This window comes from Bradyrhizobium sp. USDA 4486, from assembly GCF_054057995.1.
This window is the reverse complement of the sequence record NZ_JBSRZV010000001.1, coordinates 6555943-6611258: the sequence shown is the minus strand read 5'-3', so window position 1 is coordinate 6611258 and position 55316 is coordinate 6555943. Positions and strand designations below refer to the sequence as shown.

Here is a 55316-nt window from a genome sequence, read left to right as displayed (position 1 = left end):
CGACTTGTGGTCGCAGTCGCGCACCACGGGCACGACGAGACCCTTGTCGGTGCCGACGGCGACGCCGATGTGATAGTAGTTCTTGTAGATCAGGTCGCTGCCGTCGATCTCGGCGTTGACCGCCGGGATATCCTTCAGCGCCTGCACGACGGCCTTGGTGAAGAAGCCCATGAAGCCGAGCTTGGCGCCGTGCTTCTTCTCGAACGCATCCTTGTAGTGGGCGCGCAGCGCCATGACATTGGTCATGTCGACCTCGTTGAAGGTCGTGAGCATGGCCGCGGTGTTCTGCACGTCCTTGAGGCGGCGCGCGATGGTCTGGCGCAGACGGGTCATCTTGACGCGCTCTTCGCGGGCAGCGTCATCGGCCGGCGACGGCGCGCGCACCTGCACGGCGGCGGCGGGCTGGTTGACCGGGGTCGGCGCGGAGGCGGCGCGCTCGATCGCAGCAAGCATGTCGCCCTTGGTGACGCGGCCGTCCTTGCCCGAGCCCGGAACGGTGGAGGCGTCGATGCCGCTCTCGGCCGAAATCTTGCGCACGGACGGGGCGAGCGGCGCATCGGCCGGCGGCGCCTTGGCGGCCGGAGCAGGCGCGGGAGCAGCAGCCGCAGGAGCGGGAGCTGCAGCCGGCTTGGCAGGCGCGGCGGCGGACTTGGCAGCGCCGGCACCGTCGGTGATCTGGCCGAGCAGCGCGCCGACCGCAACGGTCGCGCCGTCGGCGGCGATGATCTCGCTCAGCGTGCCGGCGGAGGGCGCCGGGACCTCGATGGTAACCTTGTCGGTTTCGAGCTCCACCAAGGGCTCGTCGACGGCGACCGGGTCGCCGGCCTTCTTGAACCAGCGGCCGATGGTGGCCTCGGTGACGGATTCGCCGAGCGTCGGCACACGAATTTCAGTCATGGTCTTTTCCTTAAGGAGATCGCAGTCGCGGTCATGAATTTTACAGGTGTCATGCCCCGCGAAGGCGGGGCATCCAGTACTCCGCGGCGTTCGTGGTCATCACGGCCGTCACGGCGTACTGGATCGCCCGCCTTCGCGGGCGATGACAGCATCCTAAAAATCTTCTCAGCTCAGTGCTTCGTCCAGGAATGCCTTCAACTGCGCCTGATGCTTGGACATCAGACCAGTCGCGGTCGCGGCGGAAGCCGCTCGGCCGACATAACGCGGACGCCGGCTCGCGCCGTTCACCTGGTTCAGCACCCATTCCAGATAGGGCTCGATGAAGTGCCAGGCACCCATGTTGCGGGGCTCTTCCTGGCACCACACCATCTCGGCCTTCTTGAAGCGGGACAGCTCGGCCACCAGCGCCTTCAGCGGCACCGGATAGAGCTGCTCGACGCGCATCAGGTAGATGTCGTCGATGCCGCGCTTCTCGCGCTCCTCGTAGAGGTCGTAATAAACCTTTCCGGAGCACAGCACGATGCGGCGGATCTTCTCGTCGGGAACGAGCTTGATCGCTTCGTTCGGCAGCATCTGGGCGTCATCATAGAGGATGCGGTGGAAGGTCGTTCCCTTCGCGAGCTCTTCGAGACGCGACACCGCCCGCTTGTGACGGAGCAGCGACTTCGGCGTCATCATGATCAGCGGCTTGCGGATCTCGCGATGCAGCTGGCGGCGCAGCACGTGGAAGTAGTTCGCCGGCGTGGTCGGATAGACCACCTGCATGTTGTCTTCCGCGCACATCTGCAAGTAGCGCTCGAGACGCGCCGAGGAGTGCTCCGGTCCCTGCCCCTCGTAGCCGTGCGGCAGGAGGCAGACGAGACCGGACATGCGCAGCCATTTGCGCTCGCCCGAGGAGATGAACTGGTCGAACACGACCTGCGCGCCGTTGGCGAAGTCGCCGAACTGGGCTTCCCACAGGGTCAGCGTGTTCGGCTCGGCGAGCGAATAGCCGTATTCGAAGCCGAGCACGGCTTCTTCCGACAGCAGCGAGTTGATGACCTCGTAATGGCCCTGCTCGTGGCCGAGATGGTTGAATGGCGTGTAGCGGCTCTCGTCCTCCTGGTCGATCAGGACCGAGTGGCGCTGCGAGAAGGTGCCGCGCTCCGAGTCCTGTCCGGACAGGCGGACGTGGTGACCTTCCCCGAGCAGCGTGCAGAACGCCAGCGCTTCGCCGGTCGCCCAGTCGATGCCGTTGCCGCTGTCGATCGCCTTGGAGCGGTTATCGAGAAAACGCTGGATGGTGCGGTGAACGCGGAAACCATCAGGCACCTTGGTGATCTTGCGGCCGATATCCTTCAGCGTGGCGATGTCGACGCCGGTGACGCCGCGCCGCGCATCCTCTTCCTGGTCGGCGATCTTGAAGCCGGCCCACTTGCCGTCGAGCCAGTCGGCCTTGTTCGGCTTGTAGGAGGTGCCGGCCTCGAACTCGGCATCGAGCCGCGAGCGCCAGTCAGCCTTCAGCTTGTCGACCTCGCCCTCGGTGACCACCCCCTCGGCGATCAGGCGCTTGGCATAGAGCGACAGCGTCGACGGATGGGCCGCAATCCGCTTGTACATGACCGGCTGGGTAAACCCCGGCTCATCGCCCTCGTTGTGGCCGTAGCGCCGATAGCACCACATGTCGATCACGACGGGCTTGTGGAACTTCTGCCGGAATTCGGTCGCGACCTTAGCCGCGAACACCACCGCTTCCGGATCGTCGCCGTTCACGTGGAAGATCGGCGCGTCGATCATCTTCGCCACGTCGGACGGGTAAGGCGAAGAACGCGAATAGCGCGGATAGGTGGTGAAGCCGATCTGGTTGTTGACGATGAAGTGCACGGAGCCGCCGGTGCGGTAGCCCTTCAGGTCGGACAGGCCGAAGCACTCCGCGACCACGCCCTGGCCGGCGAACGCGGCGTCGCCATGCATCAGGAGCGGCATGACGGAGATGCGCATATCCGGCGGATCACCGTGCTGGTCCTGCTTGGCGCGAACCTTGCCGAGCACCACGGGATCGACGATCTCGAGGTGCGAGGGGTTGGCGGTCAGCGACAGATGGATGCGGTTGCCGTCGAACTCGCGGTCCGACGAGGCGCCGAGGTGGTACTTGACGTCGCCCGAGCCTTCGACCGCGTCGGGGTTGGCCGAGCCGCCCTTGAACTCGTGGAACAGCGCGCGGTGCGCCTTGCCCATCACTTGGGTCAGCACGTTGAGGCGGCCGCGGTGCGGCATGCCGAGCACGATTTCCTTCACGCCGAGATTGCCGCCACGCTTGATGATCTGCTCGAGCGCGGGGATCAGCGATTCACCGCCGTCGAGGCCGAAGCGCTTGGTGCCGGTGAATTTGGTGTCGCAGAACTTTTCGAAGCCCTCGGCTTCGATCAGCTTCTGCAGGATGGCGCGGCGGCCTTCGCGGGTGAACGAGATTTCCTTGTCTGGACCCTCGATGCGCTCCTGGATCCAGGCCTTCTGTGCGGCATTGCTGATATGCATGAACTCGACACCGAGCGTCTGGCAGTAGGTGCGCTCGCAGATCGCGGTGATCTCGCGCAGCGTGCCGTATTCGAGGCCGAGAACGTGATCGAGAAAGATCTTTCGGTCGAAATCGGCTTCGCTGAAGCCGTAGGTGCGGGGGTCGAGCTCTTCGCGATTGCGTGGGGCTTCGATGCCGAGCGGATCGAGCTTGGCATGGAAGTGGCCGCGCATGCGGTAGGAGCGGATCAGCATCAGCGCGCGGACCGAGTCGCGCGTCGCCTGAAGCACGTCGGCGGAGGAGATATCCGCTCCCTTGGCCTGTGCCTTGGCGGCGATCTTGGCACCGACCGCCTTCTCGACCTCAGCCCAGTTGCCGTCGAGGGCGGAGGTGAGGTCGTCCTTCGGGGTCAGCGGCCAGTTGTCGCGCTCCCAGGACGGGCCTTCCGCGTTCTTGCGGACGTCAGCCGGCTGATCGTTGAGGCTCTTGAAGAACTCCTGCCACTCGGCGTCGACCGAGGACGGGTCCTTCTCGTAGCGGGCGTAGATTTCGTCGATGTAGGTGGCGTTGGTGCCCTGCAAAAAGGATGACAGGGCAAAGGCTGCGTTCGCGTCCTGGCGAGACATACTTGAGTTCCTGGCGATTTCGGTTCGCGCATAACAAAGGGCGCTGGCGCCGAGCTCCCCCGACAGGGCTCGACGCGACAGGCACCCTTTACCCTATTTGCTGCGAAACTTCGCCGGGAAAAGCACGAAGAACTGAATTAAGCCTTCAATTTTTCGGCAAGCGTATGGCCGAGGCGCGCGGGCGACGGAGAGACGGTAATTCCGGCCGATTTCATCGCCTCGGTCTTGGAACCAGCATCGCCCTTGCCGCCCGAGATAATCGCGCCGGCATGGCCCATGCGGCGGCCGGGAGGTGCGGTGACGCCGGCGATGAAGCCGACCATCGGCTTCTTGCGGCCGCGCTTGGCCTCGTCCTTGAGGAACTGGGCGGCGTCCTCCTCGGCGGAACCGCCGATCTCGCCGATCATGATGATCGATTCGGTCTTGGGGTCGGCGAGGAGCATTTCGAGCACGTCGATGAACTCGGTGCCCTTGACCGGGTCGCCGCCGATGCCGACCGCGGTGGTCTGGCCGAGGCCTTCCTGGGAGGTCTGGAACACGGCTTCGTAAGTCAGCGTGCCCGAGCGGGAGACAATGCCGACCGAGCCGGTCTTGAAGATGTTGGCGGGCATGATGCCGATCTTGCACTCGCCGGCCGTCATGACGCCCGGGCAGTTCGGCCCGATCAGGCGCGACTTGGAGCCGGCCAGCGAGCGCTTCACGCGCACCATGTCGATAACCGGAATGCCCTCGGTGATGCAGACGATCAGCGGGATCTCGGCATCGATGGCTTCGCAGATCGCATCCGCGGCCCCCGGCGGCGGCACGTAGATCACCGACGCATCGGCGCCGGTCTTCTCGCGCGCCTCGCGCACGGTGTCGAACACCGGCAGGCCCAGATGCGTCGAGCCACCTTTGCCCGGCGAGGTGCCGCCGACCATCTTGGTGCCATAGGCCATCGCAGCCTCGGAATGGAAGGTGCCGTTCTTGCCGGTGAAGCCCTGGCAGATGACCTTGGTGTTCTTGTCGATCAGGATGGACATGAGGTCTGCTTTCGCGAAACTAACGAGTGAGAGGGTCAGTGGATGCGGCGATAGACGCCGGTGAGCACGTCGGCCCAGCCTTCCGCATCCGGCGAGAACTGGATCTTCAACGAGTAGGAATTGTCGTCGATGATCTCGTAGACGTGGCGTGCATTGCCGCGGAGCGAGCCGCGCACCAGCGTCAGGGTCTTGCCGACCCACCCGCCGGAAGCGGGCGACGGCGGCGTGTAGCCGAGCGAGTCGTACCAGAACAATTTGTAGGTCCGGTCGTCACGATCGTAGGTGAAGATGCCGTGGGTCGCGAAGACCTGCTTGCCGTCACGCATCTGCACCGAGTCCTGGATCAGGTAGAACCCGTTGAGATCCATGCGCGCGACGGTGCGCGAGGTGGCCCGGCCGCCTTCGGTCCAGCGCGACGGGAAGACCGTCTCTTCGCCATCCCATTCGCCGGCGAACGCGGCGAGACGCGCGTGCTCTGCAAGCGGAGATGATGCGGCGAGATGGTCCTGGGCCATGGCCTTAGCCTCCCTTGACGGCCTTCACGATCTTCTGCGCGGCGTCGTCGAGATTGTCGGCCGGCACCACGTTGAGACCGGATTCACGGATGATCTTCTTGCCGAGTTCGACATTGGTGCCTTCGAGGCGAACCACCAGCGGGACGCCGAGGCCGACTTCACGAACCGCAGCCGTGACGCCTTCGGCGATCACGTCGCATTTCATGATGCCGCCGAAGATGTTGACCAGGATGCCCTTCACGTTGGGATCGGCGGTGATGATCTTGAACGCGGCCGCGACCTTCTCCTTGCTGGCGCTGCCGCCGACGTCGAGGAAGTTCGCCGGCGACATGCCGTAGAGCTTGATGATGTCCATCGTCGCCATAGCGAGACCGGCGCCGTTGACCATGCAGCCGATATTGCCATCGAGCGCTACGTAATTGAGGTCGTACTTCGAGGCCTCGATCTCCTTGGCGTCTTCCTCGGTCTCGTCGCGCAGTGCGAGCACGTCAGGGTGACGGAACAGCGCGTTGTCGTCGAACGACACCTTGGCGTCGAGCACGCGGAGCTGGCCCTGCTTGGTCACGACCAGCGGGTTGATCTCCAGCATCGACATGTCCTTGGCGACGAAGGCCGCGTAGAGCTGCGCGGTGAGCTTTTCCGCCTGCTTGGCGAGGTCACCGGAGAGCTTCAACGCGTTCGCAACCGTGCGGCCGTGATGACCCATGATGCCGGTCGCGGGATCGACCGAGAAGGTCACGATCTTCTCAGGGGTGTTGTGCGCGACGTCCTCGATGTTGACGCCGCCTTCGGTCGAGACGACGAAGGAGACGCGCGAGGTCTCGCGGTCGACCAGGATCGAGAGGTAGAACTCCTTGTCGATGTCGGAGCCGTCCTCGATGTAGAGGCGGTTGACCTGCTTGCCGGCGGGGCCGGTCTGCACGGTCACGAGCGTTGCGCCCAGCATCTGCTTGGCGAACTCCGAAACTTCGGCGGCCGATTTGGCGATGCGAACGCCGCCTTTGTCGCCGGCCGAGGCTTCCTTGAACTTGCCCTTGCCGCGGCCGCCGGCATGGATCTGGCTCTTCACCACCCAGACCGGACCGGGCAGCGCCTTGGCCGCAGCTTCGGCGTCGGCGGCCTTGAGGACCGGCACGCCCTTGGAGATCGGCACGCCGAACTCGTTCAGCAGCGCTTTGGCCTGATATTCATGGATATTCATATGGTCGCTCCCTGAACCCGCGGGCGGTGACCTCTTGGGCCCACCTCAGTCTTGTGGCTGGCATACCATATACCACAGGAACTGCAACCCGGATTCTTTGACGTCGAGATCTTTGGACTGCTGAGCCGGTACCCGCCAGGCCTTCAACAAGACTTGCAGCCGGGCCCCGGAAGTGAAACCGCCGAAGACCGGGTTTCGGTCTTCGGCGGGATTGTTTGCGCCTTAGCGGCCGAGAAGATCGGGTGCGATCTTCTTGCAGGCGTCGACGAGGCCCTGCACGGCGCCCACAGACTTGTCGAACGCCTCGCGGTCCTTGCCGGCGAGGTCGATCTCGACCACGCGCTCGACGCCCTTGGCGCCGATCACGACGGGCACGCCGACATACATGTCCTTCACGCTGTACTCGCCGTTGAGATAGGCGGCGCAGGGCAGCACGCGCTTCTTGTCGCGCAGATAGCTCTCGGCCATCGCGATCGCGGACGCTGCCGGGGCGTAGAAGGCCGAACCGGTCTTGAGCAGGTTGACGATCTCGGCACCGCCATTGCGGGTGCGGTCGACGATCTCGTCGAGACGTGCCTGCGAGGTCCAGCCCATCTTGACGAGGTCGGGCAGCGGGATGCCGGCGACGGTGGAGTACTTCACCAGCGGCACCATGGTGTCGCCGTGGCCGCCGAGCACGAAGGCGGTGACGTCCTCGACCGACACGTTGAACTCGTCGGCGAGGAAGTAGCGGAAGCGCGCAGAATCGAGCACGCCGGCCATGCCGACAACCTTCTTGTGCGGCAGGCCCGAGGCCTTCTGCAGCGCCCAGACCATCGCGTCGAGCGGGTTGGTGATGCAGATGACGAAGGCGTCGGGGGCGTACTTCTTGATGCCGGCACCGACCTGCTCCATGACCTTGAGGTTGATGGAGAGGAGGTCGTCGCGGCTCATGCCGGGCTTGCGCGGCACACCGGCGGTGACGATGCAGACCTTGGCGTTGTCCAGTGCTTCGTAGGAATTGGCGCCGGTGTAGTGGGCGTCGAAGCCGTCAACCGGCGAGGACTGCGCGATGTCGAGCGCCTTGCCCTGCGGCACGCCTTCGGCGATGTCGAACATCACCACGTCGCCCAGTTCTTTCAGGCCGATGAGATGAGCCAGCGTTCCGCCGATCTGACCGGAGCCAATCAAAGCAATCTTGTCGCGCGCCATGTGAACCTGTCCTTTAGACACGTAAGGAGGGGAAAACTGAGACGGGTGGTTATCCCTTTCGTCTCCCCCGTTCAAGTCGCTGGATGCCCATTTGTCGGGCTTGGCGCGATTCCGACCAGCAAACCCTAGCCCGTCATTCCGGGGCGTCCGCGCCATTGCGCGGGCGAACCCGGAATCTCGAGATAGTCGCGCGAGAGTCCGGGTTCGCGCTGACGCGCGCCCCGGAATCACGGAAGGGGCGAAGATAGGACTTAAGTCTCCACCAATCCCTTGGTGGAGCCGCTGGCGGTGGAATCCTTGCGGCCGTGGGCCAGCGCCAGATAGGATTCCGAACTCATCTCGATCAGGCGCGAGGCGGTCCGCTTGAACTCCATGGCCTCGTTGCCCTCGGTGCCGAGATAGAGCGAGATCGGGTTGGCGTCGGCCGAGGCCATCAGCTTCACGGCATTGTCATAGAGCGTGTCGATCAGCGTGATGAAGCGCTTGGCGGCGTTGCGCTGGGAGAAGTCCATCACTGGAATATGGTCGACCAGGATGGTGTGATAGTCGTGCGCGAGCCTGAGATAATCGGATGCCCCGAGCGGCTTCTCGCAGAGATCGGCGAACGAGAAGCGCGCGACGCCATGGGCCGAGCACGGCACGTGCAGGGTGCGGCCCTTGATCGAGATGTCGCGCGACTTGCATTTGGCGTTGCCGGTCATTTTCGACCAGGCGCGGTCGAGCGCGGCATCCGCATCGCCATCCGCCGGCGTCAGCCACATCGGCACGCCCTGGAGCTTCTCCAGGCGGAAGTCGGTGCGCGCGTCGAGCCGCGCCACGTCCATGTGGTCGGTGATCTGCTTGATGAAGGGCAGGAACAGCGACCGGTTGAGGCCGCTCTTGTAGAGATCGTCAGGCGCGACGTTGGAGGTCGCGACCACCACGGTGCCGAGCTCGAACAGCTTTGCGAACAAGCGTCCGAGGATCATCGCATCGGCAATGTCGGTGACGTGGAATTCGTCGAAGCAGAGCAGCCAGCTCTCCTCGAAGATCGCCGTCGCGGTCAGCGCGATGACGTCGCCATCCGCGATCTCGCCGCGCGCGATGCTCTGGCGATAGTCGTAGATGCGCTCATGCGCTTCGGCCATGAACTCGTGGAAATGCGCGCGGCGCTTGTGCTCGACGGTCGAGTGCTGAAAGAACAGATCCATCAGCATGGTCTTGCCGCGGCCGACCTCGCCATGGATGTAGAGCCCACGCGGCGCCTCGTCCTTGTCGCTGCTGAACAGGCGGCTGAGCAGGCCCTGCTTGCGCTGCGGCTTGTAGCTCGCAAGCCGCAGGTCGAGCGCGGCATAGGCCTCGGCGACCTCGGCCTGCGCGGCATCGGGCTCGATCGCGCCTGACGCAATCTCGGCCTGGTATGCCTCGCGGAATGAGGAGTTTGGGGTGGAGAGCATGGCTCTTTCCGCCAGAGATGGGCGGAAATTGCAAGCCGTGAATTGAGGTCAGAGGTATGCGCTTTCGTGTCCCGGACGCGCTGCAGCGCTCCTGCGCTGCTGCGCAGAGCCGGGACCCACCATTTCGTTCATCGCGGAGCGCTGGGCCCCGGCTCTACGGCCGGGCACGAGAGCGGCACTACGCGCACAGCTCGTAGGCGTCCTCGACCACATACGGCCCGCCGCCGGTCGATGCGCGCGAGGAGAACAGCACGAAGCGTTCGGCCATGAAGGCCTTGCTCGGGAAGTAGCCACGGATCGAGAGATAGTCGGCGACGTCGCGGTCGGTGGCGTCGTGCAGCCGTGCGAGCGTGACGTGCGGGATGAACTTGCGGCCCTCGGGATCGAGACCGATCCGCTGCATCATGCGTTCGAGCTCGGCCTGCAATTCCATCAGCGGCTTGCTCGGCGCAATCGTCGCAACGACTGCCCTTGGCTTGCGACCGCCAAAGCTCGTCAGGCCCTGCACCTTCACCTCGAACGGTTTCCGGTCGACGCGAAACAGCATCGAGGCGATCTCGTTGGCGGAGGCGCCGTCGATATCGCCGATGAAGCGCAAGGTGACGTGATAATTTTCGGGATCGATCCACCGGGCGCCGGGAAGGCCACCCCGTAAGTTGGAAAGCGACTGGCCGATCTCGGCCGGAATTTCCAGACCAGTGAACAAACGCGGCATCGTTCAGCACTCCCGATGCTTGGGTACGGCCCTCAAGGCAAGGACCATATCCAAATTAGAGCCGGCGACGAATCACCGGTACCCTGATTCCTATCGCAGTTGTGTGACTCTGCGAAGCTCACCGCGCCTCACCCCGGCAAAACCCTGGGAATTAGGGTTAGCGCTGCCTGCTTTTCAACGCCGCTGCTCGTGGATCGTGCCAATGAATGCCTCCACGGTGGGCATGATCTTGCCGACGATGATGTCGACGCCGGCCGCGGTCGGATGAATGCCGTCGGCCTGGTTGAGCTTGGCGTCGGCCGCGACGCCGTCGAGGAAGAACGGATAGAGCGGCACGTCGAACGTCTTCGCCAGATCCGGATAAATCGAATTGAAGCGCGCAGCATATTCGGCACCGTAATTCGGCGGCGCCAGCATGCCGCACAGCATCACCGCGATCTTGCGCGCCTTCAGCCGCGCGACGATGTCTGTCAGCGCTTTGCGCGTCAAGTCAGGATCGATGCCGCGCAGCGCGTCGTTGGCGCCGAGCTCGACGATCACGCCATCGGTTCCATCGGGCACCGACCAGTCGAGCCGGTCGCGGCCGCCGGAGGAGGTGTCGCCGGACACTCCCGCATTGGTCATGTCGACGGCTATGCCCTTGGCCTGCAAGGCTTTTTGCAGCTTGATGGGGAACGCCTCCTGGCCCGGGAGGCCGAGGCCGGCGCTCAAGGAATCGCCGAGGACAACAAGCTTGACCGGCTTGGTCACCTCGGCCCAGGCTGGCTTTGCCATCGTCATCAAAGCGAGCATCAACACGGCTATGTGCATGAAGAATCCGTAACGCCTCTCGACCGTGCGTGCGGACTTGCCATATGACCGGGCCATGGACACTCGCATCGATCCCTCTTCGCTCGCCGACACCTCGTCGGACACCATCGCCATCTCCAACGTCAATCTCTCATTGGGCACGGGCGCTGCACGCGTTCACATTCTCAAGGATATCAGCCTGCGGGTCGGCCGTAGCGAGACGATCGGCCTGATCGGCCCGTCAGGCTCGGGCAAATCCACGCTGCTGATGGTGATGGCGGGGCTGGAGCGTCCTGATAGTGGAGAGGTGGTCGTGAACGGCACGGCTTTCAATGCCCTCGATGAGGACGCGCTGGCCCGCTTCCGCGGCCGACAGGTCGGCATCGTGTTCCAATCTTTCCATCTGATCCCGACCATGACGGCGCTGGAGAACGTTGCCGTGCCGCTCGAGCTTGCCGGCGATCCGGATGCGGCCAAGCGCGCGGCGCAGGAGCTGCAATCGGTCGGGCTCGGTGATCGCCTGCATCACTATCCGACGCAGCTGTCCGGCGGCGAGCAGCAGCGCGTCGCCCTCGCCCGCGCGCTGGCGCCCGATCCCGCCATCCTCGTCGCCGACGAGCCGACCGGCAATCTCGATGAGGCCACCGGAAAGCAGATCGTCGATCTCCTGTTCAGCAAGCATGCCGAGCGCGGCATGACGCTGGTGCTGGTCACGCACGATTCTTCGCTGGCGCATCGCTGCGACCGCGTGATCCGCCTGCGCTCCGGGCGCATCGACACGCAGACCGCGCCGGCATGAGCGCTGTGGCCGAACCGTTCGCGAAGCCCAGCGCCATCGCGCTGTCGCTGCGCTACGCATTGCGCGAATTGCGCGGGGGTCTGCGCGGCTTCTACGTCTTCATTGCCTGCATCGCACTCGGCGTGATGGCCATCGCCGGCGTCGGCTCGGTGTCGGCGAGCCTCTCCGATGGCCTCGCCCGCGAGGGCCGCACGCTGCTCGGCGGCGACGTCTCCTTCGTGCTGTTCCAGCGCGAGGCCAAGCCCGAAGAGGTCGCCTTCCTGCGCTCGCGCGGCACCGTCTCGACCGCCGCGACATTGCGCGGCATGGCGCGCTCGGCCGAGGGCAAGCTCGCGCTGGTCGAGATGAAGGCGGTCGACGGCACCTATCCGATGCTCGGACAGCTGACGCTGTCCCCGCCGATGCCGCTGTCCGATCTGCTCGCCAAGCGCGACGGTGCGTTCGGCGCGGCGGCCGATCCGACGCTGCTGGCGCGACTGTCTCTCAAGACCGGCGACCGCGTCAGCATTGGCTCGGCGACTTTCCAGATCCGCTCGACCGTCGAAGCGGAGCCCGACAAGCTCGCCGGCGGCATCGGCTTTGGCCCGCGCTTCCTGATCAGCGAGGCGGGGCTGCGCGCCACCGGCCTGATCCAGCCCGGCAGCCTGGTGCGCTGGGTTTACCGGGTGAAACTCCCCGATGGCGCCAATACCGAGCAGGCCACCGAGGCCTTCATCAACGACGCGCGCAACACGGCGCCGCAGGCCGGCTGGGAGATCCGCAGCCGCTCCAACGCCTCACCGCAGCTCGAGCGCAACATCAACCGCTTCACGCAGTTCCTGACGCTGGTCGGCCTTGCCGCGCTGCTGGTCGGCGGCGTCGGCGTCGCCAATGCCGTGAAGAGCCATATCGACCGCAAGCTGGAAGTGATCGCGGCCTTCAAGGCGGTCGGCGCCACCGGCCGCGATGTCTTCGGCATTTACCTGGCGCAGGTGCTCCTGCTCGCCGCGATCGGCTCGGTGATGGGCCTTGCGCTCGGCGCCGCAATCCCGTTTGCGATCGTCGGCCTGTTCGGAAAATTGCTGCCGTTGCCCGTGGTGCCGGCGGTGCATGCCGACGAGCTCGCGCTGTCCTTCGTCTACGGCCTGCTCACCGCGCTCGCCTTCGGCCTGTGGCCGCTCGGACGCGTCCACGACGTGCCGGTGGCCGCGCTGTTCCGCGACACCATCAGTTCCGAATGGCACCGGCCACGCGCGAGCTATCTCGTGTTCATGGGCGTCGTGATCGCGCTGCTCGTTGCGGTCGTGATCGGGCTTTCGTTCGACAAGCGCATCGCCGCGGTGTTCGTCGCCTCCTCAGTGGTCGTGTTCGCCCTGCTGCGCGGCATCGCTGCGCTGCTGATGGCGATCGCACGGCACCTGCCGCGGACGCGGCTGCCGATGCTGCGGCTGGCGATCGCCAACATCCACCGGCCCGGCGCGCTGACGCCCTCGGTCGTGCTGTCGCTCGGCCTTGGGCTCGCCGTGCTCGTCACCATCACCCAGATCGACGGCAATCTGCGCCGCCAGTTCCTGGCAGCGCTCCCGGATCGCGCGCCCTCGTTCTTCTTCATCGACATCCCGAGCACGCAGGCAGATCAGTTCGACGATTATCTGCGGCAGATCGCGCCCGGCGCGAAGGTCGAGGACGTACCGATGCTCCGCGGCCGCATCGTCGCCGCGCGCGGCGTGCGCGCCGAGGACCTCAAGCCCACCACGGATTCGGAGTGGGTCCTGCAAAGCGACCGCGGCCTGACCTATACCGCCGAGCTGCCGAAGGGCTCCAAGGTGGTCGAGGGTGAATGGTGGAGCCCCGACTATTCCGGCCCGCTGCTGGTCTCGATGGAGAAGAAGATCGCCGACGGGCTCGACCTCAAGCTCGGCGACGAGATCGTGGTCAACGTGCTCGGCCGCGACATTCCGGCCAGGATCGGCAATCTGCGCACCATCGACTGGCAGGGCATGGGCATCAATTTCGTGCTGGTGTTCTCGCCGAACGCGTTCAAGGGCGCGCCGCACACCCATATCGCAACGCTGACCGAGACCGGCGGCGATGCGACCGGCGACGGCAAGATCATCAGGCAGGTTGCGGATGCCTATCCGATGGTGACCAGCGTGCGCGTGCGCGAGGTGATGGAGACGGTCGGCTCGGTCGTGACCAACCTGGCGCTGGCGATCCGCGGCGCCAGCGCCGTGACGCTGATCTCGGCGATCCTGGTGCTGGGCGGGGCGCTCGCCGCCGGCCACCGCCACCGGGTCTACGATGCGGTGATCCTGAAGACGCTGGGCGCCACCCGGCTGCGGCTGCTCGGCGCCTATGCGCTCGAATACCTCCTGATCGGGCTCGCCACTGCGGTGTTCGGCGTGATCGCCGGCAGCATCGCCGCCTGGATGATCGTGACGCGGCTGATGACCCTGAGCTTCGTCTGGCAGGCCGGCAGCGCGGCCGGCGTGGTCGCGGCCGCGCTGGTCGTTACCGTCGGGCTCGGCCTTGCCGGCACGCTGCTGGCGTTGAACAAAAAGCCCGCTACGGTGTTGCGGAATTTGTGACAAAATGTAGCGGGATTGCCGCGCGGGAGCGGATTCGCACGATTCCTGCGATTAACCACGTCCGCTCGCCAGGATTGTGCCCGAGGGCGACATTCAGCCGCGCGTGGACGGTTGCAGCGGATGTGTTAGTTTCCCACATATCGAATGGGTTCGGAGCCCCCGATTGTTAGCCAAATTTAATGTCGGCAGACAACGGTATCCGGATAGAACTTGACGAACCGGCGGCATGGCGACCCTCATGCCGGACCGGCCAACCAACGGGAATTCGACCATGTCGGACCTAGACCGTAACTACGCTTCTCCTTTCGGCAGGGCCGCCGGGCGTGTTGACGCCGCGACGGTCGACGCCGGCCTGCGCGCCTACATGCTGCGCATCTACAATTACATGAGCATTGGCCTTGCCATCACCGGCCTGGCCGCGCTCGGTGTCTATATGGCTGCCGTGACGGACGTCCCGACCGCGGACGCCGTCCGCGTCGGCAAGCTGTTCCTGACGCCGTTCGGCTACGCGATGTTCGTCAGCCCCCTGAAGTGGCTGTTCATGCTCGCGCCGCTCGCGATGGTGTTCGTGATCTCGGCAGGCATCAACCGTCTCGCTCCCTCGACCGCCCAGATCCTGTTCTGGGTGTTCTCGGCGCTGATGGGCATCTCGCTGTCGTCGATCTTCCTGGTGTTCACCCACACCTCGATCGTGCGGGTGTTCTTCATCACCGCGGCGACCTTCGGTGCACTGAGCCTCTATGGCTACACCACGCGTCGTGACCTGACCGGCATGGGCTCGTTCCTGTTCATGGGCCTGATCGGCATCATCATCGCGAGCCTGGTGAACCTGTTCCTGGCGAGCTCGATGCTGCAGTTCATCGTGTCGGTGGTCGGCGTGCTGGTGTTCGCGGGCCTCACTGCCTGGGATACCCAGCGGCTGAAGAACGACTACATCTACGGCTACGCTTCGGCCGGCGGTGACATCGCGGAGCGCGCGGCCATCACCGGCGCACTGTCCCTGTACCTGAACTTCATCAACCTGTTCACGCTGCTGCTGCAGCTCCTCGGCCAGCGCGACTAAGCGCCAGACCCGAGAGAACGGGCACGAGCCCCGGCCGAAAGGCCGGGGCTTTTGTTTTTGGGCCGGTAGCAGCCACATACGCGGCGTCATCGCCCGCCTTGTGCGCAATTGCGCACTGGGGCGGGCGATCCAGTCTTCCGGATGCAGTCGTGATTGACCGAGAGGCCGCGGCGCACTGGATTCCCCCGCCTTCGCGGGGAATGGCGGCGGAGCAAGTGGAGCAATGACCGGGTGAAGAAGCGGCGGAACCTCTTCCAGCAACCGGGCGAAGCCTCTAGAGTCTGCGGCCATGTCCGCACCCGATATCAGGCCCACCACTGAGGCCGACCTTCCCGCCATCACCGCCATCTACCAGCAGGCTGTCCGCGAGGGCACCGCGACGTTCGAGCTGGATCCGCCCGACCTTGCCGAGATGACGCGCCGTTACCGCGCGCTGATCGACGGCGGCTATCCCTATCTCGTCGCCGTGCTCGACGGCCGCATTGCCGGCTATGCCTATGCCGGCGCCTATCGGCCACGCCCGGCCTATCGCTTCACGGTCGAGAACTCGATCTATCTCGATCCGAGCTTCCATCGCCGCGGCATCGGCTCGCTGCTGCTGGACCGGCTGATCACCGAATGCGAGGCGCGCGGCTTCCGCCAGATGATCGCGGTGATCGGCGATTCCGCCAATGCGGGCTCGATCGGCGTGCACACCAGGGGCGGCTTCAAGATGATCGGCACCCATCCCAATGTCGGGCTGAAATTCGGCCGCTGGCTGGATACGGTGATGATGCAACGCGACCTCGGCGAGGGCGCGAAGACGGTGCCGGGGAAGTAGGTCTCGTAGGGTGGGCAAAGCGATAGCGTGCCCACCAGGCGCGGCGATAGAGAAAGAACGTGGGCACGGCGCTTTGCACCCTACGGCACCGGTCGCGCGGTTAGACCACCGCCAGCTTGCGATCGATCACCAGCAGCACGCGCTCGAGCTCGTGGCCGCGGCGCAGGATCAGGCCGGTGGCCGAGATCACGCTGTACATGCCCTGCTTGCGCGCGAGGCGCGGGTCCTTCTCGATGCGGTAGATCGGCACTTCCGAGGCGCGGCGATAGACCGAGAACACGGCGCGGTCCTTCAGGAAGTCGATGGCATAGTCGCGCCACTCGCCGTCAGCGACCATGCGGCCGTAGAGATTGAGAATACGATGCAGTTCGAGCCGGTTGAACGTCACCCGGCTCGGCTGCGCGTTCGCCGCGGCGGGCCGCGCCGCCGCGCGCTGCTCGCTCGGATCGGCATCCTCCGACGTCAGGTTCATGGGAGCGCCTCCTCATCGCACAGCACCATCGTGCCCGCGAAACCGTCCCCGGAACCGCGGATCATGACAATCGCATGATTGCGCCAACCGGTCCTCGCCGCAAGGGCCGTTGCAGGAACTCGGAAAGGACGTCGGGGCTCAACCGATCCGATCGGGTGCGAACAATCCCACACGCAAAAGTGGAACTCTGTCGCGGCAAACCGTCACGGGATCGTTAGCAGGAATCATACTGTCGCCGCTTTTCCGCCCAGCGCCCGCCGCCCTGCACTGCGAAAAGATTCGTGTGCGTTGGCCCGGTCCTTTCGGTTCCGGATTCCTCAGCCCCCAGCCCCCCGGGGTCGAACAGGATCGGGTCTGTACGCGCGACAAGGAGGGCCAACGCAAGTTGGTCCTTTTTTGTTTGTGTCGGATTGTTTCTGGCGCGACGAATTCTCTCGAAACATCCGCGCGAAGATACTCTCTCCTCACCTGAGGAGCCGCGAAGCGGCGTCTCCAAGGATGAAAGGCCGAGCTGCATCAGCGGGGCCAGCATGGTTCGAGACGGCCCTGACGCGCCCCCTCACCATGAGGGTTGAGAGCAGAGCACGACGCGAGAGCGAATCAATGCAGCGACGTGTACGCCGCGCCCAGCATCGGACCGGGCTTGTCGCGGCTGCCGTCCTGGACATAGACCACCGCGCCGTCGACGCCGTCCCGCGCGAGGTTCTCGAGCGGCACGGTCCAGCTTTCCGAACTGCCGGTCCAGTCGCCGACCTTGAGCAAATTGCGCACCACGTTGTGGTAGGTGATCTGCTGTCCGCGATTTTCGCCGCGGCTGATCGAGATCGGCACCGATTTGGCGACCGAGCAGATCCAGACCTCGCCACGCGAGACCGCCGGCTCCTTGCTCGCGGCCACCGACACGTTGATCTGCTTGCCCGAGAGCGACATCGTCACCGGCACGCTCATCACGCCGCTGCTCTTGTCGGTCTTGCCGATCGCATTCTCGATGCCGGCACGATCGCTGCCGATGACATGCGCCGAGCCATTCACGACGACCTGCGGCGTGTAGACCTCGCGGTCGCCGCGCATGCGTGAATAGGCGCGCTGCCGCGCCGAGAAACGCGAATCCGCCAACGTGTCCTTCCAGCCGAGATAGTCCCAATAATCGATCGGCATGCTCAGGGCGATGATCGAGGGATCGCTGGAGAGATCGCCGATGATCTTGTCGGCGGGCGGGCAGGACGAGCAGCCCTGCGAGGTAAACAATTCGACAACGGCGCGCGGATCGGCGTGGGCGGGACGGATGATGGCGACGATGGCGCAGATGCTGAGCGCTCCCGACCAGAGTGCACCGGACCAGCGCGAAACCAGATTAGAAGCCGTCATTGTCGTCATGTCGAACGTCACACATCGTCAGTCGTTGGGGGAAGCTTATCGCCTGATGGTCACCGTAATCTTACGGGGTGCGGCATGTTCAATCGTCCAGGGCGGAATTTCCGCCGGGCGAGCCCATCCGAAGCATGCCGCAAACGCGCGAAGGCGGCCTTGTGATAGGCCGCCTTCGCTTAACCTTCTACTCACTTCGCAGTGAGCCATCGTTCACAAATCCGCGCTTACGCCGCGAGCTTGCGCAGCACGTAGTGCAGGATGCCGCCGTTCCGGTAGTAGTCGAGCTCGTCCAGCGTATCGATGCGGCAGAGCAGCGAAACGCGCTGCAACGAACCGTCACCGGAGACGATCTCCGCGGTCAGCTTCTGGCGCGGCTTGAGGTCGCCGACGAGGCCACGCAGCGTGACCTTCTCGTCGCCCTTCAGGCCGAGCGACTGCCATGAGGTGCCTTCCTCGAAGGTCAGCGGCAGAACGCCCATGCCGACCAGATTGGAGCGATGGATGCGCTCGAAGCTCTGGCAGATCACGGCGCGTACCCCAAGCAGACGCGTGCCCTTCGCAGCCCAGTCGCGCGAGGAGCCGTTGCCGTATTCGGCGCCGGCGAACACGACGAGCGGCACCTGCTCCTGCTGGTACTTCATCGCGGCGTCGTAGATCGACATCTGCTCGCCGTCGGGCCAGTGTTTTGTCAGGCCGCCTTCCGGAATATTCCCGTCCGCACCCTTCAGCATGAAGTTCTTGATACGGATGTTGGCGAAGGTGCCGCGCATCATCACTTCATGGTTGCCGCGGCGCGTGCCGTACTGGTTGAAGTCGGCCGGGCGCACCTGGTGCTCGCTGAGATATTTGCCCGCGGGCGAGGTGAGCTTGATCGAACCGGCCGGCGAGATGTGGTCGGTGGTGATCTTGTCGCCGAACATGGCGAGGATGCGTGCCTCGACGATGTCGGTGATCGGCTCCGGCTCCTTCTTCATGCCTTCGAAATAGGGCGGGTTCTGCACATAGGTCGACGACATGTTCCAGCGATAGGTCTCGCTCTCGACCGTCTTGATCTTGCGCCAGTTGGCGTCGCCCTTGAACACGTCGGCATACTTCTTCTTGAAGATCGACGAGGTCACGAACTTCTTCATGAAGGCGTTGATCTCCTTCGTCGTCGGCCAGATGTCCTTGAGGTACACCGGCTTGCCGTCCTTGCCTTCGCCGAGCGGCTCGACGGCGAGGTTCTTGGTGACGCTGCCGGCGAGCGCATGCGCGACCACCAGCGGCGGCGAGGCGAGATAGTTCGCCTGCACGTCCGGCGAGACGCGGCCTTCAAAGTTGCGGTTACCGGAGAGCACGGCCGCGGCGACGATGCCGTTCTCGTTGATCGACTTCGAGATCTCCTCCGGCAGCGGACCGGAATTGCCGATGCAGGTGGTGCAGCCGAAGCCGACCAGATTGAAGCCGACCTTGTCGAGATCCTTCTGCAGACCCGAATCGGCGAGATAGCCGGCGACCACCTGGCTGCCCGGGGCGAGCGAGGTCTTCACCCACGGCTTGGCCTTGAGGCCCTTCGCAGCGGCGTTGCGCGCCAGCAGGCCCGCGCCGATCAAGACGCTCGGATTCGAGGTGTTGGTGCAGGAGGTGATGGCGGCGATGACGACGTCGCCATGGCCGATCTCGTAGTTCTTGCCTTCGACGGCGAAGCGCTTCTTGGGCTCCTCGGCCTTCTTGTACTCGGTGCCGAGCGCGAGCGAGAAACCTTCGGCGACCGAGGGCAGCGCGATGCGGCCTTCGGGACGCTTCGGACCGGCCATCGACGGCACGACGTCGGCGAGGTCGAGCGTCAGCGTTTCCGTGAACACCGGATCGGCCGACTTGGCAGTGCGGAACAGGCCCTGCGCCTTGGCATAGGCCTGCACCAGCGCCACGCGCGCGGGTGCGCGGCCGGAGGTCTTGAGATAGTCGATCGCGGCGGCGTCGACCGGGAAGAAGCCGCAGGTCGCGCCGTATTCGGGCGCCATGTTGGCGATGGTCGCCTTGTCGGCGACGGAGAGATTGTCGAGGCCCGGGCCGAAGAATTCGACGAATTTGCCGACCACGCCGAGCTTGCGCAGCATCTGCGTCACGGTCAGCACGAGGTCGGTCGCGGTGACGCCTTCCTTCATCGCGCCCTTCAGCTTGAAGCCGACGACGTTGGGCAGCAGCATCGACAGCGGCTGGCCGAGCATGCAGGCTTCCGCCTCGATGCCGCCGACGCCCCAGCCGAGCACGGCGAGACCGTTGACCATGGTGGTGTGGGAGTCGGTGCCGACCAGCGAGTCAGGATATGCGACCTCGAAGGTGCCGGTCTTCTTGCCGACCGTCATCTTCTCCTTCTTGGTCCAGACCGTCTGGGAGAGATATTCGAGATTGACCTGGTGGCAGATGCCGGTGCCGGGCGGCACGACGGAGAAGTTCGAGAATGCCTTCTGGCCCCACTTCAGGAACTCGTAGCGCTCCTGGTTCTGCTTGTACTCTTCCGTGACGTTCTTGGCGAAAGCCTTGTTGTCGCCGAAGAAGTTCACGATCACGGAGTGGTCGATGACGAGATCGACGGGGACCAAGGGGTTGATCTTCTCGGCATCGCCGCCGAGCTTCTGCATCGCGTTGCGCATGGCAGCCAGGTCGACCACGGCCGGAACGCCGGTGAAATCCTGCATCAGCACGCGGGCCGGGCGGAAGGCGATCTCATGCTCCAGCGACTTCTTGCGCAGCCACTTCGACACCGCGACGATGTCTTCCTTCTTGACCGAGCGGCCGTCCTCGTTGCGCAGGAGGTTCTCGAGCAGGACCTTCATCGAATAGGGAAGTTTCGAAATTCCCTTCAGACCATTCTTCTCGGCCGTGGGCAGGCTGTAATAGACATAGGTCTTGGCGCCGACCTTGAGGGTCTTTTTGCATTTGAAGCTGTCGAGCGAGGTCATGTAGGAAATCCCAATTGTTAGTTATACCCGGCAGGGTATTTTAACACCGTCAGCGTAGCAGGCTGGGTCGCTTGCAGGGGCAGGTTGAGTTGCTGCATCAAGTAGTTCCGGGCTTATAGAAGCTTTCTAACCGCGCCGCCACAGCCACAATCGAACCCAGCAAGTCGCGAGCCAAAAATTCTGATGCGCTACCCCAAGTTTTCCTGAGGCCCGGCATTGGACGGGTTGATACCAGGCAAGATGCAGTTGTCGGGGCGAGGGGTCACCTGCGTGCGCGGCGGCCGGGAGGTGTTTGCCGGGCTCGATTTCGAGGCCGTTTCCGGCGAGGCCGTGGCGGTGGTCGGCCGCAACGGCTCGGGCAAGACCTCGCTGCTGCGGCTGATCGCCGGCCTGCTCGTTCCGGCCGGGGGCACGATCGTACTGGACGGGGCCGACGCCGACATGACGCTGCCCGAGCAGTGCCACTATCTCGGCCATCGCGACGCGCTGAAGCCGGCGCTGAGCGTGGCTGAGAATGTGTCATTCTGGGCCGATTTCCTGGGCGGCGAGCGCGGCGACGCGGCTGAGAGCCTCGCCATCGTCGGCCTCGACCATGCCAGCCATCTGCCCGCCGCGTTCCTCTCCGCCGGTCAGCGCCGCCGGCTGTCGCTGGCCCGGCTGCTGACGGTGCGACGGCCGATCTGGCTGCTGGACGAGCCGACCAATGCGCTGGATGTCGCCGGCCAGGAGATGTTCGGCGCGCTGATGCGGGGGCATCTGGGGCGTGGCGGGATCATCATCGCGGCGACCCATGCGCCGCTGGGGATCGAATCGCGGGAGCTGCGGATCGGGGGGCGCGCATGACGTCCGAGCACCCTCAGCTTTTCGAGCGGCCGGGCTGGGCTCTCGCAATCAGGGCGCAGCCGTCGCCGCGGGCTCCCTCGCCTCTCCCGCTTGCGGGAGAGGCCGCGCCGAAGGCGCGGGTGAGGGTTCTCTCCGCTAGGGGGTTCTCGCGAGCGGAGACACCCTCTCCCCGGCCCTCCCCCGCAAGCGGGGGAGGGAGCGCACCGTCCTCAGGGCACGATGGGGCCCCCCGATGACCGCCTTGTCCGCCCTGATCCGCCGGGACATCCGAATCGCGCTCCGCGTCGGCGGCGGGGCGCTGATTGGCGTGCTGTTCTTCCTGACCGTCGTCGTCCTGATGCCGTTCGCGGTCGGACCGGATCTGGCGCTGCTGTCGCGGCTCGGGCCTGCGATCCTGTGGCTCGGTGCGCTGCTGGCGAGCCTTTTGACGCTCGACCGGCTGTTCATGGCCGACCACGAGGACGGCTCGCTCGACCTGATCACGATGAGCCGGACCCCGCTGGAACTCGCCTGCGCGGCCAAGGCGCTGGCGCATTGGCTGGCGGCCGGCCTGCCGCTGATTGTCGCAACCCCCGTGCTGGGCCTGTTGCTCAATCTCGACATGGTCGCCACCGCTGCGGTGGCGCTGACGCTGCTGGCGGGCACCCCGGCGCTGACCTTCACCGGCATGATCGGCGCGGCACTGGCGGTGACGCTGCACCGGGGCGGGCTCCTGATGGCGGTGCTGGTGCTGCCGCTGTCTATCCCAGTGCTGATTTTCGGCGTGGCGGCCTCGCAGGCGGCGATCGTCGGCCCCATGACGTTCGGCGCGCCGTTCTCGATCCTGTGCGCGCTGTCGCTGGTGAGCTTCGTGATCGGACCGTTCGCGGCAGCGGCGAGCCTGCGACATGGACTCGACTGACCATGGCGCGGCCGGCCTTGACCCCGATCAACTTTCGCCGCGCGCTTTTATGCTGATTGCGTGAGCGCTGACCTGTGACTAATCAGAAGACCATGACGCTGATCGATCTCGCCAATCCGACACGGTTCCTCGCGCTGACGGCGCGGGTGTTGCCGTGGCTTGCGGGTGCAACCGTGATCCTGCTCGCGATCGGCCTCTACCAGTCCGCGCTCGCACCCGACGACTATCAGCAGGGCGCGACTGTCAAGATCATGTTCATCCACGTGCCCAATGCCTGGCTGTCGATGTTCGTGTGGGGCGTGATGAGCATTGCATCGCTGGGCACGCTGGTGTGGCGGCATCCGCTCGCCGACGTCGCCGCGAAGGCGGCAGCGCCCATCGGCGCCAGCTTCACCTTCCTTGCGCTGCTGACGGGCTCGCTGTGGGGCCGACCGATGTGGGGCACCTATTGGGAATGGGACGCGCGGCTGACCTCGGTGCTGATCCTGTTCCTGATGTATCTCGGCCTGATGGCGCTGTGGCGCGCGGTCGACGATCCCTCGCGCGCGGCGCGTGCCGCAGCGGTGCTGACCCTGGTCGGCGCAATCAATCTGCCGATCATCAAGTTCTCCGTCGACTGGTGGAACACGCTGCACCAGCCGGCCTCGGTGATGCGCATGGGCGGCTCCACACTGGACAAATCGTTCCTGATTCCGCTGCTGGTGATGGCGATCGCGTTCACGCTGCTGTTCGTCACGCTGCATCTGGCCGCCATGCGCAACGAGATTTTGCGTCGCCGTGTCCGCTCGCTGCAGATGATGCAGGCAAGTCAGAAAGCTGCATAAGCGATGTCGCTTGGTCCCTACGCGTCTTTCATCGTGACGTCCTATGCGGCAGCCGCTCTCGTGGTCGCGATCCTGATCGGCTGGGTCATCATCGACTATCGCAATCAGACTCAGCGCTTGCGCGAGCTTGACCGCAGCGGCGTCTCGCGTCGTTCGGGCCGAAGTGCTGTAGACACACCATGAGCGATCAATCGACCTCCGCACCGCAGCGCCGCACCTTCCTGATGGTGCTGCCGCTGCTCGCCTTCATCGCTCTGGCGCTGTTGTTCTGGTTCCGGCTCGGCAGTGGCGATCCCTCGCGGATTCCTTCGGCACTGATCGGGCGGCCCGCGCCGCAGACCACGCTGCCGCCGCTCGAGGGATTGCAGGCCGGCAATGCGCAGGTGCCGGGGCTCGACCCCACCGCCTTCAAAGGCAAGGTCAGCCTCGTCAATGTCTGGGCGTCCTGGTGCGTGCCCTGCCACGACGAGGCGCCGCTGCTGACTGAGCTCGCCAAGGACAAGCGCTTCGAGCTCGTCGGCATCAACTACAAGGACAGCGCCGACAACGCCCGCCGCTTCCTCGGCCGCTACGGCAACCCGTTCGGCCGCGTCGGCGTCGACGCCACCGGTCGTGCCTCGATCGAATGGGGCGTCTACGGTGTGCCGGAGACCTTCGTCATCGGCCGCGAGGGCACGATCGTCTACAAGCTGGTGGGGCCGATCACGCCGGACAATCTGCGGACGGTGCTGCTGCCGCAGATGGAGAAGGCGTTGAAATAGTCACCGTCATTCCGGGGCGGCTCGCAGAGCCGAACCCGGAATCTCGAGATTCCGGGTTCACGCTTCGCGTGCCCCGGAAATGACTTAAAAGAGTCACCCCTTCCTCACATCCCCCGCTTCCGCCTCGCTCGCTTCCAGCGAGGCCGGCTCGATCCCGTAGCGCTTGGTCAACGGCATCTGGGCGATGGCGAAGATCATCGTGATCGTGGTAACGCCGAACACCTTGAAGTTCACCCAGAAGTCCGTGCTCTGGGTGCGCCAGACGATCTCGTTCAGCACCGCCATGCCGGCGAAAAACAGCGCCCAGCGCAGCGTGAGGATGCGCCAGCCCTGCGGCGTCAGATTGAACATCTGGTCGAACATCACGGCGATGAAGGAGCGGCCAAACAAAAGGCCCGCCGCCGAGGATCGCGGCGAACAGGCCGTAGATGATGGTGGGCTTGACCTTGATGAAGGTCTCGTCATGCAGCACCAGGGTCAGCGTGCCGAACACCAGCACGATGAGGCCGGTTACGATCGCCATGATCGGGATGTGACGCGTCACCATATAGGACGCGATCATCGCCGCCACGATCGCCACCATGAAGGCGCCGGTCGCGGCGAACAAATTGAACTTGGCATTGACGAAGAAGAACACGAGCAGCGGACCGAGCTCGGTCGCCAGCTTGAACAGCGGATGCGGCTGGGTCTTGTCCATTACCTGACCTTTGTTGCTGTCATGCCCCGCGCAGGCGGGGCATCCAGTACGCCGCGCCGCTCGTTGCAGACCACAGGCGCCTCGGAATACTGGATCCCCCGCCTTCGCGGGGGATGACGAAAGAAAACCTATGACTCGATTCCGGCAATGGCGCGGGCGAAATCGCGCGCGGTGAAGGCGGCGAGATCGTCGACGCCCTCGCCGACGCCGATGAAATGCACCGGCAGTTTGAATTTCTCCGCAAGCGCCACCAAAATGCCGCCACGCGCGGTGCCGTCGAGCTTGGTCATCACGAGGCCGGTGACCCCGGCGGTGCGATGGAAGGCCTCGACCTGCGACAACGCGTTCTGGCCCACGGTGGCATCTAACACAAGCAGCACCGCATGCGGCGCAGTCGCATCCACCTTGCGGATCACGCGCACGACCTTTTCGAGCTCGTTCATCAGCTCGGCCTTGTTCTGGAGGCGGCCGGCGGTGTCGATCAGCAGCACGTCCATGCCCTGCTCTTTCGCCGCCGTCAGCGCATTGAAGGCGAGGCTCGCCGAATCCGAGCCTTGCGCGCCCGCGATCACGGGTGTCTTGGTCCGCTCGCCCCAGACCTTGAGCTGCTCGATGGCGGCGGCGCGGAACGTGTCGCCGGCAGCCAGCATCACCTTGCGGCCTTCGGAGGCGAATTTCTGCGAGAGCTTTCCGATGGTGGTGGTCTTGCCGGAGCCGTTGACGCCGACCACGAGGATGACGAACGGCTTCTTGGCCGCATCGATCACCAGGGGCTTTGCCACCGGGGCCAGCACCTTCTCGACCTCGGTCGCGACGACGTCCTTGACCTCGTCCGCCGAGATCGCCTTGTCGTAGCGGCCTGTGCCGACGGCCTCCGCGATCCGCACCGCGACGGAGGTGCCGAGATCGGCGCGCAGCAGCACGTCCTCGATGTCGTCGAGCATGGCGCGGTCGAGCTTGCGCTTGGTGACGAGATCGGCGACCGCGGTCCCGAGCGAGGACGAGGTGCGCTTCAGCCCGTTGGACAGGCGGCGCCACCAGCTCAGCTTGGGGGGATCAGACGTGGTATCGTTCATGGTTCGTGCCGCCGATTTGAAGTTCCTACTCTCTTGCCGCAAGTCCGGTTAGGAACTTCAAATCGAAGAGCGGCACGAGAAAATATTGTTGCCAGTGCGGCCCTGGATTTGGCATTCGCTTCGCGTTTTGCCGCTGCCGCTGAGCGAATGCCAAATCCACCGCACTGGTGGTGTGTTAGCCGTTCCGGCTGCTAAACGAAAGTCTTGACCGAAAGTCTTGCGATTGCTCGATGTTCCCCAATTGACCGCTGATGAGATCCTGGCCCGCGTGCTCCATCGCGACGGGCTGATGCTGGTCATCGACAAGCCGGCCGGCCTTCCCGTGCACCGCGGCCCCAAGGGCGGCCCCAATCTGGAGGATTCGTTCGACGCGCTCCGGTTCGGCCTGCCGCGGCCCCCGGTGCTGGCCCACCGGCTGGACAAGGACACCTCCGGTTGCCTCGTGCTCGGCCGCCATCGCAAGGCGACGGCGTCGCTCGGCCTTCTTTTCAAGCACGGCAAGATCGGCAAGACCTACTGGACCGTGGTCGAGGGCGGCCCTGCCGAGAATGAAGGCACCATCGACATGCCGCTCGGCCGGCTCGATGCCGAGCGCGGCTGGTGGCAGAAGCCGGATCCGGACGGGCAGAAGGCGGTCACCAACTGGAAGGTGATGGGCCGCGGCGAGGGCTTTACCTGGCTCGCCATGGAACCGGTCACGGGCCGGACCCATCAATTGCGGGTGCATTCGGCCGAAAGCGGATGGCCGATCTTCGGCGATAACATTTACGGCAACGGCCCGCGGTTCGGCGAGCCGAAGCTTCATCTGCATTCGCGCGAGATCGTGGTGCCGATCTCGCGGAACAAGGGGCCGGTTCGCGTCGTCGCGCCGGCACCGCCGCATATGCACGAGAAGCTTCGTGCCTGCGGGTGGAATGGGGAGTAGGTGCCGCCGCTCTTCACCTTTCCCAGCCGCTCCCGCTCCATGGTTTACGAAACCTTCAGCGCTCGCCTCTAATGATAGCGGTTGCTTAGAACAAGCTTCCGTCAATCCGCTCAGGACGAGCCCCGCGTCATGTCCAAGGCCGAGCTATCGATCATCGACGAGGTCGAATCCGCAATCCGGATGGGCTCGGCGGAAAAGGGGCCTGGAAACCGCCCGTCGCGTCACCGACCTGTTCCTGTCCTCCGCCGGCAGCTTTGACGACGAGCAGATCGCGCTGTTCGACGACGTGCTCGAGCGCCTGATCGGCACCATCGAGCTGCGCGCCATCGCCGACATGGGCGCGCGCGTTGCCTTGGCCGAAATCAGCGCGCAGCTCGCGCCGATTGCGCAGGCGCCGCCCTCCGTCATCCGCCGTCTCGCCAACAATGATGAGATCCGCATCGCCGGTCCCGTGCTGCAGGAATCCGCGCGCCTCGACGATGGCGAGCTGGTGAAGATCGCCTCCAGCAAGGGCGAGCCGCATCTGCTCGCGGTCGCCGGGCGCTGGTGGCTGAAGGAGGTCGTCACCGACGCGCTGCTGGCGCGCCGCTATCCCAGCGTGAGCCGGCGCCTCGCGGCCAATCCGGGTGCGCGCGTGTCGGGCAACGGATTTGCCATCATCGTCGGACAGGCCGAGGCCGATCCGGAGCTCGCCGTGAGCGTCGGCGTCCGCGTCGATTTGCCGTCGGAGCTGCGCCGGCAGTTGCTGCGCTCGGCGACCGATGCCGTGCGCACCCGCCTGTTGTCGCGCGCGCCGCCGCATCTGTTCGAGGAAATCCAGGGCGCGATCACGGCCGTCACCGTCGGCGTCGAGCGCGAGATGTCTGCAGTCCGCGACTTCGAAGGCGCCAAGCGGGCGATCGCCAACCTCAAGGCGGCCGGCCAGCTCAACGAAGCGACGCTGCTCGGCTTCGCCACGCAGCGGCGTTACGAGGAGACCGTCGCCGCCCTGGCCGCGCTGTCCGGCTCGACCGTCGAGGTGATTCGCCCGCTGATGCAGAGCCTGCGCGACGACGGCCTGCTGGTGCCGTGCAAGGCGGCGCAGCTCCGCTGGGAGACGACGGCCGCGGTGCTCGAAAGCCGTTATGCCACGGGCGCGATGAAGCCGGCCGACGTTGCCAGAGCGCAGGGGCATTTTGCGAGGATGACGCCGGAGAACGCGCGGCGGACGCTGCGGTTCTGGCAGGTCAGGGCGTCGTAGACGCACTTGCACACGGCACGCTCCGCTGTCATCACCGCCTCGTGCGCAATTGCGCACTGGAGCGGGTGATCCAGTATTCCAGAGACATTGGTGGGACGGAAAAGCCGCGGCGTACTGGGTCGCCGCGGTCAAGCCGGGCGACGACACCGTCTATGTGGTCAGCCGCTCGCCATCACTGCCGGCAATCTTCAGCGGCACCACGCTGCCCACTCGCTCGCCCGCAACCGCCACCGGCAGATAATGCTCGGTCCGCCCCTGCCCCGGGCTTTCGACCAGCACCTCGCGCGTCGCGCCGATCTCGGCTTGCAGCCGCCCCCGCAGGGCCGCCTCACCGGCCGCACGCAGCCGCCTCGCACGTTCCTTGATAACACCACCCGCGACCTGCGGCATTCGCGCGGCCGGCGTGCCGGGGCGTGGCGAGTACGGGAAAACGTGCAGGAAGGTCAGGCCGCATTCCTCGACCAGATCGAGTGAGCGCGAAAACATCTCCTCGGTCTCGGTGGGAAAGCCCGCGATGATGTCGGCCCCCAGCGCGATGTCCGGGCGAAGGCGGCGGACCTTGTTGCAGAACGCGATCGCATCCTGCCGCGTATGGCGCCGCTTCATGCGCTTCAGGATCATGTCGTCGCCTGACTGTAGCGACAGATGCAGATGCGGCATCAGCCGCGCATCGTCAGCGATGGCATCGAGCAGATCGCTGTCCGCCTCGATCGAGTCGATCGAGGAGATCCGCAGGCGCTTCAGCTCCGGCACATGCCGCAGGATCTGCCTGGTCAGCCTGCCGAGCTTGGGGGCGCCCGGCAGGTCCGTGCCGTAGCTGGTGAGATCGACGCCGGTGAGCACGATCTCGGCATGGCCGCGCTCTACCAGCGTCCGCACCTGATCGACCACCGCGCCCATCGGCACCGAACGCGAATTGCCGCGGCCATAGGGGATGATGCAGAAGGTGCAGCGATGGTCGCAGCCGTTTTGCACCTGCACGAACACGCGCGGCTGGCCGCTCGCATAGCCATCCAAGAGATGCGGCGCCATCTCCTTGACCGCGATGATGTCGCTGACGGCGATCTTCTCGCTGGCGCCAAGATCGAAAGCGCCCCGGGTCTCGCGCCACGCTTCGCCGCGCAGCTTGTCGTCATTGCCGACGACGCGGTCGACCTCGGCCATCTCGGCGAACATCGCGCTTTGCGTCTGTGCCGCGCAGCCGGTGACGACGATGCGCGCCTCAGGGCGCTCGCGCTTCAACTTTCGGATCGACTGCCGCGCCTGCGCCACCGCTTCGTTGGTGACGGCGCAGCTGTTGATGACGATGGTGTCTTCGAGCCCCGCGCCCTCGGCCTCACGGCGGATCACCTCGGCCTCGAAGGCGTTGAGGCGGCAGCCGAAGCTGACGACGTCGATGGCCATTAGGCGACCGGCGCGAACAGCGCCGGATCGAATTGGCCCTCATATTCGAAGGTCGCCGTGCCCGTCATCAGCACATGATCGTCGCGCTCGCGCCATTCGATGCCGAGCTTGCCGCCGGGCAGCGTGATCTCGACGTTGCGCTCGGCGCGCTTCAGCCGCGCAGCCGCGACCGCGGTGGCACACGCGGCCGAGCCGCAGGCCTTAGTCAGGCCCGCGCCGCGCTCCCAGGTGCGGATCGTGATGTGCTCGCGATCGACGATATGCGCCAGCGTGATGTTGGCGCGCTCGGGGAAGATCGGGTGATTTTCCAGCAGCGGACCGAAGCGGCCGAGATCGTAGGCGTTGACGTCGTCAACCCAGAAGATCGCGTGTGGATTGCCCATGCTCACCGCCGATGGCGAATGCAGGATCGGATTGTCGATCGGGCCGATCTGCAATTCGATGTAGCGGGTGTCGCGAAACTCCTCGGCGAGCGGAATGTCCTGCCAGCCGAACTTCGGCGCGCCCATATCGACAGTGTAGAGATCGGGCGCCGGACCCTGCCAGGCATTGAGCAGGCCCGCGGCGGTCTCGAACGTCGCCGTGGTCTGGCCGGTCCTCTCGAAGATCCGCCGCACCACGCAGCGCATGCCGTTGCCGCAGGCGCCGGCCTCGGAGCCGTCATTGTTGTAGATGCGGATAAAGGCCTCGGTACCGTCGAGCCGCGGCTTCTGCAGCACCATGAGCTGGTCGTAGGGCACGCCGCCTTGCGCGGACGCCACCGCGCGGGCGTCGTCCGGCGTCACCGGCGAGGCAGAATCGCGCATGTCGACAACGACGATCTCGTTGCCGATGCCGTTCATCTTGGCAAATGCGTGGTTGGCCAGCGCGCTCATGAAATTTCCCGATTTCGCCTGCCTTATATGGCGATCCTTACCGGCTTGGCCAGTCATTTGGCGGCGGCCGAGGATGTCTGCCAAGGTGAGCTGCCATGACGCATCTGTCATGGGACGAATTCGGCGCTCGCGTGTTAGAACGGCGCGACTCGCGTGGACCGGGGCGCGCGGGCGGGCGCGAGGATGGATTTGGGCCTTGGTGTGCAAGGTCTTGGGGAGAGTCAAATGATCAGCTTTCGTCGTCTCGCTCTGGCCGCGCTGATCCCGGCGGCGGCCATGTCGATTGGCCTGTCTGGCGCCCTGGCGCAGACCGCGAGCCCAGCACCGGCTGCGTCAGCAAGTCCCTCGCCGGCCCCTTCGGCATCGCCTGCCCCGGCCGCGAGCGCCTCGCCCGCGCCTGCGGCAAGCCCCTCGCCCGCGGCGAGCGCTTCGCCCAGCCCGGCAGCGCCGCCGCCCGCAGCCGCCGCTACGCCCGCCCCGGTGCAGACCGCCGATCCGTTCGGCCAGGAGACCACGCTCGAGGCCAAGAAGGTCGTGATGATCAAGGGCACTGCCAATTGGGACTCGGCCTTCGACACCCTGATCGATGCCTTCAAGGCGCTGAACACGCTGCTGGACAAGCAGGGCATCAAGCCATCAGGCAATTCGATGATCGTTTATACCTCGACCGACGACACCGGCTTCACCTTCCTCGCCGAGATCCCGGTCGATCAGGACCCGAAGAACCTGTCCAAGGACATGAGCATCGGCAAGTCGCCGGAGGGCAAGGCGCTGAAGTTCGTCCATCGCGGCTCCTACGACAACATGGACAACACCTACGAGGCGATCACCAATCACCTCGACGACAAGAAGCTGGAAGCCAAGGACACGTTCATCGAGGAGTACCTGACCGATCCCCTGAAGACGGCCGAGGACAAGCTCGTGATCAACGTGTTCGTGCCATTGAAGTGAGAGAGATGAAGAAGCCTGTCGTCCTTTTGACGCCCCTTGCTGCCGCTTTCGCCGCCACACTGCTCGCAACGCCCGCCCTCGCCGACGATTTTCCCTCCGCCATCTCGGTGAGCGGCGAAGCCAATGTTTCTGCAGCGCCCGATCTCGCGCACATCGATGCCGGCGTCGCCAACGACGCCAAGACGGCGAAAGAAGCCTCCGACGCCAACAACGCCGCGATGGGCAAGGTGCTGTTGGCGCTGAAGGGCGCCGGCATCGCCGAGAAGGACTACCAGACTTCGCGCCTGTCGCTGCAGCCGCAATACGGTCAGAACAAATCCACCGGCGCCTCTCCTGTCGTCGGTTTCCGCGCCAGTAACCGCGTCACGGTGAAAATTCGCGATGTAACCAAGGTCGCCGGCATCATCGACACGCTGGTCAGCGCAGGCGCCAACGACATTGGCAACATTTCCTTCGAGGTGACGCAGGCATCAAAGCTGCTCGACGATGCGCGCGAGCAGGCGGTGGCCGACGCCCGCCGCAAGGCCGAGATCTACGCGAAGGCGACCGGCGTGACGCTGGGCGCGCCGCTCAGTGTGTCCGAGGGTGGCGGCCCGGTGCCGCTATTCAAGGCGCGGATGGCGACAGCGCCGATGGCTGCGCCCGCCGCGGTCGCGCCGGGCGAAGAGACGCTGTCGGTGACGGTGAACGTGAGCTGGGCGATCAAGCAGGGACAGTAAGGCGGGGCTAAGGGCACGCCGCTCGCCGCAACAACGGTGTCGTCCCCGCGCACGCGGGGACCCATAACCACGGGGCGGAGTGTGGGGCAACGCGCACTCCGAGTCCTCGCCAAGCGTCTCCCTGTGGTTATGGGGTCCCGGGTTCGCGACTTCGTCGCGCCCCGGGACGACAGCGGAGAGTAACGCTAAATCTCCACCACCTGCCCCGGCTTCATCGCGACGAACCGCTCCTGCGGAATCTTCGCGGCATCAAGCGCTTCCACCAGCGCTTTTGCCGGCGCGTCGATCGCCTCGTCCGTGAGCTGGAACGTGCCGTGATGATGCCCGAGCGCGGCCTGCGCGCCGCAATCGGCCAGCGCCTTCACCGCGTCTTCCGGGTTCATGTGCTGGTCGCGCATGAACCAGCGCGGCTCGTAGGCGCCGATCGGCAGGATCGCAAGGCGCAGCGCCCCGTGCTTCTCGGCGACACGGCGAAAGTGCCCGCCATCGCCATAGCCGGAATCGCAAACGACATAGATTTTCCCGGCCGGCGTCTCCAGCACAAAACTCGCCCACAGCGCCTTGTTGCGATCGAACACGCCGCGCGCGGTCCAGTGCCGCGTCGGCACCAGGTGCGCGACGATGCCGCCTCCGAGCTCGACGCGGTCGTGCCAGTCGAAGGCTTCCACCTTGATGGTGGGATCGGCGCTCCGCATCGTCACATCATTGCCGAGCGGAGTGACCACGCGCGGAGCGAAATTCTTGGCGAGCCGCGACAGCGTCGCGATGTCGAGATGGTCGTAGTGCCCGTGCGAGACCAGCACGACGTCGATCTTCGGCAGCTTCTCGAAGGCGATGCCGGGATCGTTGTGCCGCTTCGGTCCCGCCCAGGCGACCGGCGAGGCCCGCATCGACCAGACGGGGTCGACCAGGATGTTGAGGCCGCCGGTCTGGATCAGCCAGCTGGCGTGGCCGACGAAGGAGAGCCGCACCTTGTCGCGATCGACCCGCGCGGGCGGGATGTCGGCATGGGGGCTGGGGACCCAGTCCGGCCAAGTCTCGCGCTTGCGGCCGCCGCCGAACTGCCAGCGCAGGACCTCGCCAAGTGATCTTGGCGACGTCCCGTTGGGATCGAAGAAGTGCAGGCCGTCGAAATGATCGGAGACGGGGCCATCATAGGTTTTCATGCGGGACATCCAAAAGGACGGAACGCCGACCAGCGCGCCGGCGCCGGCCAACACTCCAAACAGGCGGCGGCGGGTGATGGGCACGGGCGGCTTCAGCGATGATAGCGGAGGTAAGTCATGATCGGCTATATGGGCGGGACGGGCGAAAAGGGAACCCGCCGCCGGAAATGGCCAGATTTCAAAGCTTTATTTCGTCGCTTGCCCCTGGCAAGGGCGCCCGGTGACCCTAACTTTCCTTGACTTTCGGGCGGGAGCGGCGTTTAACCCCGCCACTTTCTCGGAAAGGCTTTCTTTTCGACCCGCCGACCGGCCCTGGAGGCCGGAGGTCAACGCCCGACAGCGCTGTGCGCCCTCGGGCGCAAAGGTGTTTGGAAGATCGCGTTCGAGAACGTGGTCATCCCCCGCGAAGGCAGGGGATCCAGTATCCCAGAGGCGTCGCGGCAGGAACCGAGGCGCCGCGGCGTACTGGATGCCCCCGCCTTCGCGGGACATGACAGCGGTGAGAGTAGCGGCGTTCTTCCCGTCGGGAAGACAGCAACAGGACAACGGCATTGTTCGACAATCTGTCGGAACGGCTTGGTGGCATTCTCGATCGTCTGACGGGGCGCGGTGCGCTGACCGAAAAGGACGTCGACGCCGCGATGCGCGAGGTGCGCCGCGCGCTGCTCGAGGCTGACGTTGCGCTCGAAGTGGTGCGCAGCTTCACCGAGCGCGTCCGCGAGCAGGCGATCGGCGCCACCGTCGTCAAGTCGGTCACCCCCGGCCAGATGGTGGTCAAGATCGTCCATGACGAGCTGGTCAACACGCTTGGCGCGGAAGGCCAGACCATCGACGTCAATGCCGTGCCGCCGGTGCCGATCATGATGGTCGGCCTGCAGGGCTCGGGTAAAACGACCACCACCGCAAAGCTCGCCCGCCGCCTGGTCCAGCGCGACAAGCGCAAGGTGCTGATGGCCTCGCTCGACGTCTATCGTCCGGCGGCGATGGAGCAGCTGGCCGTGCTCGGCCGCGATCTCGACATTCCGACCCTCCCGATCGTCGCCGGCCAGCAGCCGCCGCAGATCGCGAAGCGCGCGCTGGAAGCCGGCAAGCTCGGCGGCTACGACATCGTGCTGCTCGACACCGCGGGCCGCACCACGCTCGACGAAGAGATGATGGCGGAAGCAGCGAGCATCAAAGCCGCTGCAAACCCGCACGAGGTGCTGCTGGTCGCCGACAGCCTCACCGGCCAGGACGCGGTGAACCTCGCGCGCGCCTTCGATCAGCGCGTCGGCCTCACCGGCATCGTGCTGACCCGCGTCGACGGCGACGGCCGCGGCGGCGCCGCGCTGTCGATGCGCGCGGGTCACCGGCAAGCCGATCAAGCTGATCGGCACCGGTGAAAAGACCGACGCGCTGGAGGATTTCCATCCCGACCGTATCGCCGGCCGCATCCTCGGCATGGGCGACGTGGTTTCGCTGGTCGAACGCGCCGCCGCCAATATCGACGCCGAGAAGGCGGCGCGCACCGCCGAGCGCATGCGCAAGGGTCAGTTCGACCTCAACGACATGCGCGAGCAGCTGCTGCAGATGTCGAACATGGGTGGCATCAGCGGCCTGATGGGCATGATGCCCGGCATCTCCAAGATGAAGAACCAGATCGCGGCCGCCGGCATCGACGACAAGATTTTGAAGCGCCAGGTCGCGATCATCGATTCCATGACGCGCGACGAGCGCCGTCATCCCGACCTGCTCAAGGCCAGCCGCAAGAAGCGCATCGCCGCAGGCAGCGGCCAGAGCGTCGAGCACGTCAACAAGCTGCTCAAGATGCACCGGAATATGGCCGACGTGATGAAGGCGATGGGCTCGGGCAAGCGCGGCCCGCTTGCCGGCATCGCGCAGGCGATGGGCTTTGGCGGCGGCATGAAGATGCCCTCGCCGGAAGAGATGAAGGCGCTGCAAGAAAAAATGCAGAGCGGCGGCGGACAGGGTCTGCCCAATTTGCCGAAGGATCTGCCGCCCGGTCTCCGCACTGGCCTGCCCAATCTTCCGGGACTGACCGGACTGAGCGGCAAGCCGACGCTGCCGGGCCTCGGCGGTTTCCCCGGCAAGAAGAAATGAGGAATTCGTCGCACGGGATCACAGCGGTCTCACGTGACGCGGAATACCAATCAACCGAACAAAACGTACTTTGAAGGAGAACTAAATGTCCGTCGTTATCCGCCTCGCCCGCGCAGGCACCAAGAAGCGTCCCGTCTATCACGTCGTCGTCGCCGATTCGCGCTTTCCCCGCGATGGCCGCTTCATCGAGCGTCTCGGCTATTTCAACCCGCTGCTGCCGAAGGACAACGAGACCCGCCTGAAGCTCGACATGGAGAAAGTGAAGTCCTGGCTCGCCAAGGGCGCGCAGCCGTCCGACCGCGTGATGCGCTTCCTCGATGCCGCCGGCGTCAAGAAGCGCGAAGCGCGCAACAACCCCGAGAAGGCCGTGCCGCGCAAGGAGCGCAAGGCGCAGGCCGAAGCCGCCGCGAAGGCCTAAGCCAGATCATGTCGGCGCTGGTCTGCGTCGCGCGGATCGGCGCCGCGCATGGTGTGCGCGGTGCGGTCAAACTATGGACCTTCACCGAAGATCCGTTTGCCGTGCGCCGCTATGGTCCGCTTCTCGCCAAGGACGGCAAGCGCCAGTTCGAGGTCGCAACGGCGCGCGAGGCCGGAGATCATCTGGTCGCGACGTTCAAGGGCGTCACGACCCGCGATGAGGCCGAGCGCCTCAACGGAATCGAGCTTTACGTTCCGCGGGACAAGCTGCCCGCGACGGACGAGGACGAATATTACCACACCGATCTGATCGGGCTCGCCGCCGTTACCATCGACGGCGATGCGCTCGGCCGCGTGCTCGCGATCCATAATTTCGGCGCCGGCGACATCATCGAGATCGCTCCACTCAAAGGGCCCACGCTGCTGCTGCCGTTCTCCAACGCAGTGGTGCCGGAGGTCGATCTCAACGGCGGCCGCGTCGTGATCGCGCTGCCGCAGGAGATCGAGGGCGAGGATCGCGGCGAAGCCCTATCCGCGAGTCGTCCCCGCGAAGGCGGGGACCCATAACCACAGGCCGTGGTTTTCGGCTAAGCTGGTGGCCCGATCCGTCAAAAAACTGGCTGCGGTGGTTATGGGTCCTGGGCTCGCGCTTCGCGCGCCAGGGATGACGAGAACTGAGATCCGATGACGAACTCCTCACCCTGGCGCGCGACGGTGCTGACGCTGTTTCCGGAGATGTTTCCGGGACCGCTTGGCGTGAGCCTGGCCGGCCGGGCGCTGGCCTCCGGGCTGTGGCAGATCGAGGCGCGGGACATCCGCGCCTCCGCCACCGACCGCCACCGTAGCGTCGATGACACGCCGGCCGGCGGCGGCCCGGGCATGGTGCTGCGGGCCGATGTTCTGGCGGCGGCGATCGATGCCGCGGAGATCGGCCAACATTCTTTAAAGGGGCGCCCGCGCCTGCTGATGAGCCCGCGCGGTCGGCCATTGACCCAGGCCCGCGTGGCCGAGCTTGCGCAGGGCCCCGGCCCCCTGATCGTCTGTGGCCGCTTCGAGGGGATCGACCAGCGGGTGATCGACGCCCGGGCCCTGGAGGAGGTCTCGATCGGCGATTTCGTGCTCTCAGGGGGCGAAATCGCAGCCCTGGCCCTGATCGATGCCTGCGTCCGGCTGCTGCCGGGGGTGATGGGCAAGGAAGCTTCGGGAACCGAGGAAAGCTTCTCCGACGGCCTCCTCGAATACCCCCAATACACCCGGCCGCAGCTGTTCGAGGGGGTTCCGATCCCCGAGATCCTGACCTCGGGCGACCATGCCAAGGTCGCGGCCTGGCGGCGGGCGCAATCGGAGGCCCTGACCGCGGCCCGGCGGCCGGATTTATGGGCCCAAATCCCGCCCAAGATCTCGAACAAGCCCCCGAATCGGCCCGGCCGCCAAAAAACGCCAAAAAACAAGACAGACGGGTGACAAACGCTCCGGCTTGCCTTATAGGAGCGGCCAAATCCGCAATGGCTGGATAGACGAATTTCACGCAGCCCCCGTTTCGAAGGCTGGGCGCGCCGATGGAGATTTACCCATGAACCTGATCAAGCAGCTCGAACAAGAGCAATTCGACAAACTCTCCGCCGGCAAGGACATCCCGGAATTCGCCCCCGGCGACACCGTGATCGTCAACGTGAAGGTCGTCGAAGGCGACCGCACCCGCGTGCAGGCCTATGAAGGCGTCTGCATCGGCCGTTCCGGCGGTGGCCTCAACGAGAGCTTTACCGTCCGCAAGATCTCCTATGGCGAAGGTGTCGAGCGCGTGTTCCCGCTGCTCTCCCCGATGATCGACTCGATCAAGGTCGTGCGCCGCGGCAAGGTGCGTCGCGCCAAGCTCTATTACCTCCGCAACCTTCGCGGCAAGTCGGCCCGCATCGTCGAGAAGCAGGACCGTCAGGCTGCCGTCGGCGAATAAGCTTTCGCCAGAAGGCAAGCTTTTCAAAAGCGCGGGGCTCGGCTCCGCGCTTTTTTGTTGCCTTGTGCGGCGTGTCCAGCGCCTCCTCATGCATGGTGCGCGTGGCGGTTCATTTGAAACCACTCGCGATTCCAAATCGGCCTGCTATATATTCTTGGAATGTTTCCAGATCTGACCAGCTTCGCCCCCGTCAAGCGCATCGTCATCGACGATCGCTCGCGGCTGCCTGGCCGGTTCTTCGGACGCTTCGCGACCTCGGCAACGTCAGAGCTTACGCGCGCAGCCTGAAAGCTGCGGTTTGTTGCCCGCGCGTGATCGCGCTCATCGCTTACACACATTCTCCGGAGCTGACGCTCATGTCCAAGCCGACCACATTGTACGACAAGATCTGGAACGACCATCTGGTGCACGAAGCCGAGGACGGCACCTGCCTGCTCTATATCGATCGTCACCTGGTGCACGAGGTGACCTCGCCGCAGGCGTTCGAAGGCCTGCGCGCCACCGGGCGCAAGGTTCATGCGCCCGAGAAGACGCTCGCCGTCGTCGACCACAACGTGCCGACCACCGACCGCACCAAGCCCAATCCCGATCCTGAAAGCATCGAGCAGATCAAGGCGCTGGCCGAGAACGCCAAGGAATTCGGCATCGAATATTACAACGAGTTCGACAAGCGCCAGGGCATCGTTCACGTCATCGGCCCCGAGCAGGGCTTTACCCTCCCCGGCACCACCATCGTCTGCGGTGACAGCCACACCTCGACGCATGGCGCGTTCGGCGCGCTCGCGCACGGCATCGGCACCTCCGAAGTCGAGCACGTGCTGGCGACGCAGACGCTGATCCAGAAGAAGGCCAAGAACATGCGCGTCACCGTCGACGGCAAATTGCCCGACGGCGTGACGGGCAAGGACATCATCCTGGCCATCATCGGCGAGATCGGCACCGCGGGCGGCACCGGCTACGTGCTGGAATATGCCGGCGAGGCGATCCGTGCGCTCTCGATGGAAGGCCGCATGACGGTCTGCAACATGTCGATCGAAGGCGGCGCGCGCGCCGGCCTGGTTGCGCCCGACCAGAAGGCCTACGACTTCCTGCGTGACCGTCCGAAGTCGCCTAAGGGCGCGGCCTGGGATGCGGCGATGCGCTATTGGGAGAACCTGCGCTCCGACGAAGGCGCGCATTTCGACCACGAGCTGCGCCTCGACGCGGCAAAGCTGCCGCCGATCGTGACCTGGGGCACGAGCCCCGAGGACGTCATCTCGGTCACCGGCATCGTGCCCGATCCCGACAACATCGAGGACGAAGCCAAGCGCATCTCCAAGCACCGCGCGCTGAAATATATGGGCCTGACCGCGGGGACGAAGATCACCGATATCAAGCTCGACCGCGTCTTCATCGGCTCCTGCACCAACGGCCGCATCGAAGATCTGCGCGCGGCGGCGAAGATCGCCGAAGGCAAGACCGTCTCAGCCAACGTCAACGCGATGGTGGTGCCGGGCTCCGGCATCGTGAAGGAGCAGGCCGAAGCCGAGGGTCTCGACAAGATCTTCATCAAGGCCGGCTTCGAATGGCGCGAGCCGGGCTGTTCGATGTGCCTCGCGATGAACCCGGACAAGCTGAAGCCGGAAGAGCGCTGCGCCTCGACCTCGAACCGCAATTTCGAGGGCCGCCAGGGCTTCAAGGGCCGCACCCATCTGGTGTCGCCGGCGATGGCGGCCGCAGCCGCGATCGCGGGTCACTTCGTCGACATCAGGGACTGGCGCTAAGCCCGTCCCTGCAATTTGAGCTAACCTGGCAAACGGCCGTTAAGCGGCAGCGCCGACAGTGTCCTCGCGACGATCTCGCGAGGACACCTCTGATGGCCAACAAGCCTGAATATGTCGATCTGATCAGCGAGGCGACGCGCCAACACCGCCGGCGCCCGGCGCGCTTGCACGTCGTCGCCAAGCCGGAGGTGGAGGAGACATCCAAGCTCAGCCGCTGGCCGCCGGCGATGTTTCGGCAGTGGAAGATTGAGAATTTGATGCGATGGAAGTCGGCGTCCTGGAAGCTGAAGGACTGGCTGTAGCCAACGAGCGCCGTCGCCACTATCCGCAGTCATTCCGGGGCGTCCGAAGGGCGAACCCGGAATCTCGAGATTCCGGGTCTGGCGCTGATGCGCCATCCCGGAATGACGACTCACATCACCAATAGCGGTACGGATAATGCCAGCGGTGCCAGCGGCAGATGCGGCGCGGGCCGTAATAGGTCCAGATGATCCGGCAGCGGCGCGGATAGTGGTAGTAGGGATAGTAGCCGCCGTAATAATAGCGCCGGTGGAAGTGGCGATAGCCGAAATAGGGACGATAGCCCCAGTGGCGGTGGTAGCCGCCATAATGACGAAATCCGCCATAGCGATAGCCGCCGCCGTGAAACGCCGGTGCGGCACGGAAGCCGCCGCCATGGAAACCACCACCGCGGAAGCCGCCGAAATGTCCGCCGCCACCATGGAAGCCGCCGCCGTGAAAACCTCCGCCGTGGAAGCCACCGCCATGCCCGCCACCACCGCCGTGACGAACCTGCGTGACGAGATCGTCGGTCGCAGCTTTCGTCGCGGGTGACGTCGCCGGATTGATCATGGTCAGCGCGTCAGCACGGCGCGCAGGGCCGGCCGACAGCATCAACGTCGCGGCCGCCGCGATCCCGAGCAGGCGCATCGGGCTTGCTCTGAGACCCAAACTCCTCAGCATGGACTTCTCCCTGAAACTGGACAGCGGAGTTGCGACGCTCGTTTAGCGGCTCGCATCATCCCTGTTCATTTGCAGTCGCTCCCAAGATGAAGTTAGGAACAGCGACGTGAATGCCCCATGAATGAACGACACTCCTGGCAACGCGTTGCGACGCGGTGCTGCAAGGTGAGGATTCGAGATGACGGTCTATGCGATTGCGCAATTGAAGATGACGGACCGCGCGGCCTACGACCGCTATCAGGCGCGGTTCTTCGACGTGTTCAGGAAGTACGACGGACGTCTGCTCGCCGCCGATGAACATCCGCGCGTGCTCGAAGGCGCATGGCCGCACGACAAGCTCGTCATGATGTCGTTTCCCGACGAAGCCGCGTTTCTCGCCTTGTCGAACTCACCCGAGTACGAAGAGATCTCGCGCGATCGCAAGGCGGGCGCACAGGCGACGGTGCTGCTGGTGAAGGGATTTGCGCCGGCCGGTTAGCGGATCACCGGAACGGCCCGTAGCCGAGCACGAAGGGCGCAGGCACGGCGTAAGGATAGGGACGGTAGTAAACCGGCCGCGCGTAATAGCGGGGGTCACGGCGCACGGCAGGCCGCGCAATCTCACTGGTTCGCGCGTGTCGCGCATCGAAAACCGCGATCCCCGCCGAGGCCTCGGGGATCGTCATCCTATGCGCTGCGGATGTGCGGGGCAGGCCGGTGGCAAGCGCAACGGCAACGGCGGCTAGTGCAATCCATCTCGCCATGACCACCCTCACGAGGCCTCCACGCTGCCTCTTGAACCGGCCCGTCAGCCCCGCCGCCAGAAGCAGCTCATATGCGGCGTGATCACGGTGCCGCTGGGCCTGTGTTCCTGCACATAGGCGACGTTGCAGTCGCGGACCGCATCGGGACCCGGATTGTAGCGCGGATAGACGCCGTCGGGGCTGTAATAGGGCGTGACGCGCAAGCGCGCCGGAGGCCGCCTACGCGGCGGGGGCACGCCGTCGGGCAAGGTCGCCTGGGCCAGCCGAATCTCGGGACCGGCCGTCCGGGTTTGAGCCTGGGTTTGGGCCTGAGCTTCGGCGCCGACAAAAAAAGTCGAAAACAACCCCATGCACAGTAGAACCCGTATCGCTGTTCCCGCCCGCATCACACCACCGCTGACCTCTGCCAACCCCTTGATGCGCCGTACGCTCCCCGTTTTCGCGCGCGGCGTCAACGCCCCATCTATAAAGCCGGATGCATCGCGGCGGAACCCGCGCTAGAACCCCGTTCCGGTAAAATCGGAGCGGGGTTCTAGATTGCTATTTTGACGCGTTTTCTGGACGCGAACCGGTGTCCACTTCGCTCGAAAACGCTCTGGAGAAGCCCATGTGGACGGAATTGAAAGCGCCCTCGCTGGCCGAGATGGAAGCGATGGCTCATGACGTATTCGAGCGCCTGCCGGCCGAGTTTCGCAGCCTCTGCGAGGGCGTGATTCTTCGCGTCGACGACTTCCCGACCGACGAGGTCCTCGACGAGATGGAATGCGAGAGCGAGTTCGACCTGCTCGGCCTATTCCAGGGCGTCGGCCTGCCCCAGCAGAGCTTTGGCGACGTCGCGCGGCTGCCCAACATGGTCTGGCTCTACCGCCGGCCGATCCTGGACTACTGGGCCGAGCACGACGAGAGCCTCGGCCACATCGTCCGCCACGTCCTGATCCACGAGATCGGCCACCATTTCGGCCTCTCCGACGACGATATGGCGGCGATTGAGGCTCGGGCAGACTAGATCTGCCGAAATCGGCCTAGGATTCGGCTCCCGATCGGGATAAATACGCGTTCCCTAACCACCCCGGAAAGCGCAACCATGGACAAGTTCACCACGCTGGAAGGCGTCGCGGCGCCGCTGAAGATCATCAATGTCGACACCGACATGATCATTCCGAAGCAGTACCTGAAGACCATCAAGCGCACCGGCCTTGGCAAGGGGCTCTTCTCCGAGCAGCGCTACAAGGACGACGGCAGCGAGAACCCGGATTTCGTCCTCAACCAGCCCGCCTATCGCAATGCGAAGGTGCTGGTCGCCGGCGACAATTTCGGCTGCGGCTCGAGCCGCGAGCACGCGCCCTGGGCGCTGCTCGACTTCGGCATCCGCTGCGTGATCTCGACCTCGTTCGGCGACATCTTCTACAACAACTGCTTCAAGAACGGCATTCTGCCGATCCGTGTCTCGCAGGAAGACCTCGACAAGCTGTTCGACGACGCCGAGCGCGGCGCCAATGCGACGCTGACGATCGACCTGCCGAACCAGGAGATCCGCGGCCCCGATGGCGGCAAGGTCAAGTTCGAGATCGACCCGTTCCGCAAGCACTGCCTGATCAACGGCCTCGACGACATCGGTCTCACGATGGAGAAGAAGGCCTCGATCGACCGCTACGAGGATAAGCTCAAGCGCGAACGCGCCTGGGCCTGAGATCGACATCCCGTTCGAGCCCCGGCGCCTGACGCGCCGGGGCTTTTTCTTTGCCCTCGATATACCCTATAGCTTCTCCCTGATGCTGCCCGACATCGTCACCTTCTGGCACGGCCCGATGGATGCACTGCGCCAGACCTGTCTGCGCTCGCAGCTGGCTGCTGGCCACAAGGTCACGCTCTACAGCTTCGACCCCATTCCCGGCCTGCCCGCGGGCGTCGCCAACGCCGATGCCGAGGCGGTGCTGCCGCACGCGTTCTCAGAACGCCTGCGGCCGCCGCAGCCGGACGGCAGCTGGCGCGACTGGACCACGCTTCAGTTCAGCGACTTCTTCCGCATGAAGCTGATGGCGATGGGCCTCGGGCTCTGGCTCGATGCCGATGTGGTGCTGTTGAGACCGGTCGAGATCGATCCGGCAAAACCATACTTCGCCTGGGAGCGATCGCGCCGGCTCGGCAACTCCGTGCTCTATCTGCCGCATGGACACCAGATCGTTCGCGCCTTCGAGGCGCTGATGGAGCAGGAGGAGCTGACGCCGGAATGGCTGTCGCTGAGCCATCGCCTGAGCTTTGCGATGCGACGGCTGAGCGGCGGCTCGCAGCGCCTGTCCGACCTGCGCATCGCCATTTACGGGCCGCCGGCACTCACCATCCTCGCCAAGCGTTCGGGCGATCTTTCAAAGGCGTTGCCGAAGAAATCGTTCTACGCGGTGCATTCCGAGCCGAAACTGTTCTTCGAGCCCTCGAGCTATCTCGGCATCGTCACCGACCCCGAAGTGATCGGCCTGCACATCTCGGGCAAGGGACGCAGCAAGCAGCCGGCGGTGCCCGGCAGCCTGTATGCGTGGGCGGCGGAGCGGTTCGCGTAGCTCTCCGCTCGTGCCCCGGACGCAGCGCAGCACCTAGTGAGCGGTGAGATGGGTCCCGGCTCCGCGGAGCGGCACTTCGCGCCGCACCGCGTCCGGGACACGAGATCGATCGCCAACGTGTCACGCTCCAACCGTTCCCAATTTGATCCAGCGCAACGCGCCTCTGCATCATTGTGCGTAGTCTCGCTCCAATTCCACGACCCGAATGGAGCCTCGCATGAGCACCGCAAGCAGGCCGTATCCCATCGTCCAGGACCTCATCGAGTCCTTTGCCGCCTGGCTGAAGCATCGCCGCGAGATGAACGAGATGCGGCGGCTCGACCGCGCCGATTTCGACCGGATCGCGAGCGATCTCAGGATCGCGCCTGACGATCTCGAGGAACTGGTCCGTCACGGTAAGCATGCCGCCGACGAGCTGCCGAGGATGCTGGAGCAGCTCGGCATCGACGCAGAGCGGCTCGGACAGGCGCAACCTTTGCTGTTGCGCGACATGGAGCGGGTCTGCTCGCTCTGCAATCAGAAGGGGCAGTGCGACCGCGATCTCGCCAGCGGCACCGCCGCGGAGACCTATCACGGCTATTGCGGCAATGCCTCGACGCTGGAGTCGCTCGATCGCGCCGACGTCGCGCCGAACTGACGGCGCGACGAAGCCAATCCGCGTTCTATTGTTCGAGCATGATCTCCGCGCAAACGCGTTCCGCGTTTGTCGCGAGCGAAAACCGCTGCACACTTTTCCGAATCATGCTCTAGAAATCGACCGACATCGACAGCCACAGCATCCGCGGCATGCCGCTGATGACGTAGCCGGTCGGATTGCCGATCCAGTAGCGGTTGTCGAACAGGTTGGTGACAGCAGCGCGGAATGTGGTGGGACGTCCGGCCAGGCTGGTCGCATAGCGCGCACCGATGTCGAAGGTCATCCACGCCGGCACGCTCTGGATGTTGTCGGCGCTGACATAGGCCCGGCTGGTATAGATGCTGCGCGCCGTCGCCGTCAGTCCGGGCAGGAATGGGGCATCCCACTCGATGCCGAGATTGCTCTGCCAGCCCGGCGCTCCGATCGCATCATTGCCGTCATAGAGGTGCCCACCGGTCTTCGTCAGGCGCGCATCGAGATAGGTCACGCCGCCGAGCACCCGAATGCCGGGGCCGACTTCGCCGAAGGTGTTGAACTCGACGCCGCGGTTTCTCTGTTCACCGTCGAGGCTGTAGATTTTGCCGACGGGATCGGTGACGCCGCTGGGCAGGCTGATCTGGAACGCCGCCAGGCTCGCGCCGAAGCGACCGAGATCGAGCTTGGTACCGACCTCATATTGCCTGATCTTGAATGGCGCAAACACCTGGTTGGTGTTGGCTGCACCGGACGGAGGCGTTGGCCCAGGCGTGAGGCCTTCGATGTAGCTGGCGTAGAACGACAGCTCCTTGATCGGTCGCACCAACAGCGCCACGGAGGGCGATGTGGCGCTCTGATCGTAGTGGGTCGTCTCCAACCCACTGACGGTGTCGTAATTGTTCGCGATGACCTGCTGCTGCCTGGCTCCGACGATCAGCTGGAGCATCCCGTTCATCGTCGAGAGGGTGTCGGCAACGCCAACGCTGCGAAGTCCAAGAAAGGCCGACTTGCCCTCCGGGAATGACGACAAGGGCATACCCGGGCTCGCCAGAATTGTCGGTGTGTAGATGTTCGTCAGATAGTTTCCATAGTTGGTTTGACCGAGCCAATCCGTGCGGTTCAAGGCGCTGCCGCTGACAACCATCTCATGACTGACCGGGCCGGTGTCGAGGCGGGCCCGAACACCGGCCTCGCCAGACACGCCCTCGGACTTGCCGGTCTGGAACCGCGACGTTGATAGCGCATTGCCTGAGGCCATGAGCAGCGTCGCTCCCGGCGCTTCCCGCTTGTCGTAACCGAACTGGTTGCCGCCGATGGCACCAAACAAAGTGACGTTGTTCGACAGATCGTATTCGGCGCGCGTCAGGCCTGTCAGGCTCTTGGCGCGAGCATAGTCGAAAGGCTGGGCTAGATTGATGCGAGCGTCGGGCGCATTCGGCACTGCGATGCCCTTGACCGGCGTATAGCCACGCGCCGCAGCCTTCATCCAGTCGTCCTGATAGATGACGTCGGCCGACCAGCGGAAGCGCTCACCCCGATAGTCGACGCCGAGCGAACCGACGCCGTCACGCACCGATTGGCGATCGATCGTCGTGTTCCCACCATCGACCCCGCCATTGAACCGGACGCCCCATTCCTTCTGATCGCCAAAGCGGCGCACCACGTCGACCTCGGTGCCGAGGCGGGCATTCGAGATGTACCCGACGGTCAACCGCGTCAGGTCTTCATAGGCACGCTTGGTCACGACATTGACGCTGCCACCGATGCTTCCCTGCGGGGCCATGCCGCTGAGGAATGCCCCCGGGCCCTTGAGCAACTCAATCCGTTCAATCGGTGCCGGGTTGATGCGATAGGCCGGCACGAGACCGTACAGCCCATTCAACGCGATCTCGCTGTTTTCAACACGGAAGCCACGGATGGTCAGTGCATCATAGCGGTTGCTGCTGCCGATTGCGGCGCGCACCGACGGATCGGAGTTGGTCAGGACTTCAGCGACGCTGGTCGCCTGCTGGTCACGGATGGTCTTTTCCGTATAGCTCGTGAGGCTATACGGCGTTTCCATATAGTCCTTGTTGCCGAGCAGGCCGAGCTGACCACCGCGCGCGATTTGTCCACCGACATAGGGCAGCGGCAATGCGGCCCGCTGTGCGCCGACCGTCGCTGGTCTCGTTGTCGCTGCCGCGCTTTCAATTCGTGCGGCCTGACGTCTCGCGCGCATTGCGGTCGACGCATGCTCCCTCCGGACTGGCGCGGCGTGACGCTCCGGTGCGGCTACGGTCACGGCAGGAAGTGATTGCCCGGTCTCCGTCGACGATGGATGGTTCGATTGCTGCGCGAACGACGATGTCGCAGATAACAGCATAGGCACGCACGCAAGCGCGAATGCGCGCGCGCAACTCAAGTCGCGAGCCATAACACGCCAGAGACTTTCTTATTTGACGCCCGTCTCGTCGCGTCGACGAGACACGACGTGCAATAAACCGCGAGACGGCCATCGCCTAATGGAAGCCATCTAATGTTCGAGACAGATGCCGGCGCCTCACGCGCAGGAGAATGTCGCCAATTGACGTTTCGGTTTCACGCAATGACGCGCGACAGCGTGAATTCCTCCGCATGTCCGCATGGCGTGCGTATGCGCGAGGCCGGTTCGAACCCTGCATCGAGCGGCCGCCACGCGCGCAAATGCGGGTATTTGTCGCAGCGCCAGACAGGATTTGAGACGCGAGATGAGTTGCTGGATTACAGCAGACATCGCTGCGCGACGAGATATCGCCCGCGCTCGCTCCGGGAGCTACCGGGCGTCGAACGCTGGACGGTCATCTGGAATTGTTCGATCGCGCCGCACTGACAGCGGCGCGCTTAACGCGCACCAGATCAGAAGCCGACCTTTTCGTTCACATAGAACGTGTTGAGGATGGTGACGCGGTCGCGATCGGTCTGGATCGGCGGGCGGCCGTGCCAGCTCATCTTGGTCAGCGTGTGATAGGCCTTCAGCACCACGAAGGCGTAGCCGACATTGGGCAGGAACGGGATCGTCTTCACCGGCTCCAGGCAATACGAGCCGACGTGAAGCAGTCCCTTGAGCGAGGCCTTGTAGAGCGTCGTCCCCAAAGCCTCCTGGCTGGCGTCGGCCGGGCAATAGAGCTGCATCGTCACGACCTTCTTGCGCGTGTCCGGATGCGGCTTGATCTGATAGCCGTCCCTGTCCACGTAGACGACCGGCTTTGCCACCAGGGTCAGGTCGTCGGGGCCGGCGACCTTGTCGCCACGGGCGCGAATCTCGAGCCCGTCGTGCAGCCGCTTCCGGATCGCCCGCTCGATGCTCTTCGACGTCAGCATGGCCGACACCGCAGCCCATGCCGGCCGCAGCGACGGCTCGATCTTGTCGACGTTCTCGCCATAGAGGCGCAGCGCCATGCGCGTCCCGGTCCCGGTGATCGGATCGTAGCCCTGCGTGGGCACGCTCCGGATCAGGTCACGGTAGAAGTCGGCGGGAAAGAACTCGCGGAAGACGATGTGCGGAAACGGAGCCGCGGAATGATCGGCGGCCTCGATGCTGCGCACCGCATGTGCGGTCAGTTCGTCAACCAGGTTGGCAGGAGCCGCGACTTCCGCAAGCGCCGTCATGGGGACACCTCGTCCAAGTTGGGCCAAATATGTTCAACTGTTGCTGGAGTTACCTTGCGCCGTGGGCCTTGCGCAAGTCAACGGCGGCCGCCGCGACGCTTCTTCGCGTGGACGTGATCGAAAGCTGCCGCAGCATCAGCCAAATCAATGGATTAGCCGAGTTCCCAGCCGCAATTCCCCTTGCTCCGTCGCGCAGGACGAAGCGTAGTTCGAGCAATCTCAGCCCTTGCTCATTGCAGCGATCGCATCCGCGATCGCGATCGTGCGGCGCGCCATGTCGGCGTGCAGGCGTTCGACCATGGCGCCGTCGAGGCGGATCGCGCCACGCGAGACGTTCTCCGGCAGCTCGAACGCCGCGATGATCTTTCGCGCACGCGCGACTTCCTCCTCCGGCGGCGTGAAGATCACGTTGCAGGCTTCGATCTGCGAGGGATGGATCAGCGTCTTGCCGTCGAAGCCGAGATCGCGGCCCTGCGCGCATTCGGTGGCAAAGCCGTCGGAATTGGCGATGTCGCTATAGGGACCGTCGAGGATCTCGAGGCCATGAGCGCGCGTCGCCAGGATGCAGTGCGTGATCATCGGGATCATCGCCGCACGGCCCGGCAGCATGCGAATGCGCGTCTCGCGCGAGATGTCGTTCGGCCCGAACACGAAGCCCGACAGCCGCGTGTTCGGATCGCGCCCGGCCGCGGCGAGCTCCTCGGCATGCAGCACCGCGCGCGCGGTCTCGATCATCGCCCAGGCCTTGACGGTCGGCGCGGCGCCGAGCTCGGCCAGCTTGCGGCCGATCGTGTCGAGGTCGTCGACGGAGGACACCTTTGGAACCAGGATGCCGTCCGGCGAGGCTTTGGCGGCCATTGCGACGTCCTCGGTCCACCAGGGCGTGTCGAGGCCGTTGGTCCGGATCAGGATCTCGCGCTTGCCGAACCCTTTGGCGGCGATCGCGGCGGCGATGCCGTCGCGCGCCACCGCCTTGGCGTCGGGGGCGACCGAATCTTCGAGATCGAGGATCAAACCATCGGCTGGGAGATTGCGTGCCTTCTCCAGCGCACGGGGGTTGGATCCGGGCATGAACAGATGGCTGCGGCGCGGGCGGGTCATGCTGGCGTTCCTTCCGGTTTCCTCGTGTCCATTCTGCCCGAGCCGATAGCACTTGGCCTGCCTATTCGAAAGGCTTGTTCGTCGGTCCGCTCTATGGTTAGGCATAGGCCATGATCACATTCCCGAAGCATTTGCTGGAAGGCTACAAGGCCTTCGCCACCCAGCGGCTCCCGGCCGAGCAGAGCCGCTACCGCGAGCTATCGGTGAAGGGGCAGTCACCGGAAGTGATGGTGATCGGCTGCTGCGACAGCCGCGTCTCACCCGAAGTGATTTTCGACGTCGGCCCCGGCGAATTGTTCGTCGTCCGCAACATCGCCAACCTGGTGCCGACCTACCAGCCCGACGAGAACGCGCACGGCGTCTCCGCCGCGCTGGAATATGCCGTGACGGTGCTGAAGGTGAAGCACATCGTGGTGCTCGGCCACGCGCAATGCGGCGGCATCCGCGCCTTCGTCGACAAGATCGAGCCGCTCACCCCCGGCGACTTCATCGGCAAATGGATGCAAATGTTCATCAAGCCGGGCGAAGTGGTGGAGCAGCGCGACCATGAGACCATGGCCCAGTTCGTCGAACGCATCGAGAAAGCCGCGGTGTTCCGCAGCCTGGAAAACCTGATGACGTTCCCGTTCGTGCAGAAGGCCGTCGAAAGCGGCCAAATGCAGACCCACGGCGCCTATTTCGGTGTCGCCGAGGGAACGTTGTTCGTGCTGGACAAGGCGACGAAGGAATTCAAGAGCGCGCGCAGCGTGGTGTAACCGCCGCTCTCGTGCGGTGGGCAGAAACTGTAGGGTGGGCAAAGGCGCAGCGCGCCGTGCCCACGATCTCTTCGTGATTACGAACGAATGGTGGGCATGCTTCGCTTTGCCCACCCTAGGGCACCGGTGCTAAATCGAAAGAATGGTGGGCACAGCGCTTTGCGCCTTTGCCCACCCCACCGCAGCGGTGACTTGTCTTACGTCGCCTTCTTCTTCGCGCTGATCAGCTTGCGGTTGATCAGGACTTCCGCGATCTGGATCGCGTTGAGCGCGGCGCCCTTGCGTAGGTTGTCCGACACGCACCAGAGCGCCAGACCATTCTCCACCGTCGCGTCCTCGCGGATGCGGCTGATATAGGTCGCGTCCTCGCCGGCCGCCTCGTACGGCGTGGCGTAGCCGCCGGGCTCCTGCTTGTCGATGACGAGGCAGCCGGGCGCCTTGCGCAGGATCTCGCGCGCTTCATCAGCGGTGATCGGATTCTCGAACTCGATGTTGACGGCCTCGGAGTGGCCGACGAACACCGGCACGCGCACGCATGTCGCGGAGAGCTTGATCTTGGGATCAAGGATCTTCTTGGTCTCCGCCATCATCTTCCACTCTTCCTTGGTGTAGCCGTCCTCCATGAAGACGTCGATGTGGGGAATGACGTTGAAGGCGATGCGCTTGGAGAATTTCTTCGCGACCAGCTCGTCATTGGTGTAGACGGCCTTGGTCTGCGAGAACAATTCGTCCATCGCGTCCTTGCCGGCGCCCGACACCGATTGATAGGTCGAGACCACGACGCGCTTGATCGTCGCCTTGTCGTGCAGCGGCTTGAGCGCGACCACGAGCTGCGCGGTCGAGCAGTTCGGGTTGGCGATGATGTTCTTCTTCTTGAAGCCATCGGTCGCGCCTGCGTTCACCTCGGGCACGATCAGCGGCACGTCCGGATCCATGCGCCAGGCGGAAGAGTTGTCGATCACGACCGCGCCGGCGGCGCCGATCTGCGGCGACCATTCCTTCGAGACCGAGCCGCCCGCCGACATCAGGCAGATGTCGACGTCGGAGAAGTCGTAATGCTCGAGCGCTTTGACCTTCAGGGTACGATCGCCATAGGAGACCTCGACGCCGACGCTGCGGCGCGACGCCAGGGCCACGACCTCGTCCGCGGGGAATTTGCGCTCATCGAGGATGTTGAGCATTTCCCGTCCGACATTGCCGGTCGCGCCGACGACTGCGACTTTGTAACCCATCGTTCACTCTCCGATGAAAAAGCCCGTTCCTGAAGCTGACGCTTAAACAGGAAGAGCAGCGCTTCTATGCGAGAACCGGCCCCAAGACAACGTTGGACCATGCCTGAAGGCCGTGGATGCAATCGCCTGAGGCCAGGACGGCCGAAACTCCCACCCAGCTCTATCTGGCGCTTGCAGCCTTCGCCGACGAGGTGGTCGGCACGCTGGCGCGCCTGTTCGCCTATGTGGGGGCGCTTGCCCTGTTTTCCATCCTGGCGCTGGCGGCCCTCAACCAGCTGCCCGACATGCGGGACGATGAGCCGGCGGTGCGGCCGGGCTGGGGCGTGGCCGACCGCTCGCATCCGGCCTTCGCCGTCAGCCGGCAGGATTCATCAGAAAAAACAGTATCTTACGCCATCCTTCGGCATCCCGAAGGCGGCCGCAGGGACGTCATGCGCTGGACGAGCGAGGCGGACAAGCCTGTGGCCGAGCTCGAGATCTATCGGGAAGGCGGCGAATTCGATGTCGCCCGTCCGGCGACGGCGGATCTCGCCATCCAGATGGGCCTTGGCGCCGCCACACCACTCGAGCAGGCCGGCCTGATCCAGACCAAATTCGGCCCCGTCGCCCTGTTCCGGCCGGTTGGCACCGACAAGGCAGCGCCGCCCTGCCTCGGCTATCTCAAGCGCAACGAGGAGCCGGGCTTGCAGATCTCCGGCTTCTCCTGCCAGGGCGACACAATGCCCGTTCGGCGCGCGGCGATCGCCTGCATGCTGAACCGGTTGACGCTGCTGGCCTCGGGCAACGAGCCGAAGCTGGCGGAATTCTTCGCCCATGCCGAGCTGAAGCGCCGCGCCTGCGACGGCGCTGCGGCCTCCGACTGGCTGCTGGGCGCAGCCAACGCGCAATTGCGCGGGGCGCTTTGAGCGGCACCAAGCTCAAGTGGCTGGTTTGCATGCAACTTTTGCCGGCGCGCACGATTATTCCCGGCCGGTGTGACCCAATAGACCTAGTTGCAGCCACCCCGGCCGGGCTAGTATGGGGCGAAATCGACTGGCGGCCTGCCGCCTGAAGGGGACGTGATGAGCTCGAAATTTTCTGCGGCAACCAAATTGGCGACCTGGCTAGCGGCGGGCGCCGTCATCGCCGCGGCCTTCGCGACGCCGGCTGCGGCCGACACCAAGACCAAGCGCTATGACGAGCGCGGCCGCCCCTATTACGGCCCGAGCGGCCCCAACGCGGTCTATCAGCAGGGCCGCACCCGCATCTATGTGAGCAAGCGCTCCTGGCTCGACGGCGGCACCGAGGTCAATCCGGGCGACCGCAAGTTCAGCGACTACGCCTTCCCGCCGGCCGTCGGCTATCCGTCCTTCGCCCGCGAAAACCTCAACCGCCCGATCGATCGCCAGCCGCTCTCGACCCCGGCCGATGTCGGCGGCTACCCGCAGAACTTCCCGCTGTACTGAGCGGGCGTATCTTTCGAATCAAAATGGCCGGGCCAGCACCCGGCCATTTCTTTTTGCGGGGTGCCGTAGGGCGCACCTGCCTCTCGACCGTCATTGCGAGCGCAGCGAAGCAATCCAGAGTCTCTGTGGAAAGATTCTGGATTGCTTCGTCGCCAGCGCAAAATTGCTTCGCAATTTTGTCGCGGGCTCCTCGCAATGACGGCTGAGGCTACGCGTTCGCCGCCGGATCGTACCGCCTGCAAAATTCCTCGATCGCCTCGGAGCGGAAATCGCAGAGGCGTTCGAAGATGAGCTCATCCGGCCAATCCCACCAGGCAATGCGGCGCAGGCTGTCCGCGACCGACTCGGAAAACCGCCTGCGGATCGGGCGCGCGGGAACGCCGCCGACGATCGTGTAGGGCTCGACATCGCGGCTGACGACCGCGCCTGCGCCGATCACCGCGCCGTCGCCGACCGTGACACCCGGCAGCAGGATCGCGGCGTGGCCGATCCAGACGTCATTGCCGACGATGACGCGGTCGCCGCGGCGGTCCGCGAAGAAGTCGCGGTCGCGCGTCGCGCTCGCCTCATAATATTCGGGGACATAGGTAAAGCGATGCTGGGAGGGGCGGCCCATCGGATGATTGGGCGCGCCGATCCGCACCGAATTGGCGATCGCCGTGAACTTTCCGATCGCGGCGTCGGCGACCTCGCAATTCTCGCCGAGATAGGAGTAGTCGCCGAGCGAGGCATATTCGATGCGGCTATGGCTGAGAATTTCGCAGCGCCGCCCGATCTGCGCCTCGCGTTGGCGCACGGTTTCATGGATGAAGGTTTCCGCGATCTTGGGGCGGGGCGAGGCGTCCATGAGATGGCTCCGGGAGCAGGTGCCATAGGGTGGGCCAAAGACGCATCGCGCCGTGCCCACGATGTCTCGAGCTGTCATTCCGGGGCGGCTCGGAGAGCCGAACCTCAGGTGCGCAATTGCGCACCGGGAATCTCGAGATTCCGGGTTCGATGCTTCGCATCGCCCCGGAATGACGAGGATCAGCCTTACGCGTGCAGCTTCTGCAATTCCTTCAGGATCGCTTCGCCCATCTGCGTGGTCGAGGCGGCGGTCGTGCCCTCCGACTTGATGTCGGCGGTGCGCAGGCCGCTCGCCAGCACCGCGGCGATCGCGGCGTCGACCTTGTCGGCGAGATCGCCCATGTCGAAGGAATAGCGCAGCGCCATGCCGAAGGACGAGATCATCGCAATGGGATTGGCGAGGCCCTTGCCGGCGATGTCAGGCGCCGAGCCGTGCACGGGCTCGTACAGCGCCTTGCGCTTCTTGCTCTTAACGTCGACCTCGCCGAGCGAGGCCGAGGGCAGCATGCCGAGCGAGCCGGTCAGCATCGCCGCGATGTCGGACAGCATGTCGCCGAACAGATTGTCGGTGACGATGACGTCGAACTGCTTCGGCCACTTCACCAGCATCATGCCGCCGGAATCGGCGAGCTGGTGCTCGAGCGTGACATCGGGATATTCACGCTTGTGGACTTGAGTCATGACCTCGTTCCAGAGCACGCCCGACTTCATGACGTTGCGCTTCTCCATCGACGTCACCTTGTTCTTGCGCTTCCGGGCAAGCTCGAAGGCGACGCGGCCGATGCGCTCGATCTCATAGGTGTCGTAGACCTGGGTATCGACGGCGCGCTTCTGGCCGTTGCCGAGATCGGTGATGGTCTTGGGCTCGCCGAAATAGACGCCGCCGGTGAGCTCGCGCACGATGACGATGTCGAGGCCTTCCACGGCCTCGCGCTTCAGGCTCGAGGCGTCGGCCAGCGCCGGATAGCACACGGCGGGGCGGAGATTGGCGAACAGGGCCAGATCCTTGCGCAGGCGCAAGAGGCCGGCTTCGGGGCGCACCTCGTAGGGCACCGCGTCCCATTTGGGGCCGCCGACCGCGCCAAAGATGATGGCGTCGGCGGCCAGCGCCTTGGCCATGTCGCCCTCGGAGATCGACACCTTGTGGGCGTCATAGGCCGAGCCGCCGACGAGGCCAGTGTCGGTCTCGAATTTAGCGATCCCGGCCGAATTGAGCCAATCGATCAGCCGCTTCACCTCGCCCATCACCTCCGGGCCGATACCGTCGCCGGGGAGCAGCAGCAATTTGTGGGTCGCCATGGTCGTGTCCTCAGTTTTTTCTCGTCATTGCCGGGCTTGACCCGGCAATCCAGCTTTTTTGAAGGATGGATGCCCGGGTCAAGCCCGGGCATGACAAGCCGGGATGAATTTCGGCGGGAGTGCTAGAGCGGCCTTGCGCGCTTGGCAAGACACCATTGCCGCACCGCGGCTGTGCAAGGCGCACCTAGCCTGCCACAGTGCCAGACGCCGGAGTACCCTTTGCACGCCCCTGAGCGCCCTCCACACGACGCGCACCCCGCGCGGCTGATCCTGACCCTGTCGCTCGCGGCGACGGTCGGGCTCGGCATCGGCCGCTTTGCCTATGCCCTGGTGCTGCCCGACATGCGGGAGGACCTCGGCTGGTCCTACTCGGCGGCGGGTTTCATGAACACCATCAATGCCGTCGGCTATCTCGTCGGCGCGCTGGCAGCGTCGCGGCTGATCCAGCGGGTCGGCTGGGCGGCGGCGATCCGCGGCGGGACCCTGGCCTGCGTCGCCGCGCTCGCGACCTGCGCATTGACCGGCAATTTCGTGGCGCTGAGCCTGGCGCGCCTCGTGCTGGGCCTCGGCGCTGCGGCCGGCTTCGTCGCCG

52 protein-coding genes and 3 pseudogenes (2 of these 55 only partly in view) are annotated in these 55316 nt (G+C 64.9%); 29 read left to right on the top strand and 26 right to left on the bottom strand.

From position 1 onward, the window contains the following. The 9 genes from odhB to ACVWY3_RS31160 form a co-directional block, all read right to left on the bottom strand. On the bottom strand, positions 1-897 hold the 5' portion of the coding sequence (gene odhB / locus ACVWY3_RS31200; protein WP_456841894.1) for a 2-oxoglutarate dehydrogenase complex dihydrolipoyllysine-residue succinyltransferase. The gene continues 345 nt to the left of window position 1, outside the view; only the first 897 of its 1242 coding nucleotides appear in the window; the start codon lies at positions 895-897; its stop codon lies off the left edge, out of view. 165 nt (positions 898-1062) lie between these two features. Continuing rightward, positions 1063-4020, bottom strand: coding sequence for a 2-oxoglutarate dehydrogenase E1 component (locus ACVWY3_RS31195; protein WP_456841893.1), 2958 nt, complete (start codon positions 4018-4020; stop codon positions 1063-1065). 137 nt (positions 4021-4157) lie between these two features. Next, positions 4158-5042: a succinate--CoA ligase subunit alpha gene (gene sucD / locus ACVWY3_RS31190; RefSeq protein WP_456841892.1), complete on the bottom strand. Its 885-nt coding sequence runs from the start codon at positions 5040-5042 to the stop codon at positions 4158-4160. 35 nt (positions 5043-5077) lie between these two features. Then, a complete protein-coding gene (locus tag ACVWY3_RS31185; protein ID WP_456841891.1) occupies positions 5078-5557 on the bottom strand; it encodes a DUF1579 domain-containing protein in 480 nt (159 codons plus the stop codon). A 4-nt stretch (positions 5558-5561) separates the two neighbouring features. Continuing rightward, positions 5562-6758: an ADP-forming succinate--CoA ligase subunit beta gene (gene sucC, locus ACVWY3_RS31180; RefSeq protein WP_456841890.1), complete on the bottom strand. Its 1197-nt coding sequence runs from the start codon at positions 6756-6758 to the stop codon at positions 5562-5564. Positions 6759-6980: 222 nt separating this feature from the next. Beyond that, entirely contained in the window at positions 6981-7949 is a 969-nt protein-coding gene (mdh, locus tag ACVWY3_RS31175) for a malate dehydrogenase (protein ID WP_456841889.1), read from the bottom strand. Between the two features lie 251 nt (positions 7950-8200). Then, on the bottom strand, positions 8201-9385 hold the full coding sequence (zapE, locus tag ACVWY3_RS31170) for a cell division protein ZapE (protein WP_456841888.1): 1185 nt from the start codon (positions 9383-9385) through the stop codon (positions 8201-8203). 178 nt (positions 9386-9563) lie between these two features. Continuing rightward, the gene (gene thpR / locus ACVWY3_RS31165) at positions 9564-10100 is read right to left on the bottom strand and encodes an RNA 2',3'-cyclic phosphodiesterase (protein WP_456841887.1); all 537 of its coding nucleotides are present in this window, start codon (positions 10098-10100) and stop codon (positions 9564-9566) included. A gap of 174 nt (positions 10101-10274) precedes the next feature. Then, positions 10275-10910: an arylesterase gene (locus tag ACVWY3_RS31160; protein ID WP_456843502.1), complete on the bottom strand. Its 636-nt coding sequence runs from the start codon at positions 10908-10910 to the stop codon at positions 10275-10277. Between the two features lie 55 nt (positions 10911-10965). Here ACVWY3_RS31160 and ACVWY3_RS31155 point away from each other — a divergent pair, with 55 nt between their 5' ends. The 4 genes from ACVWY3_RS31155 (at position 10966) to ACVWY3_RS31140 (ending at position 16138) form a co-directional block, all read left to right on the top strand. Further along, entirely contained in the window at positions 10966-11688 is a 723-nt protein-coding gene (locus ACVWY3_RS31155; RefSeq protein WP_456841886.1) for an ABC transporter ATP-binding protein, read from the top strand. Beyond that, positions 11685-14255 (top strand): ABC transporter permease, encoded by a 2571-nt coding sequence (locus tag ACVWY3_RS31150; RefSeq protein ID WP_456841885.1) that lies wholly within the window; start codon positions 11685-11687, stop codon positions 14253-14255. Before ACVWY3_RS31155 ends, ACVWY3_RS31150 begins: the two co-directional genes overlap by 4 nt. Positions 14256-14526: 271 nt before the next feature. Further along, entirely contained in the window at positions 14527-15318 is a 792-nt protein-coding gene (locus tag ACVWY3_RS31145; protein ID WP_456841884.1) for a Bax inhibitor-1/YccA family protein, read from the top strand. Between the two features lie 289 nt (positions 15319-15607). Beyond that, positions 15608-16138, top strand: a complete 531-nt coding sequence (locus ACVWY3_RS31140) for an N-acetyltransferase family protein (RefSeq protein WP_456841883.1) — start codon at positions 15608-15610, stop codon at positions 16136-16138. Positions 16139-16238: 100 nt separating this feature from the next. Here ACVWY3_RS31140 and ACVWY3_RS31135 read toward each other — a convergent pair whose 3' ends face one another. The 3 genes from ACVWY3_RS31135 to acnA all read right to left on the bottom strand — a co-directional run bounded on the left by ACVWY3_RS31135 (position 16239) and on the right by acnA (position 20926). Then, on the bottom strand, positions 16239-16610 hold the full coding sequence (locus ACVWY3_RS31135; protein WP_456841882.1) for a DUF2794 domain-containing protein: 372 nt from the start codon (positions 16608-16610) through the stop codon (positions 16239-16241). A 600-nt stretch (positions 16611-17210) separates the two neighbouring features. After that, a complete protein-coding gene (locus tag ACVWY3_RS31130; protein WP_456841881.1) occupies positions 17211-17987 on the bottom strand; it encodes a DUF1223 domain-containing protein in 777 nt (258 codons plus the stop codon). Between the two features lie 218 nt (positions 17988-18205). After that, positions 18206-20926 carry an aconitate hydratase AcnA gene (gene acnA, locus ACVWY3_RS31125; RefSeq protein WP_456841880.1) on the bottom strand — a complete coding sequence of 907 codons (2721 nt, stop codon included), beginning with the start codon at positions 20924-20926 and terminating at the stop codon, positions 18206-18208. Positions 20927-21166: 240 nt separating this feature from the next. Here acnA and ccmA point away from each other — a divergent pair, with 240 nt between their 5' ends. From ccmA to ACVWY3_RS31100, 5 genes are all read left to right on the top strand, one after another. Then, positions 21167-21769, top strand: coding sequence for a heme ABC exporter ATP-binding protein CcmA (gene ccmA, locus ACVWY3_RS31120; protein ID WP_456843501.1), 603 nt, complete (start codon positions 21167-21169; stop codon positions 21767-21769). A 232-nt stretch (positions 21770-22001) separates the two neighbouring features. Next, positions 22002-22670, top strand: coding sequence for a heme exporter protein CcmB (gene ccmB, locus ACVWY3_RS31115; protein WP_456841879.1), 669 nt, complete (start codon positions 22002-22004; stop codon positions 22668-22670). Between the two features lie 92 nt (positions 22671-22762). After that, positions 22763-23494: a heme ABC transporter permease gene (locus tag ACVWY3_RS31110; RefSeq protein ID WP_456843500.1), complete on the top strand. Its 732-nt coding sequence runs from the start codon at positions 22763-22765 to the stop codon at positions 23492-23494. A 3-nt stretch (positions 23495-23497) separates the two neighbouring features. Beyond that, positions 23498-23677, top strand: coding sequence for a heme exporter protein CcmD (ccmD, locus tag ACVWY3_RS31105; protein ID WP_456841878.1), 180 nt, complete (start codon positions 23498-23500; stop codon positions 23675-23677). Then, a complete protein-coding gene (locus ACVWY3_RS31100; RefSeq protein ID WP_456841877.1) occupies positions 23674-24255 on the top strand; it encodes a DsbE family thiol:disulfide interchange protein in 582 nt (193 codons plus the stop codon). The genes ccmD and ACVWY3_RS31100 overlap by 4 nt, the downstream gene beginning before the upstream one ends. Before the next feature lie 93 nt (positions 24256-24348). Here ACVWY3_RS31100 and ACVWY3_RS31095 read toward each other — a convergent pair. Continuing rightward, positions 24349-24952, bottom strand: a pseudogene (locus tag ACVWY3_RS31095) (septation protein A). A gap of 128 nt (positions 24953-25080) precedes the next feature. Beyond that, positions 25081-26028 carry a signal recognition particle-docking protein FtsY gene (gene ftsY / locus ACVWY3_RS31090; protein WP_456841876.1) on the bottom strand — a complete coding sequence of 316 codons (948 nt, stop codon included), beginning with the start codon at positions 26026-26028 and terminating at the stop codon, positions 25081-25083. Positions 26029-26251: 223 nt separating this feature from the next. Here ftsY and ACVWY3_RS31085 point away from each other — a divergent pair, with 223 nt between their 5' ends. Continuing rightward, entirely contained in the window at positions 26252-26953 is a 702-nt protein-coding gene (locus tag ACVWY3_RS31085; protein ID WP_456841875.1) for an RluA family pseudouridine synthase, read from the top strand. A gap of 129 nt (positions 26954-27082) precedes the next feature. Next, positions 27083-28193 (top strand): annotated as a pseudogene (locus ACVWY3_RS31080) (DUF2336 domain-containing protein). Between the two features lie 150 nt (positions 28194-28343). On the opposite strand, the gene mtaB reads toward ACVWY3_RS31080, so the two are convergent. Both mtaB and dapF read right to left on the bottom strand, forming a co-directional pair. Next, positions 28344-29597, bottom strand: coding sequence for a tRNA (N(6)-L-threonylcarbamoyladenosine(37)-C(2))-methylthiotransferase MtaB (gene mtaB / locus ACVWY3_RS31075; RefSeq protein WP_456841874.1), 1254 nt, complete (start codon positions 29595-29597; stop codon positions 28344-28346). Further along, positions 29597-30472: a diaminopimelate epimerase gene (gene dapF, locus ACVWY3_RS31070; protein ID WP_456841873.1), complete on the bottom strand. Its 876-nt coding sequence runs from the start codon at positions 30470-30472 to the stop codon at positions 29597-29599. Before dapF ends, mtaB begins: the two co-directional genes overlap by 1 nt. A gap of 225 nt (positions 30473-30697) precedes the next feature. Between dapF and ACVWY3_RS31065 the strand changes: the two genes are divergently transcribed. Beyond that, positions 30698-31423 carry a GyrI-like domain-containing protein gene (locus tag ACVWY3_RS31065; RefSeq protein ID WP_456841872.1) on the top strand — a complete coding sequence of 242 codons (726 nt, stop codon included), beginning with the start codon at positions 30698-30700 and terminating at the stop codon, positions 31421-31423. A 5-nt stretch (positions 31424-31428) separates the two neighbouring features. After that, positions 31429-32142 carry an SIMPL domain-containing protein gene (locus ACVWY3_RS31060; protein WP_456841871.1) on the top strand — a complete coding sequence of 238 codons (714 nt, stop codon included), beginning with the start codon at positions 31429-31431 and terminating at the stop codon, positions 32140-32142. Between the two features lie 185 nt (positions 32143-32327). Here the strand turns inward: ACVWY3_RS31060 and ACVWY3_RS31055 are convergent, their stop codons facing one another. Continuing rightward, positions 32328-33392: an MBL fold metallo-hydrolase gene (locus ACVWY3_RS31055; protein WP_456841870.1), complete on the bottom strand. Its 1065-nt coding sequence runs from the start codon at positions 33390-33392 to the stop codon at positions 32328-32330. A gap of 467 nt (positions 33393-33859) precedes the next feature. Between ACVWY3_RS31055 and ffh the strand changes: the two are divergent. From ffh to ACVWY3_RS31020, 7 genes and pseudogenes are all read left to right on the top strand, one after another. After that, positions 33860-35408: pseudogene (ffh, locus tag ACVWY3_RS31050) on the top strand (signal recognition particle protein). A gap of 85 nt (positions 35409-35493) precedes the next feature. After that, positions 35494-35826: a 30S ribosomal protein S16 gene (gene rpsP, locus ACVWY3_RS31045; protein WP_027561838.1), complete on the top strand. Its 333-nt coding sequence runs from the start codon at positions 35494-35496 to the stop codon at positions 35824-35826. Between the two features lie 8 nt (positions 35827-35834). After that, entirely contained in the window at positions 35835-36392 is a 558-nt protein-coding gene (gene rimM / locus ACVWY3_RS31040; RefSeq protein ID WP_456841869.1) for a ribosome maturation factor RimM, read from the top strand. 117 nt (positions 36393-36509) lie between these two features. After that, positions 36510-37289, top strand: coding sequence for a tRNA (guanosine(37)-N1)-methyltransferase TrmD (gene trmD / locus ACVWY3_RS31035; RefSeq protein ID WP_456841868.1), 780 nt, complete (start codon positions 36510-36512; stop codon positions 37287-37289). A gap of 109 nt (positions 37290-37398) precedes the next feature. After that, positions 37399-37779 (top strand): 50S ribosomal protein L19, encoded by a 381-nt coding sequence (rplS, locus tag ACVWY3_RS31030; RefSeq protein ID WP_130221017.1) that lies wholly within the window; start codon positions 37399-37401, stop codon positions 37777-37779. Between the two features lie 356 nt (positions 37780-38135). Next, complete coding sequence (gene leuC, locus ACVWY3_RS31025) at positions 38136-39542, top strand: 3-isopropylmalate dehydratase large subunit (protein WP_456841867.1); 1407 nt, start codon at positions 38136-38138, stop codon at positions 39540-39542. A 92-nt stretch (positions 39543-39634) separates the two neighbouring features. Further along, on the top strand, positions 39635-39844 hold the full coding sequence (locus tag ACVWY3_RS31020) for a hypothetical protein (protein WP_456841866.1): 210 nt from the start codon (positions 39635-39637) through the stop codon (positions 39842-39844). A 115-nt stretch (positions 39845-39959) separates the two neighbouring features. On the opposite strand, the gene ACVWY3_RS31015 is transcribed toward ACVWY3_RS31020, so the two are convergent. After that, the gene (locus tag ACVWY3_RS31015) at positions 39960-40505 is read right to left on the bottom strand and encodes a hypothetical protein (protein ID WP_456841865.1); all 546 of its coding nucleotides are present in this window, start codon (positions 40503-40505) and stop codon (positions 39960-39962) included. Between the two features lie 178 nt (positions 40506-40683). Here ACVWY3_RS31015 and ACVWY3_RS31010 point away from each other — a divergent pair, with 178 nt between their 5' ends. Further along, on the top strand, positions 40684-40983 hold the full coding sequence (locus ACVWY3_RS31010; RefSeq protein ID WP_456841864.1) for a DUF1330 domain-containing protein: 300 nt from the start codon (positions 40684-40686) through the stop codon (positions 40981-40983). Positions 40984-40987: 4 nt separating this feature from the next. Here the strand turns inward: ACVWY3_RS31010 and ACVWY3_RS31005 are convergent, their stop codons facing one another. Together ACVWY3_RS31005 and ACVWY3_RS31000 are read right to left on the bottom strand one after the other, a co-directional pair. Continuing rightward, positions 40988-41248, bottom strand: a complete 261-nt coding sequence (locus ACVWY3_RS31005; protein WP_456841863.1) for a hypothetical protein — start codon at positions 41246-41248, stop codon at positions 40988-40990. A 44-nt stretch (positions 41249-41292) separates the two neighbouring features. Further along, complete coding sequence (locus ACVWY3_RS31000; protein ID WP_456841862.1) at positions 41293-41598, bottom strand: hypothetical protein; 306 nt, start codon at positions 41596-41598, stop codon at positions 41293-41295. A 257-nt stretch (positions 41599-41855) separates the two neighbouring features. On the opposite strand from ACVWY3_RS31000, the gene ACVWY3_RS30995 reads away from it, so the two are divergent. The 4 genes from ACVWY3_RS30995 (at position 41856) to ACVWY3_RS30980 (ending at position 44443) form a co-directional block, all read left to right on the top strand. Continuing rightward, positions 41856-42254, top strand: a complete 399-nt coding sequence (locus ACVWY3_RS30995) for a metallopeptidase family protein (RefSeq protein WP_456841861.1) — start codon at positions 41856-41858, stop codon at positions 42252-42254. 78 nt (positions 42255-42332) lie between these two features. Then, the gene (gene leuD, locus ACVWY3_RS30990; RefSeq protein ID WP_456841860.1) at positions 42333-42938 is read left to right on the top strand and encodes a 3-isopropylmalate dehydratase small subunit; all 606 of its coding nucleotides are present in this window, start codon (positions 42333-42335) and stop codon (positions 42936-42938) included. A gap of 82 nt (positions 42939-43020) precedes the next feature. After that, on the top strand, positions 43021-43806 hold the full coding sequence (locus ACVWY3_RS30985; RefSeq protein WP_456841859.1) for a hypothetical protein: 786 nt from the start codon (positions 43021-43023) through the stop codon (positions 43804-43806). Positions 43807-44023: 217 nt separating this feature from the next. Further along, positions 44024-44443 (top strand): DUF6455 family protein, encoded by a 420-nt coding sequence (locus ACVWY3_RS30980; protein WP_456841858.1) that lies wholly within the window; start codon positions 44024-44026, stop codon positions 44441-44443. Between the two features lie 109 nt (positions 44444-44552). Here the strand turns inward: ACVWY3_RS30980 and ACVWY3_RS30975 are convergent, their stop codons facing one another. The 3 genes from ACVWY3_RS30975 to ACVWY3_RS30965 all read right to left on the bottom strand — a co-directional run bounded on the left by ACVWY3_RS30975 (position 44553) and on the right by ACVWY3_RS30965 (position 49147). Further along, positions 44553-46637 (bottom strand): TonB-dependent receptor, encoded by a 2085-nt coding sequence (locus ACVWY3_RS30975; protein WP_456841857.1) that lies wholly within the window; start codon positions 46635-46637, stop codon positions 44553-44555. 656 nt (positions 46638-47293) lie between these two features. After that, on the bottom strand, positions 47294-48046 hold the full coding sequence (locus ACVWY3_RS30970; RefSeq protein ID WP_456841856.1) for a hypothetical protein: 753 nt from the start codon (positions 48044-48046) through the stop codon (positions 47294-47296). A gap of 219 nt (positions 48047-48265) precedes the next feature. Continuing rightward, the gene (locus tag ACVWY3_RS30965; RefSeq protein ID WP_456841855.1) at positions 48266-49147 is read right to left on the bottom strand and encodes an HpcH/HpaI aldolase/citrate lyase family protein; all 882 of its coding nucleotides are present in this window, start codon (positions 49145-49147) and stop codon (positions 48266-48268) included. A 110-nt stretch (positions 49148-49257) separates the two neighbouring features. On the opposite strand from ACVWY3_RS30965, the gene ACVWY3_RS30960 reads away from it, so the two are divergent. Next, positions 49258-49902 carry a carbonic anhydrase gene (locus ACVWY3_RS30960; RefSeq protein ID WP_456841854.1) on the top strand — a complete coding sequence of 215 codons (645 nt, stop codon included), beginning with the start codon at positions 49258-49260 and terminating at the stop codon, positions 49900-49902. Between the two features lie 197 nt (positions 49903-50099). Here ACVWY3_RS30960 and ACVWY3_RS30955 read toward each other — a convergent pair whose 3' ends face one another. Beyond that, positions 50100-51134, bottom strand: coding sequence for an aspartate-semialdehyde dehydrogenase (locus ACVWY3_RS30955; RefSeq protein WP_456841853.1), 1035 nt, complete (start codon positions 51132-51134; stop codon positions 50100-50102). A gap of 116 nt (positions 51135-51250) precedes the next feature. Between ACVWY3_RS30955 and ACVWY3_RS30950 the strand changes: the two genes are divergently transcribed. Both ACVWY3_RS30950 and ACVWY3_RS30945 read left to right on the top strand, forming a co-directional pair. Next, positions 51251-52039, top strand: coding sequence for a hypothetical protein (locus ACVWY3_RS30950; RefSeq protein ID WP_456841852.1), 789 nt, complete (start codon positions 51251-51253; stop codon positions 52037-52039). A 156-nt stretch (positions 52040-52195) separates the two neighbouring features. Next, entirely contained in the window at positions 52196-52579 is a 384-nt protein-coding gene (locus ACVWY3_RS30945) for a hypothetical protein (RefSeq protein ID WP_456841851.1), read from the top strand. 208 nt (positions 52580-52787) lie between these two features. Here ACVWY3_RS30945 and ACVWY3_RS30940 read toward each other — a convergent pair whose 3' ends face one another. Both ACVWY3_RS30940 and leuB read right to left on the bottom strand, forming a co-directional pair. After that, positions 52788-53426, bottom strand: coding sequence for a DapH/DapD/GlmU-related protein (locus ACVWY3_RS30940; protein WP_456841850.1), 639 nt, complete (start codon positions 53424-53426; stop codon positions 52788-52790). Positions 53427-53611: 185 nt separating this feature from the next. Further along, positions 53612-54724, bottom strand: a complete 1113-nt coding sequence (gene leuB / locus ACVWY3_RS30935) for a 3-isopropylmalate dehydrogenase (RefSeq protein ID WP_283083097.1) — start codon at positions 54722-54724, stop codon at positions 53612-53614. A 219-nt stretch (positions 54725-54943) separates the two neighbouring features. Here leuB and ACVWY3_RS30930 point away from each other — a divergent pair, with 219 nt between their 5' ends. Then, positions 54944-55316: the beginning of a YbfB/YjiJ family MFS transporter gene (locus tag ACVWY3_RS30930; protein ID WP_456841849.1), read on the top strand. 830 nt of this gene lie beyond the right edge of the window; the window shows 373 of its 1203 coding nt (coding positions 1-373); its start codon is at positions 54944-54946; the stop codon falls past the right edge of the window.

Coding starts and splice junctions, on each gene's coding strand:
- ACVWY3_RS31140 (WP_456841883.1), top strand. CDS start 15,608: ATGTCCGCACCCGATATCAGGCCCACCACTGAGGCCGACCTTCCCGCC.
- ACVWY3_RS31060 (WP_456841871.1), top strand. CDS start 31,429: ATGAAGAAGCCTGTCGTCCTTTTGACGCCCCTTGCTGCCGCTTTCGCC.
- ACVWY3_RS31160 (WP_456843502.1), bottom strand. CDS start 10,910: ATGCACATAGCCGTGTTGATGCTCGCTTTGATGACGATGGCAAAGCCA.
- ACVWY3_RS31015 (WP_456841865.1), bottom strand. CDS start 40,505: ATGCTGAGGAGTTTGGGTCTCAGAGCAAGCCCGATGCGCCTGCTCGGG.
- leuB (WP_283083097.1), bottom strand. CDS start 54,724: ATGGCGACCCACAAATTGCTGCTGCTCCCCGGCGACGGTATCGGCCCG.
- acnA (WP_456841880.1), bottom strand. CDS start 20,926: ATGACCTCGCTCGACAGCTTCAAATGCAAAAAGACCCTCAAGGTCGGC.
- ACVWY3_RS31010 (WP_456841864.1), top strand. CDS start 40,684: ATGACGGTCTATGCGATTGCGCAATTGAAGATGACGGACCGCGCGGCC.
- ACVWY3_RS30945 (WP_456841851.1), top strand. CDS start 52,196: ATGAGCTCGAAATTTTCTGCGGCAACCAAATTGGCGACCTGGCTAGCG.
- ACVWY3_RS30955 (WP_456841853.1), bottom strand. CDS start 51,134: ATGGGTTACAAAGTCGCAGTCGTCGGCGCGACCGGCAATGTCGGACGG.
- ACVWY3_RS30970 (WP_456841856.1), bottom strand. CDS start 48,046: ATGACGGCGCTTGCGGAAGTCGCGGCTCCTGCCAACCTGGTTGACGAA.
- ACVWY3_RS30950 (WP_456841852.1), top strand. CDS start 51,251: ATGCAATCGCCTGAGGCCAGGACGGCCGAAACTCCCACCCAGCTCTAT.
- ACVWY3_RS30965 (WP_456841855.1), bottom strand. CDS start 49,147: ATGACCCGCCCGCGCCGCAGCCATCTGTTCATGCCCGGATCCAACCCC.
- ccmA (WP_456843501.1), top strand. CDS start 21,167: ATGCAGTTGTCGGGGCGAGGGGTCACCTGCGTGCGCGGCGGCCGGGAG.
- sucC (WP_456841890.1), bottom strand. CDS start 6,758: ATGAATATCCATGAATATCAGGCCAAAGCGCTGCTGAACGAGTTCGGC.
- ACVWY3_RS30960 (WP_456841854.1), top strand. CDS start 49,258: ATGATCACATTCCCGAAGCATTTGCTGGAAGGCTACAAGGCCTTCGCC.
- ACVWY3_RS31185 (WP_456841891.1), bottom strand. CDS start 5,557: ATGGCCCAGGACCATCTCGCCGCATCATCTCCGCTTGCAGAGCACGCG.
- ACVWY3_RS30980 (WP_456841858.1), top strand. CDS start 44,024: ATGAGCACCGCAAGCAGGCCGTATCCCATCGTCCAGGACCTCATCGAG.
- rplS (WP_130221017.1), top strand. CDS start 37,399: ATGAACCTGATCAAGCAGCTCGAACAAGAGCAATTCGACAAACTCTCC.
- ACVWY3_RS31155 (WP_456841886.1), top strand. CDS start 10,966: ATGGACACTCGCATCGATCCCTCTTCGCTCGCCGACACCTCGTCGGAC.
- thpR (WP_456841887.1), bottom strand. CDS start 10,100: ATGCCGCGTTTGTTCACTGGTCTGGAAATTCCGGCCGAGATCGGCCAG.
- ACVWY3_RS31150 (WP_456841885.1), top strand. CDS start 11,685: ATGAGCGCTGTGGCCGAACCGTTCGCGAAGCCCAGCGCCATCGCGCTG.
- leuD (WP_456841860.1), top strand. CDS start 42,333: ATGGACAAGTTCACCACGCTGGAAGGCGTCGCGGCGCCGCTGAAGATC.
- ACVWY3_RS31005 (WP_456841863.1), bottom strand. CDS start 41,248: ATGGCGAGATGGATTGCACTAGCCGCCGTTGCCGTTGCGCTTGCCACC.
- ACVWY3_RS30985 (WP_456841859.1), top strand. CDS start 43,021: ATGCTGCCCGACATCGTCACCTTCTGGCACGGCCCGATGGATGCACTG.
- ccmD (WP_456841878.1), top strand. CDS start 23,498: ATGTCGCTTGGTCCCTACGCGTCTTTCATCGTGACGTCCTATGCGGCA.
- mtaB (WP_456841874.1), bottom strand. CDS start 29,597: ATGGCCATCGACGTCGTCAGCTTCGGCTGCCGCCTCAACGCCTTCGAG.
- rpsP (WP_027561838.1), top strand. CDS start 35,494: ATGTCCGTCGTTATCCGCCTCGCCCGCGCAGGCACCAAGAAGCGTCCC.
- ACVWY3_RS31135 (WP_456841882.1), bottom strand. CDS start 16,610: ATGAACCTGACGTCGGAGGATGCCGATCCGAGCGAGCAGCGCGCGGCG.
- ACVWY3_RS30995 (WP_456841861.1), top strand. CDS start 41,856: ATGTGGACGGAATTGAAAGCGCCCTCGCTGGCCGAGATGGAAGCGATG.
- ACVWY3_RS30940 (WP_456841850.1), bottom strand. CDS start 53,426: ATGGACGCCTCGCCCCGCCCCAAGATCGCGGAAACCTTCATCCATGAA.
- rimM (WP_456841869.1), top strand. CDS start 35,835: ATGTCGGCGCTGGTCTGCGTCGCGCGGATCGGCGCCGCGCATGGTGTG.
- ACVWY3_RS31065 (WP_456841872.1), top strand. CDS start 30,698: ATGATCAGCTTTCGTCGTCTCGCTCTGGCCGCGCTGATCCCGGCGGCG.
- sucD (WP_456841892.1), bottom strand. CDS start 5,042: ATGTCCATCCTGATCGACAAGAACACCAAGGTCATCTGCCAGGGCTTC.
- dapF (WP_456841873.1), bottom strand. CDS start 30,472: ATGAGCGCGCTGGCCAACCACGCATTTGCCAAGATGAACGGCATCGGC.
- ccmB (WP_456841879.1), top strand. CDS start 22,002: ATGACCGCCTTGTCCGCCCTGATCCGCCGGGACATCCGAATCGCGCTC.
- ACVWY3_RS31110 (WP_456843500.1), top strand. CDS start 22,763: ATGACGCTGATCGATCTCGCCAATCCGACACGGTTCCTCGCGCTGACG.
- ACVWY3_RS31000 (WP_456841862.1), bottom strand. CDS start 41,598: ATGGGGTTGTTTTCGACTTTTTTTGTCGGCGCCGAAGCTCAGGCCCAA.
- mdh (WP_456841889.1), bottom strand. CDS start 7,949: ATGGCGCGCGACAAGATTGCTTTGATTGGCTCCGGTCAGATCGGCGGA.
- zapE (WP_456841888.1), bottom strand. CDS start 9,385: ATGCTCTCCACCCCAAACTCCTCATTCCGCGAGGCATACCAGGCCGAG.
- ACVWY3_RS31020 (WP_456841866.1), top strand. CDS start 39,635: ATGGCCAACAAGCCTGAATATGTCGATCTGATCAGCGAGGCGACGCGC.
- ftsY (WP_456841876.1), bottom strand. CDS start 26,028: ATGAACGATACCACGTCTGATCCCCCCAAGCTGAGCTGGTGGCGCCGC.
- ACVWY3_RS31130 (WP_456841881.1), bottom strand. CDS start 17,987: ATGACGACAATGACGGCTTCTAATCTGGTTTCGCGCTGGTCCGGTGCA.
- ACVWY3_RS30975 (WP_456841857.1), bottom strand. CDS start 46,637: ATGCGCGCGAGACGTCAGGCCGCACGAATTGAAAGCGCGGCAGCGACA.
- trmD (WP_456841868.1), top strand. CDS start 36,510: ATGACGAACTCCTCACCCTGGCGCGCGACGGTGCTGACGCTGTTTCCG.
- ACVWY3_RS31195 (WP_456841893.1), bottom strand. CDS start 4,020: ATGTCTCGCCAGGACGCGAACGCAGCCTTTGCCCTGTCATCCTTTTTG.
- ACVWY3_RS31100 (WP_456841877.1), top strand. CDS start 23,674: ATGAGCGATCAATCGACCTCCGCACCGCAGCGCCGCACCTTCCTGATG.
- leuC (WP_456841867.1), top strand. CDS start 38,136: ATGTCCAAGCCGACCACATTGTACGACAAGATCTGGAACGACCATCTG.
- ACVWY3_RS31145 (WP_456841884.1), top strand. CDS start 14,527: ATGTCGGACCTAGACCGTAACTACGCTTCTCCTTTCGGCAGGGCCGCC.